The sequence below is a fragment of the Pseudomonas sp. ES1 genome (genome assembly GCF_050586605.1).
Lineage (GTDB): Bacteria > Pseudomonadota > Gammaproteobacteria > Pseudomonadales > Pseudomonadaceae > Aquipseudomonas > Aquipseudomonas sichuanensis.
In genome coordinates, this window is the sequence record NZ_JBOBDM010000039.1 from 1 (window position 1) to 56,086 (window position 56,086).

The 56,086-nt window shown below is 64.9% G+C and carries 49 protein-coding genes, 1 tRNA gene and 1 pseudogene (1 of these 51 cut by a window edge); 27 read left to right on the plus strand and 24 right to left on the minus strand.

Annotation, left to right across the window (positions count from 1 at the left end; all coding sequences use genetic code 11):
* Positions 1–64: 64 nt before the first annotated feature.
* Genes ACQ4N9_RS16865 through ACQ4N9_RS16875 form a run of 3 tightly spaced genes read right to left on the minus strand, consistent with a single transcriptional unit; the run spans position 65 to position 3,122 of the window.
* Positions 65–1,045, minus strand: a complete 981-nt coding sequence (locus tag ACQ4N9_RS16865) for an alpha-L-glutamate ligase-like protein (RefSeq protein WP_125858136.1) — start codon at positions 1,043–1,045, stop codon at positions 65–67.
* On the minus strand, positions 1,045–2,580 hold the full coding sequence (locus ACQ4N9_RS16870) for an inactive transglutaminase family protein (RefSeq protein WP_390967525.1): 1,536 nt from the start codon (positions 2,578–2,580) through the stop codon (positions 1,045–1,047). Before ACQ4N9_RS16870 ends, ACQ4N9_RS16865 begins: the two co-directional genes overlap by 1 nt.
* Before the next feature lie 5 nt (positions 2,581–2,585).
* On the minus strand, positions 2,586–3,122 hold the full coding sequence (locus tag ACQ4N9_RS16875) for an ATP-dependent zinc protease family protein (RefSeq protein ID WP_390967526.1): 537 nt from the start codon (positions 3,120–3,122) through the stop codon (positions 2,586–2,588).
* Positions 3,123–3,407: 285 nt separating this feature from the next.
* Here ACQ4N9_RS16875 and ACQ4N9_RS16880 point away from each other — a divergent pair, with 285 nt between their 5' ends.
* The 6 genes from ACQ4N9_RS16880 to prpD all read left to right on the plus strand — a co-directional run bounded on the left by ACQ4N9_RS16880 (position 3,408) and on the right by prpD (position 11,933).
* Entirely contained in the window at positions 3,408–4,124 is a 717-nt protein-coding gene (locus ACQ4N9_RS16880) for a GntR family transcriptional regulator (RefSeq protein WP_125463491.1), read from the plus strand.
* Positions 4,121–5,011 carry a methylisocitrate lyase gene (prpB, locus tag ACQ4N9_RS16885; protein WP_390967527.1) on the plus strand — a complete coding sequence of 297 codons (891 nt, stop codon included), beginning with the start codon at positions 4,121–4,123 and terminating at the stop codon, positions 5,009–5,011. The genes ACQ4N9_RS16880 and prpB overlap by 4 nt, the downstream gene beginning before the upstream one ends.
* Positions 5,012–5,182: 171 nt before the next feature.
* A complete protein-coding gene (prpC, locus tag ACQ4N9_RS16890) occupies positions 5,183–6,310 on the plus strand; it encodes a bifunctional 2-methylcitrate synthase/citrate synthase (protein WP_390967528.1) in 1,128 nt (375 codons plus the stop codon).
* A gap of 78 nt (positions 6,311–6,388) precedes the next feature.
* Positions 6,389–8,977 (plus strand): Fe/S-dependent 2-methylisocitrate dehydratase AcnD, encoded by a 2,589-nt coding sequence (gene acnD / locus ACQ4N9_RS16895; protein ID WP_390967529.1) that lies wholly within the window; start codon positions 6,389–6,391, stop codon positions 8,975–8,977.
* A 132-nt stretch (positions 8,978–9,109) separates the two neighbouring features.
* The gene (gene prpF / locus ACQ4N9_RS16900) at positions 9,110–10,300 is read left to right on the plus strand and encodes a 2-methylaconitate cis-trans isomerase PrpF (RefSeq protein WP_390967531.1); all 1,191 of its coding nucleotides are present in this window, start codon (positions 9,110–9,112) and stop codon (positions 10,298–10,300) included.
* Positions 10,301–10,448: 148 nt separating this feature from the next.
* Positions 10,449–11,933 (plus strand): 2-methylcitrate dehydratase, encoded by a 1,485-nt coding sequence (prpD, locus tag ACQ4N9_RS16905; RefSeq protein ID WP_390967532.1) that lies wholly within the window; start codon positions 10,449–10,451, stop codon positions 11,931–11,933.
* Positions 11,934–12,106: 173 nt separating this feature from the next.
* On the opposite strand, the gene acnB is transcribed toward prpD, so the two are convergent.
* Positions 12,107–14,716: a bifunctional aconitate hydratase 2/2-methylisocitrate dehydratase gene (gene acnB / locus ACQ4N9_RS16910; RefSeq protein WP_390967621.1), complete on the minus strand. Its 2,610-nt coding sequence runs from the start codon at positions 14,714–14,716 to the stop codon at positions 12,107–12,109.
* Positions 14,717–15,122: 406 nt separating this feature from the next.
* Between acnB and ACQ4N9_RS16915 the strand changes: the two genes are divergently transcribed.
* The gene (locus ACQ4N9_RS16915; RefSeq protein WP_390967533.1) at positions 15,123–15,602 is read left to right on the plus strand and encodes a DUF1289 domain-containing protein; all 480 of its coding nucleotides are present in this window, start codon (positions 15,123–15,125) and stop codon (positions 15,600–15,602) included.
* A gap of 129 nt (positions 15,603–15,731) precedes the next feature.
* Here ACQ4N9_RS16915 and queD read toward each other — a convergent pair whose 3' ends face one another.
* Positions 15,732–16,088, minus strand: a complete 357-nt coding sequence (gene queD / locus ACQ4N9_RS16920; RefSeq protein WP_125463497.1) for a 6-carboxytetrahydropterin synthase QueD — start codon at positions 16,086–16,088, stop codon at positions 15,732–15,734.
* Positions 16,089–16,141: 53 nt separating this feature from the next.
* Entirely contained in the window at positions 16,142–17,221 is a 1,080-nt protein-coding gene (locus ACQ4N9_RS16925) for a patatin-like phospholipase family protein (protein WP_125858142.1), read from the minus strand.
* 214 nt (positions 17,222–17,435) lie between these two features.
* On the opposite strand from ACQ4N9_RS16925, the gene ACQ4N9_RS16930 reads away from it, so the two are divergent.
* From ACQ4N9_RS16930 to ACQ4N9_RS16950, 5 genes are all read left to right on the plus strand, one after another.
* A complete protein-coding gene (locus ACQ4N9_RS16930; protein ID WP_110994219.1) occupies positions 17,436–17,744 on the plus strand; it encodes a PepSY domain-containing protein in 309 nt (102 codons plus the stop codon).
* Positions 17,744–18,058 carry a PepSY domain-containing protein gene (locus ACQ4N9_RS16935; protein ID WP_390967534.1) on the plus strand — a complete coding sequence of 105 codons (315 nt, stop codon included), beginning with the start codon at positions 17,744–17,746 and terminating at the stop codon, positions 18,056–18,058. The genes ACQ4N9_RS16930 and ACQ4N9_RS16935 overlap by 1 nt, the downstream gene beginning before the upstream one ends.
* Positions 18,059–18,727, plus strand: a complete 669-nt coding sequence (locus tag ACQ4N9_RS16940; RefSeq protein WP_125463500.1) for a response regulator transcription factor — start codon at positions 18,059–18,061, stop codon at positions 18,725–18,727. It begins immediately after the preceding gene.
* Positions 18,724–20,043 carry a sensor histidine kinase gene (locus ACQ4N9_RS16945; protein ID WP_390967535.1) on the plus strand — a complete coding sequence of 440 codons (1,320 nt, stop codon included), beginning with the start codon at positions 18,724–18,726 and terminating at the stop codon, positions 20,041–20,043. Before ACQ4N9_RS16940 ends, ACQ4N9_RS16945 begins: the two co-directional genes overlap by 4 nt.
* A gap of 272 nt (positions 20,044–20,315) precedes the next feature.
* A complete protein-coding gene (locus ACQ4N9_RS16950) occupies positions 20,316–21,473 on the plus strand; it encodes an HPP family protein (protein WP_390967536.1) in 1,158 nt (385 codons plus the stop codon).
* On the opposite strand, the gene ACQ4N9_RS16955 is transcribed toward ACQ4N9_RS16950, so the two are convergent.
* A complete protein-coding gene (locus ACQ4N9_RS16955) occupies positions 21,447–22,313 on the minus strand; it encodes a LysR family transcriptional regulator (protein WP_390967537.1) in 867 nt (288 codons plus the stop codon). The genes ACQ4N9_RS16950 and ACQ4N9_RS16955 overlap by 27 nt on opposite strands.
* 81 nt (positions 22,314–22,394) lie before the next feature.
* Positions 22,395–22,886: an Lrp/AsnC family transcriptional regulator gene (locus tag ACQ4N9_RS16960; protein ID WP_125858146.1), complete on the minus strand. Its 492-nt coding sequence runs from the start codon at positions 22,884–22,886 to the stop codon at positions 22,395–22,397.
* 121 nt (positions 22,887–23,007) lie between these two features.
* On the opposite strand from ACQ4N9_RS16960, the gene ACQ4N9_RS16965 reads away from it, so the two are divergent.
* From ACQ4N9_RS16965 to ACQ4N9_RS16975, 3 genes and pseudogenes are all read left to right on the plus strand, one after another.
* Positions 23,008–24,042 (plus strand): histone deacetylase family protein, encoded by a 1,035-nt coding sequence (locus ACQ4N9_RS16965; RefSeq protein WP_390967538.1) that lies wholly within the window; start codon positions 23,008–23,010, stop codon positions 24,040–24,042.
* A 139-nt stretch (positions 24,043–24,181) separates the two neighbouring features.
* Positions 24,182–25,591, plus strand: a pseudogene (locus ACQ4N9_RS16970) (amino acid permease).
* A 137-nt stretch (positions 25,592–25,728) separates the two neighbouring features.
* Positions 25,729–27,618 (plus strand): propionyl-CoA synthetase, encoded by a 1,890-nt coding sequence (locus ACQ4N9_RS16975; RefSeq protein ID WP_390967540.1) that lies wholly within the window; start codon positions 25,729–25,731, stop codon positions 27,616–27,618.
* Between the two features lie 86 nt (positions 27,619–27,704).
* On the opposite strand, the gene zapE is transcribed toward ACQ4N9_RS16975, so the two are convergent.
* A complete protein-coding gene (gene zapE / locus ACQ4N9_RS16980; RefSeq protein ID WP_390967541.1) occupies positions 27,705–28,790 on the minus strand; it encodes a cell division protein ZapE in 1,086 nt (361 codons plus the stop codon).
* A gap of 341 nt (positions 28,791–29,131) precedes the next feature.
* On the opposite strand from zapE, the gene ACQ4N9_RS16985 reads away from it, so the two are divergent.
* Positions 29,132–29,206: transfer RNA gene (locus ACQ4N9_RS16985), tRNA-Gln, on the plus strand.
* Positions 29,207–29,241: 35 nt separating this feature from the next.
* Here ACQ4N9_RS16985 and ACQ4N9_RS16990 read toward each other — a convergent pair.
* The 3 genes from ACQ4N9_RS16990 to ACQ4N9_RS17000 are packed head-to-tail and all read right to left on the minus strand — an operon-like array spanning position 29,242 to position 34,338.
* Complete coding sequence (locus ACQ4N9_RS16990) at positions 29,242–31,650, minus strand: response regulator (RefSeq protein ID WP_390967542.1); 2,409 nt, start codon at positions 31,648–31,650, stop codon at positions 29,242–29,244.
* A gap of 10 nt (positions 31,651–31,660) precedes the next feature.
* Positions 31,661–32,110, minus strand: coding sequence for a response regulator (locus tag ACQ4N9_RS16995; protein ID WP_390967543.1), 450 nt, complete (start codon positions 32,108–32,110; stop codon positions 31,661–31,663).
* A gap of 5 nt (positions 32,111–32,115) precedes the next feature.
* Positions 32,116–34,338, minus strand: coding sequence for an ATP-binding protein (locus tag ACQ4N9_RS17000; protein WP_430933341.1), 2,223 nt, complete (start codon positions 34,336–34,338; stop codon positions 32,116–32,118).
* 297 nt (positions 34,339–34,635) lie between these two features.
* Here ACQ4N9_RS17000 and ACQ4N9_RS17005 point away from each other — a divergent pair, with 297 nt between their 5' ends.
* The 7 genes from ACQ4N9_RS17005 (at position 34,636) to ACQ4N9_RS17035 (ending at position 40,971) form a co-directional block, all read left to right on the plus strand.
* The gene (locus tag ACQ4N9_RS17005) at positions 34,636–35,160 is read left to right on the plus strand and encodes a Csu type fimbrial protein (RefSeq protein WP_390967544.1); all 525 of its coding nucleotides are present in this window, start codon (positions 34,636–34,638) and stop codon (positions 35,158–35,160) included.
* Between the two features lie 29 nt (positions 35,161–35,189).
* Positions 35,190–35,723, plus strand: coding sequence for a Csu type fimbrial protein (locus ACQ4N9_RS17010; RefSeq protein ID WP_125466171.1), 534 nt, complete (start codon positions 35,190–35,192; stop codon positions 35,721–35,723).
* A gap of 17 nt (positions 35,724–35,740) precedes the next feature.
* Positions 35,741–36,274: a Csu type fimbrial protein gene (locus tag ACQ4N9_RS17015; protein WP_390967545.1), complete on the plus strand. Its 534-nt coding sequence runs from the start codon at positions 35,741–35,743 to the stop codon at positions 36,272–36,274.
* A gap of 3 nt (positions 36,275–36,277) precedes the next feature.
* On the plus strand, positions 36,278–36,781 hold the full coding sequence (locus tag ACQ4N9_RS17020) for a Csu type fimbrial protein (protein WP_390967546.1): 504 nt from the start codon (positions 36,278–36,280) through the stop codon (positions 36,779–36,781).
* A 40-nt stretch (positions 36,782–36,821) separates the two neighbouring features.
* Positions 36,822–37,598 carry a fimbrial biogenesis chaperone gene (locus ACQ4N9_RS17025; protein WP_374045872.1) on the plus strand — a complete coding sequence of 259 codons (777 nt, stop codon included), beginning with the start codon at positions 36,822–36,824 and terminating at the stop codon, positions 37,596–37,598.
* A 68-nt stretch (positions 37,599–37,666) separates the two neighbouring features.
* The gene (locus ACQ4N9_RS17030; RefSeq protein WP_390967624.1) at positions 37,667–40,000 is read left to right on the plus strand and encodes a fimbria/pilus outer membrane usher protein; all 2,334 of its coding nucleotides are present in this window, start codon (positions 37,667–37,669) and stop codon (positions 39,998–40,000) included.
* 38 nt (positions 40,001–40,038) lie between these two features.
* Entirely contained in the window at positions 40,039–40,971 is a 933-nt protein-coding gene (locus tag ACQ4N9_RS17035; protein ID WP_390967625.1) for a Csu type fimbrial protein, read from the plus strand.
* A gap of 45 nt (positions 40,972–41,016) precedes the next feature.
* On the opposite strand, the gene ACQ4N9_RS17040 is transcribed toward ACQ4N9_RS17035, so the two are convergent.
* The 3 genes from ACQ4N9_RS17040 to ACQ4N9_RS17050 form a co-directional block, all read right to left on the minus strand.
* A complete protein-coding gene (locus tag ACQ4N9_RS17040) occupies positions 41,017–42,165 on the minus strand; it encodes a M14 family metallopeptidase (RefSeq protein ID WP_390967547.1) in 1,149 nt (382 codons plus the stop codon).
* Positions 42,166–42,249: 84 nt separating this feature from the next.
* Positions 42,250–42,765 carry a DUF4880 domain-containing protein gene (locus ACQ4N9_RS17045; RefSeq protein WP_390967548.1) on the minus strand — a complete coding sequence of 172 codons (516 nt, stop codon included), beginning with the start codon at positions 42,763–42,765 and terminating at the stop codon, positions 42,250–42,252.
* 562 nt (positions 42,766–43,327) lie between these two features.
* A complete protein-coding gene (locus ACQ4N9_RS17050) occupies positions 43,328–43,936 on the minus strand; it encodes an NAD(P)H-dependent oxidoreductase (protein ID WP_390967549.1) in 609 nt (202 codons plus the stop codon).
* A gap of 92 nt (positions 43,937–44,028) precedes the next feature.
* On the opposite strand from ACQ4N9_RS17050, the gene ACQ4N9_RS17055 reads away from it, so the two are divergent.
* From ACQ4N9_RS17055 to ACQ4N9_RS17065, 3 genes are all read left to right on the plus strand, one after another.
* On the plus strand, positions 44,029–44,625 hold the full coding sequence (locus ACQ4N9_RS17055) for a TetR/AcrR family transcriptional regulator (RefSeq protein WP_390967550.1): 597 nt from the start codon (positions 44,029–44,031) through the stop codon (positions 44,623–44,625).
* Between the two features lie 79 nt (positions 44,626–44,704).
* The gene (locus tag ACQ4N9_RS17060; RefSeq protein ID WP_390967551.1) at positions 44,705–45,274 is read left to right on the plus strand and encodes an SPOR domain-containing protein; all 570 of its coding nucleotides are present in this window, start codon (positions 44,705–44,707) and stop codon (positions 45,272–45,274) included.
* A gap of 115 nt (positions 45,275–45,389) precedes the next feature.
* A complete protein-coding gene (locus ACQ4N9_RS17065) occupies positions 45,390–45,815 on the plus strand; it encodes a GTP pyrophosphokinase (protein ID WP_390967552.1) in 426 nt (141 codons plus the stop codon).
* Between the two features lie 6 nt (positions 45,816–45,821).
* Here ACQ4N9_RS17065 and ACQ4N9_RS17070 read toward each other — a convergent pair whose 3' ends face one another.
* The 9 genes from ACQ4N9_RS17070 to ACQ4N9_RS17110 all read right to left on the minus strand — a co-directional run bounded on the left by ACQ4N9_RS17070 (position 45,822) and on the right by ACQ4N9_RS17110 (position 54,700).
* Positions 45,822–46,514 (minus strand): endonuclease, encoded by a 693-nt coding sequence (locus tag ACQ4N9_RS17070; protein WP_390967553.1) that lies wholly within the window; start codon positions 46,512–46,514, stop codon positions 45,822–45,824.
* A 6-nt stretch (positions 46,515–46,520) separates the two neighbouring features.
* The gene (locus tag ACQ4N9_RS17075; protein WP_125464666.1) at positions 46,521–46,763 is read right to left on the minus strand and encodes a DUF1654 domain-containing protein; all 243 of its coding nucleotides are present in this window, start codon (positions 46,761–46,763) and stop codon (positions 46,521–46,523) included.
* A 131-nt stretch (positions 46,764–46,894) separates the two neighbouring features.
* Positions 46,895–47,320, minus strand: coding sequence for a GNAT family N-acetyltransferase (locus tag ACQ4N9_RS17080; protein WP_125464665.1), 426 nt, complete (start codon positions 47,318–47,320; stop codon positions 46,895–46,897).
* A complete protein-coding gene (locus ACQ4N9_RS17085; protein WP_390967554.1) occupies positions 47,313–48,479 on the minus strand; it encodes a JmjC domain-containing protein in 1,167 nt (388 codons plus the stop codon). Before ACQ4N9_RS17085 ends, ACQ4N9_RS17080 begins: the two co-directional genes overlap by 8 nt.
* An 81-nt stretch (positions 48,480–48,560) precedes the next feature.
* A complete protein-coding gene (gene purB, locus ACQ4N9_RS17090; protein ID WP_125859280.1) occupies positions 48,561–49,931 on the minus strand; it encodes an adenylosuccinate lyase in 1,371 nt (456 codons plus the stop codon).
* Positions 49,932–50,073: 142 nt separating this feature from the next.
* Positions 50,074–50,694, minus strand: coding sequence for a high frequency lysogenization protein HflD (hflD, locus tag ACQ4N9_RS17095; RefSeq protein WP_125859279.1), 621 nt, complete (start codon positions 50,692–50,694; stop codon positions 50,074–50,076).
* Complete coding sequence (mnmA, locus tag ACQ4N9_RS17100; protein ID WP_125464662.1) at positions 50,691–51,815, minus strand: tRNA 2-thiouridine(34) synthase MnmA; 1,125 nt, start codon at positions 51,813–51,815, stop codon at positions 50,691–50,693. Before mnmA ends, hflD begins: the two co-directional genes overlap by 4 nt.
* A 58-nt stretch (positions 51,816–51,873) precedes the next feature.
* Positions 51,874–52,314 (minus strand): NUDIX hydrolase, encoded by a 441-nt coding sequence (locus ACQ4N9_RS17105; RefSeq protein ID WP_390967555.1) that lies wholly within the window; start codon positions 52,312–52,314, stop codon positions 51,874–51,876.
* Between the two features lie 160 nt (positions 52,315–52,474).
* Positions 52,475–54,700 carry an NADP-dependent isocitrate dehydrogenase gene (locus tag ACQ4N9_RS17110; protein WP_390967556.1) on the minus strand — a complete coding sequence of 742 codons (2,226 nt, stop codon included), beginning with the start codon at positions 54,698–54,700 and terminating at the stop codon, positions 52,475–52,477.
* Positions 54,701–55,182: 482 nt separating this feature from the next.
* Between ACQ4N9_RS17110 and icd the strand changes: the two genes are divergently transcribed.
* Positions 55,183–56,086: the 5' portion of an NADP-dependent isocitrate dehydrogenase gene (gene icd, locus ACQ4N9_RS17115; RefSeq protein ID WP_125464659.1), read on the plus strand. Its footprint extends 353 nt past the window's final position; the window shows 904 of its 1,257 coding nt (coding positions 1–904); it begins with the start codon at positions 55,183–55,185; the stop codon falls past the right edge of the window.

A 56,086-nucleotide genomic window follows, 5' to 3' on the forward strand; every position in this document is an offset into this window, starting at 1 on the left:
GGTTTGCCCTGTGATTGGGGCCTTGCCTGGCTGTGCTAGCGCGGGGCAAGCCCGCTCCCTCGGTTCAACCTGTGTGCACGTGCCCGAACAGGCCTTGTGCCACTTTTACCCGTTCTTCGGCGGTCTCGGTGCGGCCTTCTTTGGCCAACGCCTCGATGTGCGCCTCGATGGCATGGGTGCGTTGGGTCAGGCCGCAGTCGTTGGCGATCTGGATGTTCAGGCCAGGGCGGGCGTTGAGCTCGAGGATCAGCGGGCCCTTGTCCTGGTCCAGCACCATGTCCACGCCGATGTAGCCCAGGCCGCACAGCTCGTAGCAGCTGGCGGCAAGCTTCATGAAACCGTCCCAGTTCGGCAACTGCACGCCGTCCACCGCGTTGGTGGTGTCCGGGTGCTTGCTGATGATCTTGTTCAGCCAGGTGCCGCGCAGCGTCATCCCCGTGGTCAGGTCGACGCCCACGCCGATGGCGCCCTGGTGCAGGTTGGCCTTGCCGCCGGACTGGCGGGTGGGCAGGCGCAGCATGGCCATCACCGGGTAGCCCATCAGCACGATGATGCGGATGTCCGGCACGCCCTCGTAGCTGATGCTCTTGAAGATCTGGTCCGGGGTGACCCGGTACTCGATCAGCGCGCGGTCACGGTGCCCGCCCAGCGAGTACAGCCCGGTGAGGATGCTGGAAATCTGATGCTCGATCTCTTCGTGGCTGATGATCTTGCCGGAGACCGTGCGGTAGCGTTCCTCGAAGCGGTCGGCGATTACCAGGATGCCGTCGCCGCCGGCACCCTGTGCCGGCTTGATGACGAAGTCGGTGCGCTCGCCGATGATCTCGTGGAGCTTCTCGATCTGCTTCTCGGTCTCGATGATGCCGTACATCTCCGGCACATGGATGCCGGCCGCCAGGGCGCGCTCCTTGGTGATGATCTTGTCGTCGACGATCGGGTACAGGCTGCGCTTGTTGTACTTGAGTACGTAGTCCGCGTTACGCCGGTTGATACCCATGATGCCCCGGGCCTCCAGGGCTTTCCACGTCTTGATCAGGCCGAACATCAGGCGTCAGCCTTCTTCAGGAAAGCCTTGAAGCGCACGAGCTCGGTCAGGCGGTAGCCGCGGTAGCGACCCATCGCCAGCATGAAGCCCACCAGGACCAGCAGTACCGCCGGGAAGGTGAAGACGAAGTAGGTCAGCTCCGGCACGGTCATCAGCAAGTGCGCCAGGGACGCGGCGAACAGGGTGCCGATGGCTACTTTCATGGCATGGCCGCCGCCGCGCTCTTCCCAGGTGATCGACAGGCGCTCGATGGTCATGGTCAGGATCACCATCGGGAACAGCGCTACCGACAGGCCGCGCTCCAGGCCCAGCTTGTGGCTGAACAGGCTGATGGCGGCGATCAGCACCACGACGAAGGTCAGCACCACCGACAGGCGCGGCAGCATCTGCAGCTTCAGGTGTTCAAGATAGGAGCGTAGCGACAGGCCCAGCGCGGTGATCACCGTGAACAGCATGATGCCGAAGCCCAGCTGTGTCTCGCGGAAGGCCAGGGCGATCAACACCGGGGTGAAGGTACCCAGGGTCTGGATGCCGATCAGGTTGCGCAGCACCAGGATCACCAGCACACCGATCGGGATCATCACCATGATCATGAAGGTCTGCTGGGTCTGCAGCGGCAGGCCGTACAGCGAGTACTCGAGGAAGTCGGCGTCGGTGTTCTCGTCGGTCAGCTTGGCCAGGCGGATGGCGTTCATCTCGCTGTTGTTCATGCTGAAGGTGACGTTGGCCTTCTTGCCGCCATCGACGGTGATCAGGTTGTCGTCACCGGTCCACCACAGCAGGCGGTCGCTGGGCAGGCCCTGTTCGCCGGTGTCCGGGTTGAAGTACAGCCAGTCGTTGCCGTTGAAGCTGCGCAGCCACAGTTCAGGGGTTTGCGGGGTATCGGCCACCAGGCGGATGGTGTGCACTTTCTCCAGCGGCACATGGGCGATGGACAGCAGCAGGTCGATGATCTGCGCCTTCTTCATCGTCGAGGTGTCGCCGGCCAGCAGCAGCTTGACGTTGTCGTCGTTGAGATTGTTGACACGTTTGATGGTCTCGCCGACGAAGGTCTCGACGTCGGCCGAGTGCTGGCGGATCGGCGCCATCAGCGCTTCGGCGGCCAGCTTCTCGGGGCCTTCGATGGCCAGGCTGTCACGGAAAGTCGGGCCCTTGATCTTGGTTTTTTCGCTGCTGTAGCGCTTGGTCAGTACCAGGCGGTAGTACAGCGTCTGGTTGCCGCTGGCGCGGCGCGCCGACCAGGTCACCTTGCGGTTGCCATCGACCCGATTGACGCTCACCCCGTAGTTGTTGGAGATGAAGCTCTCGTTGAGGCTGACATAGTCACGGTTGAGCGGGGGCACGAACATCTGCACCTTGACCGGGTCCTTGGTGCTGGCGACGAACTCGACCTTGGCGTCGATGTTCCACAGGTCGTCGGTCTCGTCCTCGGTCACCGGGATGCCGAGGAAGAAGATCTGGTAGGCCGTGACCGCAACGCCCAACAACACCAGGACGGTGATCAGGACTTTCAGGTGGAGGGTAAGAGAGCGCATCGGAATTACTCTGCTTTGGTAACTTCGGTGGCACAGGCAGGTTTGCCGGCCGCGTATTTAAGGCTTGGGTCGACCAGCGCATCCAGGTGCTTGAGGGCCTCGGAACCGATCAGCAGCGGGAACTGGAAGGCGCTGCGGTCGGTGAGGTTGACCTCGATGGTGCGTCGGGTCTGGCCCATGCAGATATCGAGCTCGATGACCGGGCGGGCCGTGTAGGCCTTGCCGGACTCGGCGTCATAGTCCCCGGCGCGGCGCTTGATCTTGCTGACGCGGGCCAGGGGGCGTTCGATGGGGTGCTTGTGGGCGGCGTCGATCGCCAGGTAGAAGCGCACCCAGCTCTCGCCGTCGCGCTTGAAACGCTTGATGTCGCGGGCACTGAGCGAGGCGGTCTTGGCGCCGGTGTCGAGTTTGGCCGCCACTTCCAGGTCGAGGTCGCCCAGGCGCGCGTATTCGTTCAGGCCATAGACGGTTTTCTGTGCCGCAGGCGCAAGGGCCGGCAGCAGAGTCAGGCAGAGCAGCAGTAAAGCGGGTATGAGTCTCATAATCCTGGCGCGGTGCTGTGCGGGGTTCAGGGCAAGGCGACTGGCCAAGCGTCCCTATTGGCCTGCCATCAGCATGAAATGATGACAGGCAGCGTATCCATGCTCCCGAAGGAGCGCGGCATTCTATCACGCCGATGTGTTGACGCCAGCGCACCCGCGATCAGACCGCAGGGCGATGCGGTAAGTTCGTTATTAGACAATTGTCGACAATGTTCTTTTTGTCTTTGACTCTTCTAGTCTGTTTAGCTAGTTTTGCCGTCATTGAATGTGAAGGTGTCGACAATCATGCTGGACACAGCCCAAGCCACCCCAATCCTGCAGGACGAGACCGAGACCCTCTCGGAAAACGTCTTCCGGCGCATCCAGGCGGCCATCGTCAAAGGCGAAATCGCCCCAGGCAGCAAGATCTCCGAGCCGGAACTGGCACGTACCTATGGCATCAGCCGCGGCCCGCTGCGCGAGGCGATTCACCGGCTGGAGGGCCAGCGCCTGCTGGTGCGGGTGCCGCACGTCGGTGCGCGGGTGGTGTCGCTCGGCCATGCCGAGCTGATCGAGCTCTACGAAATCCGCGAGTCGCTCGAAGGCATGGCCTGCCGGCTGGCCGCCGAGCGCATGAGCCAGGCCGCCATCGACGAACTGCGCGAAGTGCTCGACACCCATGAGCGCGACGCCGCGTTTCAGGCCGGGCAGGGCTACTACCAGCAGGAAGGCGATCACGACTTCCACTACCGGATCATCCAGGGCAGCGGCAACCAGACCCTCTACAAGATGCTCTGCGGCGAGCTCTATCAACTGGTGCGCATGTACCGCCTGCAGTTCTCGACCACGCCCAATCGGCCACGCCAGGCCTTTGCCGAGCACCACCGCATTCTCGACGCCATCGAAGCCCGCGACGGCGAACTTGCAGAACTCCTGATGCGTCGCCACATCGGCGCGTCCAAACGCAATATCGAGCGTCACTACCAAGGCGCCGACAACAATAGCCCACGAGGTGAGTCATGACAGTGAAGAGCACGCCCGGCCAGCGTTTCCGTGACGCGGTTGCCGCCGAACATCCGCTGCAGGTGGTCGGGGCCATCAACGCCAACCACGCCCTGCTGGCCAAGCGCGCCGGCTTCAAGGCCATCTACCTGTCCGGTGGCGGTGTCGCCGCCGGGTCCCTGGGCCTGCCGGACCTGGGCATCAGCAACCTGGATGATGTGCTCACCGACGTGCGCCGCATCACCGACGTGTGCGACCTGCCGCTGCTGGTGGATGTCGACACCGGTTTCGGTGCCTCGGCCTTCAACGTTGCCCGCACCGTCAAGTCGATGAGCAAGTTCGGCGCCGCCGCCATCCATATCGAAGACCAGGTCGGCGCCAAGCGCTGCGGCCACCGCCCGAACAAGGAGATCGTCTCCCAGCAGGAGATGGTCGACCGCATCAAGGCCGCGGTGGATGCGCGCACCGATGACAGCTTCGTGATCATGGCGCGTACCGACGCCCTGGCGGTGGAAGGCCTGAACGCCGCCCTGGACCGTGCCGCCGCCTGCATCGAGGCCGGCGCCGACATGATCTTCCCGGAAGCCATCACTGAACTGTCGATGTACAAGACCTTCGCCGACCGAGTGAAAGCCCCGATCCTGGCCAACATCACCGAATTCGGCGCGACGCCGTTGTACACCACCGAAGAGCTGGCCTCGGTGGACGTGTCGCTGGTGCTGTACCCGCTGTCGGCCTTCCGTGCCATGAACAAGGCTGCCGAGAACGTCTACACCGCCCTGCGCCGCGACGGCACGCAGAAGAACGTGGTCGACACCATGCAGACCCGCATGGAGCTCTACGATGCCATCGGCTACCACGCCTTCGAGCAGAGCCTCGATGCGTTGTTCGCCCAGAAAAAAGGATAAGTGAATGCCTGCACCGGCCTCTTCGCGGGTAAACCCGCTCCCACAGGTACAGCACCACCTCTGAAGCCTGTGCCTTTCCTGTGGGAGCGGGTTTACCCGCGAAGAGGCCGGCACAGGCAAACCGATTAGCCAGAAAGACCTCGATAACAAATTCAAGAAAGGAGAAACACCATGGCCGAAGCAAAAGTACTCAGTGGCGCAGGCCTGCGTGGCCAGGTGGCCGGGCAGACCGCCCTGTCGACCGTCGGCCAGGCCGGCGCCGGCCTGACCTACCGCGGCTATGACGTGCGCGACCTGGCCGCCGGCGCCGAGTTCGAGGAAGTCGCCTACCTGCTGCTATACGGCGAACTGCCGAGCAAAGCCGAGCTGGCCGACTACAAGCGCAAGCTCAAGGGCCTGCGCGACCTGCCACAGGCGCTCAAGGAAGTGCTCGAACGCATCCCGCGCGACGCCCACCCGATGGACGTGATGCGCACCGGCTGCTCGCTGCTCGGTACCCTGGAGCCGGAGCTGACCTTCGACGCCCAGCACGACAAGACCGACCGCCTGCTGGCGCTGTTCCCGGCCGTGATGTGCTACTGGTATCGCTTCACCCATCACGGTGTGCGCATTGATTGCAGCAGCGACGAAGACACCATTGGCGGCCACTTCCTGCACCTGCTGCACGGCAAGAAGCCAAGCGCGCTGCACGTCAAGGTGATGAACGTCTCGCTGATCCTGTACGCCGAGCACGAGTTCAACGCCTCGACCTTCACCGCCCGGGTCTGTGCCTCGACACTGTCGGACCTGTATTCCTGCATCACTGCCGCCATCGGCTCGCTGCGTGGCCCGCTGCACGGCGGTGCCAACGAAGCGGCAATGGAGCTGATCGAGCGCTTCCAGAGCCCGCAGGAAGCTACCGCCGAGCTGCTGCGCATGCTCGAGCGCAAGGACAAGATCATGGGCTTCGGCCACGCCATCTACAAAGAGTCCGACCCGCGCAACGAGGTGATCAAGGGCTGGTCGAAGCAGTTGGCTGACGAAGTGGGTGACAAGGTGCTGTACCCGGTCTCCGAAGCGATCGACAAGACCATGTGGGAGCAGAAGCGCCTGTTCCCCAACGCCGACTTCTACCATGCCTCGGCGTACCACTTCATGGGTATCCCGACCAAGCTGTTCACCCCGATCTTCGTCTGCTCGCGCCTGACCGGCTGGGCCGCGCACGTGTTCGAGCAGCGTGCCAATAACCGCATCATCCGCCCGAGCGCCGAATACACCGGCGTCGAGCAGCGCCAGTTCGTGCCGATCGAACAGCGTTGATCAGATAGAGACAGGCAACCCGCTCCCACGAAAAACCGATGGCTGCCCAGGTAAACCGTGACCGAGCCAGATAACGATATGAACAGCGCATTCCGCAAGTCCCTGCCAGGCACCGCCCTGGACTACTACGACGCCCGCGCCGCGGTCGAGGCCATCAAGCCCGGCGCCTACGACGGCCTGCCGTATACCTCCCGCGTGCTGGCCGAGAACCTCGTGCGCCGCTGCGATCCGGCCACCCTCGATGCATCGCTCGAACAGCTGATCGAACGCAAGCGCGACCTCGACTTCCCCTGGTTCCCGGCCCGCGTGGTGTGCCACGACATCCTCGGCCAGACCGCGCTGGTGGACCTGGCCGGCCTGCGCGACGCCATTGCCGACAAGGGCGGCGACCCTGCTGCAGTCAACCCGGTGGTGCCGGTACAGCTGATCGTCGACCACTCGCTGGCGGTGGAGTGCGGCGGCTTCGATCCGCAGGCGTTCGAGAAGAACCGCGCCATCGAAGACCGTCGCAACGAAGACCGCTTCCACTTCATCAACTGGACCAAGAAGGCGTTCAAGAACGTCGACGTGATCCAGCCGGGCAACGGCATCATGCACCAGATCAACCTGGAGAAGATGTCGCCGGTGATCCACAGCGAGCGCGGTGTGGCCTACCCGGACACCTGCGTCGGCACCGACAGCCACACCCCGCACGTCGACGCCCTGGGCGTGATCGCCATCGGCGTCGGTGGCCTGGAGGCCGAGAACGTGATGCTCGGCCGCGCCTCGTGGATGCGCCTGCCAGAGATCGTCGGCGTCGAGCTGACCGGTCGCCTGGCGCCGAACATCACCGCCACCGACCTGGTGCTGGCGCTGACCGAGTTCCTGCGCAAGCAGAAGGTGGTGGGTGCCTACCTCGAGTTCCATGGTGTGGGTGCCAGCGCGCTGACCCTGGGCGACCGTGCCACCATTTCCAACATGGCCCCGGAATACGGCGCCACCGCGGCGATGTTCGCCATCGACCAGCAGACCATCGACTACCTCAAGCTCACCGGCCGCGATGAGCAGCAGGTGCAGTTGGTCGAAACCTACGCCAAGGCCGCCGGCCTGTGGGCCGACAGCCTGGCCAAGGCCGAGTACGAGCGCACCCTGAGCTTCGACCTGTCGAGCGTGGTGCGCAACATGGCCGGCCCGTCCAACCCGCACGCCCGGGTAGCCACCAGCGACCTGGCGGCCAAGGGCATTGCCGGGCAGTGGCAGGAGGTGCCGGGGCAGATGCCGGACGGCGCGGTGATCATCGCCGCCATCACCAGCTGCACCAATACCAGCAACCCGCGCAACGTGATCGCTGCGGGCCTGCTGGCGCGCAACGCCAACAAGCTCGGCCTGGCCCGCAAGCCGTGGGTCAAGTCGTCGCTGGCGCCGGGCTCCAAGACCGTGCAGCTGTACCTCAAGGAGGCCGGGCTCGAGCAAGAGCTGGAGCAGTTGGGCTTCGGTATCGTCGCCTTCGCCTGCACCACCTGCAACGGCATGTCCGGTGCGCTGGACCCGGTGATCCAGCAGCAGATCATCGACCGTGACCTGTACGCCACCGCCGTGCTGTCGGGCAACCGCAACTTCGACGGGCGTATCCACCCGTACGCCAAGCAGGCTTTCCTCGCTTCGCCGCCGCTGGTGGTGGCCTACGCCATCGCCGGCACCATCCGCTTCGATATCGAGAAGGATGTGCTGGGTGTGGTGGACGGCAAGGAGATCCGCCTGAAGGATATCTGGCCGAGCGACGAGGAAATCGACGCGGTAGTGCGTGCTTCGGTCAAGCCGGAGCAGTTCCGCCAGGTGTACATCCCGATGTTCACCATCGAGGAGGACAAGGGGCCGAAGGTCGCGCCGCTGTACGACTGGCGCCCGATGAGCACCTACATTCGCCGCCCGCCTTACTGGGAAGGCGCCCTGGCCGGTGAGCGCACCTTGCGCGGCATGCGCCCGCTGGCGGTGCTGCCGGACAACATCACCACCGACCACCTGTCGCCGTCCAACGCCATCATGCTCGACAGCGCCGCGGGTGAGTACCTGGCGAAGATGGGCCTGCCGGAAGAGGACTTCAACTCCTACGCCACCCACCGTGGCGACCACCTGACCGCCCAGCGCGCCACCTTCGCCAACCCCAAGCTGTTCAACGAGATGGTGCGCAAGGACGACGGCAGCGTGAAGCAGGGTTCGCTGGCGCGCATCGAGCCGGAAGGCAAGGTGACCCGTATGTGGGAAGCCATCGAAACCTACATGCAGCGCAAGCAGCCGTTGATCATCGTCGCCGGTGCCGACTACGGCCAGGGTTCGTCCCGTGACTGGGCGGCCAAGGGCGTGCGTCTGGCGGGGGTCGAGGCGATCGTCGCCGAAGGCTTCGAGCGTATCCACCGCACCAACCTGGTGGGTATGGGTGTGCTGCCGCTGGAGTTCAAGCCAGGCACCGACCGCAAGACCCTGGGGCTCGATGGCAGTGAGGTCTATGACGTGCTCGGTGAGCGCAAGCCGCGCGCCACGTTGACCCTGGTGGTCACGCGGCGCAATGGTGAGCGTGTCGAGGTGCCGGTGACCTGCCGCCTGGACACCGCCGAAGAAGTGTCGATCTACGAGGCGGGCGGGGTGCTGCAGCGCTTTGCCCAGGACTTCCTGGAAGGCACGGCCTAACAGGAGCAGCATGGCCCCTGTGGGAGCGGGTTTACCCGCGAATGCGTCGGCAGGATCAACATCATTGCTTGATCAAGCGCCTTCGCGGGTAAACCCGCTCCCACAGGGTGTCCTGCAAGACAGGAATTGACCATGACACATGTACCGCAAATCAGAATCCCCGCCACCTACATCCGTGGCGGCACTAGCAAAGGCGTGTTCTTCCGCCTGCAAGACCTGCCCGAACAGGCGCAGATTCCAGGCCCCGCCCGCGATGCCCTGCTGCTGCGGGTGATCGGCAGCCCCGACCCCTACGGCAAGCAGATCGACGGCATGGGCGGCGCGACGTCCAGCACCAGCAAGACCGTAATCCTGTCGAAAAGCATCAAGCCCGACCATGATGTCGACTACCTGTTCGGCCAGGTGTCGATCGACAAGGCCTTCGTCGACTGGAGCGGCAACTGCGGCAACCTCTCGGCTGCGGTCGGTTCGTTCGCCATCAGCGCCGGCCTGGTCGACCCCGCGCGGGTGCCGCGCAACGGTGTCGCCACCGTGCGCATCTGGCAGGCCAACATCGGCAAGACCATCATCGCCCATGTGCCGATCACCGAGGGTGAGGTACAGGAAACCGGCGATTTCGAACTCGACGGCGTGACCTTCCCGGCCGCCGAGGTGCAGCTGGAGTTCCTCGACCCGGCCGCCGACGAGGACGGTGACGGCGGGGCGATGTTCCCCACCGGCAATCTGGTCGACGACCTTGAAGTGCCGGGTGTCGGCACCTTCAAGGCAACCCTGATCAACGCCGGCATCCCAACCATCTTCATCAACGCCGCCGACCTCGATTACACCGGTACCGAACTTCAGGACGCGATCAACGGTGACGTCGCTGCACTGGCGCGGTTCGAGACCATTCGCGCCCACGGCGCGTTGCGCATGGGGCTGATCGAACATATCGACCAGGCTGCCGGGCGTCAGCACACCCCCAAGGTCGCGTTCGTCGCGCCGCCAACCACCTACACTGCTTCCAGCGGCAAAGTGGTCAATGCGGGCGATGTCGATTTGCTGGTGCGCGCGCTGTCCATGGGCAAGTTGCACCACGCCATGATGGGCACCGCGGCGGTGGCCATTGGCACGGCAGCGGCGATCCCCGGGACCCTGGTCAACCTTGCCGCAGGCGGTGGCGAACGAAGTGCGGTGCGCTTCGGGCATCCGTCCGGGACCTTGCGCGTGGGGGCACAAGCCCGCCAGGTGGACGGGCAATGGACCGTGACCAAAGCAATCATGAGCCGCAGTGCTCGGGTGCTGATGGAGGGCTGGGTGCGCGTGCCTGGCGACAGCTTCTAACGCACCAATGGCGCTCGGCTTTCGTTGAGCGGGGCCGCGTTGCGGCCCATCGCCGGCAAGCCGGCTCCCACAGGAGAATGCGGTCTCTGTGGGAGCCGGCTTGCCGGCGATGGGCTGCAAAGCAGCCCCAGTTCCAAAGGAGCCGCAAATGAGTGCCAACGCTGATCTGAACACCCGCCCCGACTACGACCAAGTCCTGCAGACCCTCGCCGACTACGTGCTCGGTTACCGCGTCGAATCCCCCGAAGCCCTGGATACCGCCCGCCACTGCCTGATGGACACCCTCGGCTGCGGCCTGCTGGCGCTGCGTTTCCCCGAATGCACCAAGCTGCTCGGCCCGCTGGTCGAAGGCACGGTGGTGCCCAATGGCGCCCGCGTGCCCGGCACCGCCTACCGCCTCGACCCGGTCAAAGCCGCCTGGGACATTGGCTGCATTGTCCGCTGGCTGGACTACAACGACACCTGGCTGGCCGCCGAATGGGCCCATCCCTCGGACAACCTGGGCGGGATTCTCGCGGTCACCGATCATCTGTCGCAGAAGCGCGTGGCCGGCGGCGAAGCACCGCTGACCATGCGCGAGGTGCTCGAGGCCATGGTCATGGCCCACGAGATTCAGGGCGTGCTGGCGCTGGAGAACGCCTTCAATCGAGTCGGCCTGGATCATGTAGTGCTGGTCAAGGTCGCCTCGACGGCAGTGTGCGCCAAGCTGATGGGTGCCAACCGCGATCAGCTGCTGTCGGCCTTGTCCCATGCCTTCGTCGACGGCCAGGCCCTGCGCACCTACCGCCATGCGCCGAACGCCGGCTCGCGCAAGTCGTGGGCGGCGGGGGATGCCTCCAGTCGGGGCGTACGTCTGGCCGATATTGCCCTGCGCGGTGAAATGGGCATTCCCGGTGTGCTCAGTGCGGCGCAGTGGGGCTTTTATGATGTTTCGTTCAGCCACAGCAACAAGGACCTGGCACTCAAGCAAGAGGCCCAGCGCGAATTGCGCCTGCCCCAGCCCTTCGGCAGTTACGTCATGGAAAACATCCTGTTCAAGGTCAGCTTCCCCGCCGAGTTCCATGCCCAGACCGCCTGCGAGGCGGCGCTGATGCTGCATCGGCAGGTGCGCAACCGCCTGCACGAAGTCGACCGCATCGTCATCGCCACCAACGAGTCGGCGATCCGCATCATTTCCAAGGAAGGCCCGCTGGCCAACGCCGCCGACCGTGACCATTGCCTGCAATACATGACCGCTGTGCCGCTGATCTTCGGCGACCTGGTGGCCGAACACTATGAAGACAGCTTCCACGCCGCCCACCCGAGCATCGACCGCTTGCGCGAGAAGATGGAGGTGGTCGAGGAGCCGCGTTTCAGCCGCGAGTACCTGGAGGCGGACAAGCGCTCGATCGCCAATGCCGTGCAGGTGTTCTTCAAGGACGGCACCCACACCGAGCAGGTGGTGGTGGAGTACCCGATCGGCCATCGGCGCCGGCGGGAGGAGGGGCTGCCGTTGCTGGAGGCCAAGTTCAGGGCCAACCTGGCGACGCGGTTCGTGCGTCAGCGTTGTGAGGAGATTGTGGCGTTGTGCAAGGACCAGGTGAAGCTGGAGGCAATGCCGGTGCACAGGTTTGTCGATCTGTTCGTGATTTGATGTTGCTTGTCCTGGCCTCTTCGCGGGTAAACCCGCTCCCACAGGGTTGGCGCAGACCCTAAGCACTGCGCGATCCTGTGGGAGCGGGTTTACCCGCGAAGAGGCCAGAACAAGGTCAATAAAAAAGCCCCGGCATTTCTACCGGGGCTTTCTGTTACAGCCTGAAACTCAACTTACGCCTGAACCACCGGGATCTTGGCGTTGGCGGCCGCTTCGCGGAACTCGGCGATCTGGTCGAAGCTCAGGTAGCGGTAGACGTCGGCAGCCATGCTGTCGATGTCCTTGGCGTACTGCATGTACTCTTCGACGGTCGGCAGCTTGCCGATGATCGAAGCGACAGCAGCCAGCTCGGCCGATGCCAGGTACACGTTGGTAGCGTCGCCCAGACGGTTCGGGAAGTTACGGGTCGAAGTGGAGACCACGGTCGAACCGGTCTGCACACGTGCCTGGTTACCCATGCACAGCGAGCAGCCTGGCATTTCCATGCGCGCACCGGCCTTGCCGTAGATGCCGTAGTAGCCTTCTTCGGTCAGCTGGTGGGCGTCCATCTTGGTTGGCGGAGCCAGCCACAGACGGGTAGGGATACCGCCCTTGACCTTGTCCAGCAGCTTGCCGGCAGCGCGGAAGTGGCCGATGTTGGTCATGCACGAACCGATGAACACTTCGTCGATCTTCTCGCCCTGTACCGAAGACAGCAGGCGGGCATCGTCCGGGTCGTTCGGCGCGCAGAGCACAGGCTCTTTGACGTCGGCCAGGTCGATCTCGATGATCTCGGCGTACTCTGCGTCTTTGTCGGCCGACAGCAGCTCAGGCTTGGCCAGCCAGGCTTCCATGGCCTGGGCGCGACGCTCCAGGGTGCGGGCATCGCCGTAGCCTTCGCCGATCATCCAGCGCAGCAGGGTGATGTTGGACTGCAGGTACTCGGCAACGGCCTTCTCTGGCAGCTTGATGGTGCAGCCGGCAGCGGAACGCTCGGCCGAGGCGTCGGACAGTTCGAACGCTTGCTCGACGGTCAGTTCGTCCAGGCCTTCGATTTCCAGGATGCGGCCGGAGAAGGCGTTTTTCTTGCCCTTCTTCTCGACGGTCAGCAGGCCTTTCTGGATGGCGTAGTAAGGGATGGCATGGACCAGGTCACGCAGGGTGATGCCAGGCTGCAGCTTGCCCTTGAAGCGCACCAGGATCGACTCTGGCATGTCCAGCGGCATGACGCCGGTGGCGGCGGCGAAGGCTACCAGGCCGGAACCGGCCGGGAACGAGATGCCGATCGGGAAGCGGGTGTGCGAGTCGCCACCGGTGCCGACGGTGTCAGGCATCAGCATGCGGTTCAGCCAGCTGTGGATGATGCCGTCGCCCGGGCGCAGCGACACGCCGCCACGGGTGCGGATGAAGTCTGGCAGGGTGTGGTGGGTGGTGACGTCGATCGGCTTCGGATAGGCCGCGGTGTGGCAGAACGACTGCATGACCAGGTCGGCGGAGAAGCCCAGGCACGCCAGGTCTTTCAGCTCGTCGCGGGTCATCGGGCCAGTGGTGTCCTGGGAACCGACGGTGGTCATCTTCGGCTCGCAGTAGGCACCTGGGCGCACGCCCTGGCCTTCCGGCAGACCGCAGGCACGGCCGACCATCTTCTGCGCCAGGGTGAAGCCCTTGGTCGAAGCGGCAGGTTGCTCTGGCTTCTTGAACAGGTCGGAAGCACCCAGGCCCAGTTCGGCGCGGGCTTTCTCGGTCAGGCCACGGCCGACGATCAGCGGGATACGGCCGCCAGCGCGGACTTCATCGAGCAGCACTTCGGTTTTCAGCTCGAAGCTGGTGACCAGCTCGTCGCTGCCGTTGCGGCGCACTTCGCCCTTGAATGGGTAGACGTCGATGACGTCGCCCATGGCCAGGTTGGTGCAGTCGAATTCGATCGGCAGGGCGCCGGCGTCTTCCATGGTGTTGTAGAAGATCGGGGCGATCTTGGTGCCGAAGCAGAAGCCGCCAGCGCGCTTGTTCGGAACGTATGGGATGTCGTCGCCGAAGAACCACAGCACCGAGTTGGTGGCGGATTTACGCGAGGAACCGGTACCGACCACGTCACCGACGTAGGCAACTGGGTGACCTTTGGCCTTGACCGCTTCGATCTGGGCCAGCGGGCCGACCGAGCCAGGCTGCTTGGGCTCGATGCCGTCGCGGGCCATCTTCAGCATGGCCAGGGCGTGCAGCGGGATGTCAGGGCGCGACCAGGCGTCCGGGGCAGGGGACAGGTCGTCGGTGTTGGTTTCGCCAGGCACCTTGAACACGGTCAGGGTGTACTTGTCGGCGATGGCCGGACGCGAGGTGAACCACTCGCCGGCAGCCCAGGATTCCAGCACGGCCTTGGCGTGGGCATTGCCCGCCTTGGCTTTTTCGGCCACGTCGTGGAAGGCGTCGAACATCAGCAGGGTGTGCTTGAGCTGTTCGGCCGCGACGGCGCCCAGTTCGGCGTCATCCAGCAGCGCAACCAGCGTCTCGATGTTGTAACCGCCCTGCATGGTGCCCAGCAGCTCGGCAGCGCGCTTGCGGTCGAGCAGTGGCGACTTGGCTTCGCCCTTGGCGATGGCGGAGAGGAAAGCGGCCTTGACGTAGGCGGCTTCGTCCACCCCTGGCGGAACGCGGTTGGTGATCAGGTCTACGAGGAAGGCTTCTTCGCCGGCCGGCGGGTTTTTCAGCAGCTCGACCAGGCCTGCGGTTTGTTCGGCGTTCAGCGGCTGGGGCACGATACCCAGAGCGGCACGCTCTTCGATGTGTTTGCGGTAGGCTTCAAGCACAGTTATTACCCTCATCAGTGGTCCCTAAAGGGAGTCCGGGACGCTCATCCAGCATTCAATGCACCCATGCGCAGCGCCGACTTTTTGAGTCGCACCGCCAGGGTCGCAAAGAATCCTTACAGAAGCTGCTTTCAAAGTTTTACGCCTGTAGAACGGGAGGCTGATGAGGGCTGGCGCGGGCATGCGAGGGGTGCATGGCCCGGGCCAACGCCGTTCTACCGGATCAACTGTGCTCGTGACGCTTTGAAAACAGCTTCCAACGGACATTGTTGCCTTGAAAAGGCGGTGTGATTCTACGGCAAAAAAAGCCCGAAGGTAAGGCGGCAAAGATGACTTTAACCAGTGACCCTGGTTAGACAAAGGGCTAACATGAGCCGGTGTTCCGCCGTCAAGCTGTTGTTTTCCAATGACCAACCAGTCCATCAAGACCCCTTGCGTCGGCCTCTGCTCCACGGTGTATGGAGATCTGGTGTGCCGTGGCTGCAAGCGTTTTCACCACGAAGTAATCCACTGGAACGGCTACGGCGACGAGCAGAAGCGCGCCGTGTGGCTGCGCCTGGAGCAACTGCTGGTGCAGGTGATGATGGCCAAGCTGGAAGTGTTCGACAAAGGCCTGCTGCGCCAGCAACTGGAGCAGCGTTCGATCCGCTTTGTCGTGCAGCAGTCGGAATATTGCTGGGCTTACCAGCTGATCGCCCGGGGCGCGCGGATGATCCGCGACCTGGAAGCGTACGGGATGGCGTTGTTGCCGGAGTTCCGCGATTGGGACTTGCCGCAACTGCGTGATGCCATCGATCGGGAGTTCTTCTTGCTGTCCGAGGCGCATTACCAGCGCTACATCGCGCCGAGTTTTCTGCGTGATGCCCTGGATCGCGGTCAGGGCTAAAGCTCTCGGGTGATGCTGCTGGCCTCTTCGCGGGTAAACCCGCTCCCACAGATGCACCACAGCCTTTGAAATCTGTGTCGAACCTGTGGGAGCGGGTTTACCCGCGAAGGGGCTGGCGAAGATTGCGGATCAGTCGCCGGTGTACTCGCAGCCGCTGGTGCAGGTCTCGTGAATACGCACCTTCGACAACTCCGGCAGCAGCGGCTTGACCTGCTCCCAGATCCACTTGGCGAGCACTTCGCTGGTGGGGTTTTCCAGGCCGGGGATGTCGTTCAGGTAGTTGTGGTCCAGTTGCTCGTAGATCGGCTTGAAGATCGCCTTGATCTCGGAAAAATCGCGGATCCAGCCGGTGTGCGGATCGAGCGGGCCGGTCAGGTGCAGGCCGACCTTGAACGAGTGACCATGCAGACGGCCGCATTTGTGCCCGGCGGGAACGTTGGGCAGGCGGTGGGCCGATTCGAATGTGAACTCTTTGAAAATTTCCACGCTGTCAGGACTCTGTGTGTATCGATAATGCGCGCAGTCTACCAGCATGCCCGCTACAAGGCTTGCAGCTGATCCTGCAACCGCCCGGTGGCGATCAGCTCCAGCAGCTCATCCCCCAGCCGTTGGCTTTCGGCAATGGCCTTGTACCAGTAGCGCTTGCGCGTCGGCGCATCCCCCATGAAGCGCTTGAAGTCGTTGCGGTCCGGCAGCTTGCCGTAGGGCAGGGCGGCCAGGTACTGCGGCGACGGGGTCATCAGCAGCACGTTCTGCAGGCGCGTGGCGTCGCCCCTGCGCCAGGGCAGGGTCTTGTCGAACCAGCCGGGCACCACTTTGTCGGTGAAATGCGGGTAGAGCACCAGGTCGTCGCCCCGGTAGGGCAGGTCCAGGTGATAGTCGAGCAGGCCGCCGTCGCGGTAGGTGCCGGCGCCGGCACCGGGGATGTCGCGCACGCCCTCCATGACCATGGGGATCGAGCCCGAGGCGAGCAGCGCCTGGCGCAGGTTGGCCAGGTCCAGCGGCAAGCAGCGCGAAGGGAAGTCGGTGAGCGCGTCCAGCGGTGGCGCGGCGCGCTGGTCATGCAGGATCACCCGTTCGAAATGCCGGCCCAGGCGTGCGCGCCCCAGCAGGTTGCTGGCGATCACCGAAGACAACCCCAGGCCCAGGCGGCCACGGTGGTCGTGGGCGAGCTGGCCGTGGCTCTTCACCACCAGGATGTTCAGGCGGTAGTGCGGGTTGCCGAGAATCTGCCCGTCGCGGCCCTGCAGCAGGTCGTCGAGCATGCGCTGGCTGCTCTGGCTGATCTGCCTGGGCGTGACGCCTTTGGCGAAATCCTGCTCGGTGTACAGCTCGCCCAGGCGGCGGATGCCGGCCACCGGGTCGTCGAGGCAGGCGCTGGCGAAGCGCCAGGAACCGATCGAGGCGCCGATCAGCGCGCGCTGGCGTGGGGCGGTGGGTAGCCATTCACCGAACAGCGCCAGGTCCAGGCCCTGGATGCCCAAAGGCTTGGGCCCGCCGGCGGCGCCGGGCAGCACACCGACATCGGCCGCCTGCAGACCGCGCTCGCGGATCTGCCGCAGGGCGCGTTGGCCGGCCTTGAAGGTCAGGGCGGGGTACTTGATGTGGATGGCGGTCATGGTGGGCCCTTTGGGTGGCACAGGCCAGGCAGTATAAAGGCAGATGGCCCTGTCGCGGGGCAAGCCCGCTCCCACAGCAGCAGGGGGACAGGGTCGGTACAGGCGGCCTTGCCATCTGCGCTATCATGCGGCCAGCTGTTTTCAGGTTGGATTAAGGACCCCCGGTTAGTCTTGATTGCGTAGACAACTTGCTCATCCCCAAGGAGAGACCCCCATGAAAACCCTGACTGCCCTGTTCACCGCCGCCGCCCTTGCATTGGGTGCCAACGCCGCTTTCGCCAAGGACGTGCAGCCCGATGAAGTGGTAAAGCTGGTGAACGCCAAGACGATCAAGTCGCTGGACGAACTCAAGGCCGCCGCCGTGGCCAAGCACCCCGGCGCCACCGTCACCGACTCCGAACTCGAAGACGAATACGGCCGCTACATCTACAAGGTCGAACTGCGTGATGCGCAGAACGTCGAATGGGACGTCGACCTGGACGCCAAGACCGGTGAAGTGCTGAAGGACGCGCGGGACAATTGATGAGCGCATTAGCGCAGGTGGCGCGCTGCCTGGCCCTGGCCTTGCTCGGCATGTGCTCGCTGGCCGCCGCCCGCGACCTGGATCAGGACGAGGCCCTGGCGCTGCGCCAGCAGGGCATCATCCTGCCTTTCGAGCGCTTGCTCGAGACCGCCCTGGGGCGTTACCCCGGGGCGCGTCTGCTGGAGGCGGAGCTGGAAGAGAAGCACGGCCGCTACGAATACGAAGTCGAGTTGCTGACCCCCCAGGGCGTGGTGCGCGAGATCAAGCTCGATGCCCGCTCCGGCGAGCTGCTCAAAGACGAGGAAGATGACTGAATGCGCCTGTTGCTGGTCGAAGACAACGTGCCCCTGGCCGATGAACTGATTGCCGCCCTGCAGCGCCAGGGGTATGCGGTGGACTGGCTGGCCGATGGCCGCGACGCGGTGTACCAGGGCCAGAGCGAGCCCTACGACCTGATCATCCTTGACCTCGGCCTGCCGGGGTTGCCTGGGCTTGACGTGCTGGCGCAATGGCGCGGGGCCAACCTCGCCACCCCGGTGCTGATCCTCACGGCGCGCGGCTCCTGGGCCGAGCGAATCGAAGGCCTCAAGGCCGGCGCCGACGACTACCTGAGCAAACCCTTCCATCCCGAGGAGCTGCAACTGCGCATCCAGGCCCTGCTGCGCCGCGCCAAGGGCCTGGCCAACCAGCCGAAGCTGGAAGCCGCCGGCCTGCACCTGGATGAATCGCGCCAGTGCGTCAGCCGTGAAGGTGTCGATGTCCAGCTGACCGCCGCCGAGTTCCGCCTGCTGCGCTATTTCATGCTGCACCCGGGCCAGGTGCTGTCCAAGAGCCACCTGGCCGAGCACCTCTACGACGGCGAGACCGAGCGTGATTCCAACGTCCTTGAAGTGCACGTCAACCACTTGCGCCGCAAGCTCGGGCGCAGCGTGATCGAGACCCGCCGTGGCCAGGGTTATGTGTACGCCGGGAGTGGCGCGTGAAGTCGATCCAGGCGCGCTTGAGCCTGGGGCTGGTGGCGGTGCTGGTGGTGGTGGGCCTGGCGTTTGCGCAACTCACCCTGTGGCTGTTCGAGGCCGGCCTGCAGCGTTACCTGGAAACCGGCCTGCGCAAAGAAAGCGAGAACCTGCTGGTGGCGCTGGTGCGTGGGCCGTCCGGCCTGCAACTGGACGAGCGGCGCATCTCGGCGGCCTACCAGCGCCCCTTCTCGGGTTACTACTTCCGTATCGATTTCGACCAGGGCACCTGGCGCTCGCGCTCGCTCTGGGACCTGGACATGCCCAAGCCGGCCAGGCCCGGGCTGGACGACGGCCATGAGCTGGGCCCCGAGGGCCAGCAACTGCTGGCCTATCGCGGCGACTACCGGCGCCTGGGCCAGGACATCTCGATCAGTGTGGCCCAGGACTATTCGCCCGTGCGCGAGGGTTTTCGCCGCATGCAGCAGATCGGCCTGGGCATGGGCCTGGTGGCGTTGGTGCTGGTGCTGGTGCTGCAGCGCATCACCGTGACCCGCTCGCTGCGCCCGCTGGAGCGCGCCCGCCAGCAGATCGCCCAATTGCAGCAGGGCCAACGCTCGCAGCTGGATGCCCAGGTGCCCAGCGAATTGCAGCCCTTGGTGGATCAGATCAACCACCTGCTCAATCACACCGAAGACAGCCTGCGCCGCTCGCGCAATGCCCTGGGCAACCTGGGGCATGCGCTGAAGACGCCGCTGGCGGTGCTGCTCAGCCTGGCCGCCAGCGAGCGCCTGCAGGCATTGCCCGAGGTGCGCGCGCAGATGCGCGAGCAACTGCAGCAGATCCAGCAGCGCCTGGCCCGGGAGCTCAACCGTGCGCGCCTGGCCGGGGATGCGCTGCCCGGCGCGCAGTTCGACTGCGATGCCGAGCTGCCGGGGTTGCTGGCTACCTTGGCGATGATCCATGGCGAAGGGCTGTTGCTGGAACACGACGTACCGCCCGGGCTGTTGTTGCCTTGGGATCGCGAAGACCTGCTGGAGCTGCTCGGCAACTTGCTGGACAACGCCTGCAAATGGGCTGACAGCGAGGTGCGTGTGGGCATGGCGGCGACCACCGAGGGTTATCAGCTGTGGGTCGACGACGATGGCCCCGGCATTCCCGAAGCGCAGCGCCTGCAAGTGCTCGAGCGCGGCTCGCGGCTGGACGAGCAGGTCGACGGGCACGGCCTGGGGCTGGGTATCGTGCGCGATATCGTCGACGCCTGGGGCGGGCGCATCGTCTTGCTGGATAGCCCGCAGGGCGGGTTGCGGGTGAGTATCGAGTTGCCGCGTAAAAATCGTTGATCGCCATCGCGGGGTGTCCCGCGATAGGCGTGGGAGCGGGCTTGCCCCGCGATGAGGATCAGATCAACCCTGCAAAAAAATTGCAGTACAGCCGCAGTTTTTTGAATTGGCAGGCCTACCTGCCCTCCCGGCACAATCCCCCCACGAAACCATCCGGTTTCCATCTCTCCACGGACGGAGCCCCTTGCGTTATTGCCTATGCAATACCGGGCCCAGGTGCGTTTGCGCTGGGCTTTCTTTTCAAATCAAAAAAACACGACGCTATTACTTCGATGCCTGCCCCCCGCCCCGAAACCCGTCTGCAGCGCCTGCTCCCGGCGCCCCTGAACATCCCCCCCAAAGAATGGCTGCGCGCAGGCCTTGGCGCGCTGCTCGGCCTGTTCCTCGCCGGTTACCTGTGCAGCCTGGCCTACGGCCCATCGATTGCCTTGCACCTGCTCGGCCCATTGGCGGCCTCGGCGGTGCTGGTGTTCGCCGTGCATTCCGGGCCGCTGGCCCAGCCGTGGCCGGTGGTGGGCAGCTACGCGCTGGCCGGCGTCGTGGGCCTGGCCATGCGCCACGGTTTTGGCGACGGGCTGTGGGTGGCGGCAGCCGCGCTGGCGGTTGCCACCCTGGTGATGTGCCTGCTGCGCTGCCTGCACCCGCCGGGTGGCGGCGTGGCGGTCAGTGCGGTGCTGGCCGATCCGGGGCTGGTGGCGATGGGCGACCACCTGCTCGAGCCGGTGCTGCTCAATGCACTGATCCTGGTCGCTGTCGCGGTGCTCTACAACCGCCTCACCGGCGTGCGTTACCCCAAGGGCGCCGCGCCGCGCAAAGACCTGCACCACACCCATGACCCGCTGCCCGGCGCGCGGGTGGGCATCAACGCCGACGACCTGGACCAGGCCCTGGAAGACATCGGCGAGTTCGTCGACGTGACCCGCGACGAGCTGGAGCGGATCATCCTGGCCACCGAGCAGCATGCGTTGCAACGCAGCCTTGGCGGTATCACCGCAGGTTCGGTGATGTCCCGCGATGTGCAGTCGGCCACGCCGCGCACCAGCCTCGAACAGGCCTGGAAGATGCTCGCCAGCCATCACCTGAAAACCTTGCCGGTGCTGGACAACGGCCGCCTGGTGGGCATCGTCAGCCTCAGCGACCTGGTCGGCCCGGCCATGGCGCGCGGGCGTTTCAGTTGGCGTGGCATGTTCCGCCGCAACACGGTGCGCCTGGAGCAGGTAATGAGCCGGCGAGTGGTCAGTGTGAGCAGCCAGCACCCGCTGGAGCGCCTGTTGCCACTGCTCAGCGAGCAGGGCCTGCACTGCCTGCCGGTGCTCGACGGCGACAGCCTGGTGGGGGTGATCACCCAGACCGACCTGATCGCCGGCCTCAAGCGGCACCTGCTGACGGCGGCCGCCCAGGGCTCAGACCACCGGGTCCCAGCGCTGTGACCAGTCGCTTTCGCCGGCGGCCACCAGCCGGCGCAACACCGCGAAGGACTGCTGCAGGGCCTCGCTGTCGCGTTCGCGGGCATACACCAGGAAGGTCGGGTAGGTGAACTCCGGCGCTTCGGGCACCCGCTCGAACACGCCGCTTTGCAGGTAGGCCTGTACCACCCGGGTGCGGAAGTAGCCGCTGCCGCCCTGGTCGAGGATGAACTGCAGGGCCAGCGGCCCAAGGTTGAAGCTCAGCGCCGGGCGTGACAGCTCGGGCAGGGCGGCGTCGTGCTGGCGGCGGAAGGCCTCGCCCCAGTCGATGTAGATGTACGGCTCGGGCCGGTCCACCCGGCGTATGCGGATCAGCTTCTCCTCCATCAACTGCTCCACCTGCAGGCCCGGGCCGTAGGTCGGCTGGTACACCAGCGCGGCGTCCAGCAGGCCCATCTCCACCTTGCGCAACAGCGACTCACCGTCGCTGACTTCGCTGCGGATCGCGTGGCCTTGCAGTTCGCGGTGCAGCGCGCTGACCCAGTCGAGCATCATCGGGTTGCCCAGGCTCACCTCGCCGCCCACATGCAGTACCTGCTGGCAGCCCTGGGGCAGCGGCAGGTCGCGGCGCGCGGCTTCCCAGGTCTGCACCAGCTGGTTGGCGTAGCTGACGAAGGCCTCACCATCACTGGTCAGGCTGGCGCCGTTGCGGCTGCGCACGAACAACTGGCAGCCCAGTTGCCGTTCCAGCCGTTGCACCCGCGCGGTGATGGCCGTCTGCGACACGAACAGGCGCTCGGCGGCGGCGACCAGGCTGCCGCAACGCACGATTTCCAGGAAGGTTCGGGCCTGATCGATGTCCATGTTGCTGCTCTGTGGCGGAAAGGGCGCCTAGTCTAGAGGCTTTGCACCGAAATAGGGCGTTATAGGGCCCGGCGAGTAACATCAGCCTTCGGGAATCGCCACCCGCGTGCTGGCCTTCACCTCGCGCAGCGCCAGGCTCGACTGGATCGAGGCGATCCCCAGCTGCCGGCGCAGCACCTGTTCGATGAATTCACTGTAGCTGTCCAGGTCCTCGGCCAGCACTTGCAGCAGGTAATCGGCATCACCGGTGATCTTGTGGCAGGCGACCACCTCGGGCAGCGCGCGCACCACCGCCTCGAAGTCGTCCGGCGCCTTGTCGCCGTGGCTGGCGAAACGTACCTGGACGAAGGCAAGGATCTCCAGGCCCAGCAGGCGGCGGTCGAGGTTGGCCTGGTAGTCGCGGATCACGCCTTCTTCTTCCAGGCGTCGGCGCCTGCGCCAGCAGGGCGTGACGCTGAGCGACAGGCGCTCGCTCAGCTCGGCGTTGGACAGGCTGGCGTCGGCCTGCAGCAGGGCGAGCAGGGCGCGGTCGGTATCGTCGAGGGCGACGTGCTTGGATAATTTTTTCGCCATGGGTGCCAGTCCTGAAATAACAGACTCGAAAAGCTAACATTACGAGTCGATAAAGCAAAGAACACCCAGCGATGACGCAATAGCCTAGTGGTCAATCAACCACCACACAGGCTTCGCCAGCATGTTGACCGTCTTCAGCGCCAACCACCGCCTGCACCATGGCACCGAACTCAAGGATGGCGTGCTCAAGCCATCGTTCGAACAACCCAGCCGCGCCGACACCGTGTACGACCGGGTGCGCACGGTCGGCCTGGGCGATATCGTCTCGCCGCAGGCGTTCGGCCGCGCCTGCTACGTCAAGGCCCACAGCGAGCGTTACGTGCACTTCCTGGAAACCGCCTGGCAGCAGTGGACCGCCCTGGGCCGCAGCCACGACGCGTTGCCATTGGTGTGGCCGGTACGCGACCTGGCTGGCGAGCGGGTGCCTCGGCATATCGATGGCCAGCTCGGGTTCTTCGCCATGGACGCCGGCGCGCCGATCACCGCCACCACCTGGCAGGCGGTGAAGACCAGCGCCGACCTGGCCCTGACGGGGCTTGAACTGCTCGACCAGGGCCAGCAGGCCGCCTTCGCCCTGTGCCGCCCGCCGGGGCATCACGCCGCCCGCGAGTACATGGGCGGTTACTGCTACCTGAACAACGCCGCCATCGCCGCCGAGCATGCCTTGACCCGCGGGGCGGCCAAGGTGGCGGTACTGGACGTCGACTTCCACCACGGCAACGGCACCCAGACCATCTTCTACGACCGCCCGGACGTGCTGTTCGTCTCGCTGCACGGCGAGCCGGCGGACTCCTATCCCTACTTCAGCGGCTACGCCGACGAGCTTGGCGCAGGCGCGGGCGAGGGCTTCAACCTCAACCTGCCGCTGCCCAAGGGCACGCGCTGGGCGGCCTACCAGCAGGCCCTGGAGCAGGCCTGTGCGCGCCTGCGCCGCCATGCGCCCGAGGTGCTGGTGGTATCGCTGGGCGTGGACACCTTCAAGGACGACCCGATCAGCCACTTCCAGCTCGACAGCCCGGACTACCTGGCCATGGGCCGGATGATCGCCGCCGTGGGCGTGCCGACCCTGTTCGTCATGGAGGGCGGCTACATGGTCGATGAGATCGGCATCAATGCGGTGAACGTGCTGACCGGGTTCGAAGAAGCCCGCGGCTAAGGCTGTGTATGGCCAATCGCTGGCAAGCCAGCTCCCACAGGTTTTTGTGGGAGCCGGCTTGCCGGCGATAGGGCCAACACCGCCACACAAGTTTCAAAACTGCCTCGAAAACACCAACAACAAACCCAGAGGTTTCCCCATGCAGCCTGATTCTTCGGCAGCCCCAAGCGGCCGCCACCTGCAACGCACCCTGAGCAACCGCCATATCCAGCTGATCGCCCTCGGTGGCGCTATCGGCACCGGCCTGTTCATGGGGTCGGGCAAGGTCATCGCCTTGTCCGGCACCTCGATCCTGCTGGTCTACATGATCATCGGGTTCTTCCTGTTCTTCGTCATGCGCGCCATGGGCGAGCTATTGCTGTCAGACCTCAACTTCAAGTCGTTCGCCGACTTCGCCGGCGCCTACATCGGCCCGCGCGCGGCGTTTTTCCTCGGCTGGTCGTACTGGCTGAGCTGGAGCGTGGCAGTGGTCGGCGATGCGGTGGTGGTCGGTGGCTTCTTCCAGTACTGGTTCCCCGGGGCGCCGGCCTGGGCGCCGGCGCTGGCGATGCTGGTCACCCTGTTCACCCTCAATGTGCTGACGGTGAAAGCCTTCGGCGAGGTCGAGTTCTGGTTCGCGATCATCAAGATCATCGCCGTGCTGGCACTGATCGCCGTGAGCCTGGTGCTGATTGCCACGGCGTTCGTGTCGCCCACCGGGGTGACCGCTTCGCTGTCGCACCTGGTGCAGCCGGAAGCGGCGTTTCCCCATGGGCTTACTGGTTTCTTCGCGGGCTTCCAGATCGCCATCTTCTCGTTCGCCGGCACCGAGCTGATCGGCACCACCGCCGCCGAAACCCGCGACCCGCGGCGCAGCCTGCCCAAGGCGATCAACGCGATCCCGGTGCGCATCATCCTGTTCTATGTGGTGGCCCTGGCCTGCATCATTGCCGTGACCTCGTGGGCCAAGGTCGCGCCCAACCGTAGCCCGTTCGTCGAGCTGTTCCTGCTGGCCGGCTTCCCGGCGGCGGCGGGCATCGTCAACTTCGTGGTGCTGACCTCGGCTGCGTAGTCGGCCAACAGCGGCGTGTTCTCCACCAGCCGCATGCTGTTCGGCCTGGCCGAGCGCAGCCAGGCACCCGGTGTGTTCCGGCGCCTGTCGGGCAACAGCGTGCCGCTGGCCAGCCTGGGCTTCTCGTGCCTGTTGATGCTGCTGGGGGTGCTGCTGCTGTTCATCTTCCCCGAAGTGATGACGGTGTTCACCCTGGTGTCGAGCCTGTCGGCGGTGCTGGTGATCTACACCTGGTCGACCATCCTGGTGGCCTACCTGGGCTACCGCCGACGTCACCCCGAGCGCCACGCCCAGGCCAGCTTCCGCCTGCCCGGCGGGGTGCCGATGGCCTGGCTGAGCCTGGCGTTCCTGCTGTTCGTGCTGGTGCTGCTGGCACTGCAGCCGGACACCCGCATGGCGCTGTACGCGATGCCGCTGTGGTTCGCCGGCCTGGCCATCGCCTACCGGCGCCTGGCCGGACGCGGGCAAAGCCTGCCAGCCGCCCAGTCAACCCTCTGAACCCTGGCGCCACGTGCCGGCGCAGCCTGCTGCAAATCTGCATAAGGGTTGCGACTTTAGTCCGGTGGCGGGCACGTGGCGCCGGTCCATACTCAAGGTTCGCCCTTCAATAACAACAAGTACCGGGTTGCGAACCAATGACCTATCAGCACAGTTACGCCCATTCCATCGCCAACCCTGCGGCCTTCTGGCAGGCCCAGGCCGACCAGCTGGCCTGGCAGCGCAAGCCAACCCTGACCCTGCAGCAGAACCCCGACGGCACCCACCGCTGGTTCGCCGACGGCCGCCTGAACAGCTGCCATCTGGCCCTCGACCATCAGATCGAGCTGGGCCGGGGCGAGCAGTTGGCGCTGATCTACGACTCGCCGGTGACCGGCGTGCAGCAGACCTACACCTACCTGCAACTGCGCGACGAAGTGGCGCGCCTGGCCGGCCTGCTGCGCACGCTTGGGGTGGGCAAGGGCGACGGGGTGATCATCTACATGCCGATGGTGCCGCAGGCGGCCATGGCCATGCTCGCCTGCGCACGCATTGGCGCGGTGCATTCGGTGGTGTTCGGCGGCTTTGCCGCCAACGAACTGGCGTTGCGTATCGATGATGCCCGGCCGGTGCTGTTGCTCACCGCTTCCTGCGGGCTGGAGTTCGACCGGGTGATCGAATACAAGCCGCTGGTCGACCGTGCCCTGCAACTGGCCCGCCACCAGCCGCAGCAGGTGCTGGTGCTGCAGCGCCAGCAGGCGCGTGCCGAGCTGCAGCCGGGGCGCGACCTGGACTGGCAGCAAGCGCTGGCCGGCGCAGAGCCGGTGGCCCCGGTCGAGCTGGACGCAGGCGACCCGCTGTACATCATGTATACCTCCGGCACCACCGGCAAACCCAAGGGCATCGTCCGTGAAAACGGCGGCAACGCCGTGGCCCTGTGCTACGCCATGCGCCACATCTATGGCATGCAGGCGGGCGATGTGTGGTGGGGCATTTCCGATGTGGGTTGGGTGGTCGGCCATTCGCTGATCGTTTATGGGCCCTTGATGAGTGGCTGCACCACGGTGTTCTACGAAGGCAAGCCGATCCGCACGCCCGATGCCTCGGCATACTGGCGCATCGTCGAGCAATACAAGGTCAACGCGCTGTTCTGCGCACCAACTGCGATGCGCGCGATTCGCAAGGAGGATCCGGAAGGCGAGCTGATCCGCCGTCACGACCTGGGCTCGTTGCGGCAACTGTTCCTGGCGGGCGAAAAGCTCGATTCCAGTACCCATGAATGGCTGGAGCGGGTCAGTGGCAAACCGGTGCACGACCACTGGTGGCAGACCGAGACCGGTTGGCCGGTCACCGCCCCCTGCGTGGGCCTCGAGGGCAGTGCGGCCCGGCCAGGCTCGAGCAACCGCGCGGTGCCGGGTTACCACGTGCAGGTGCTGGACGACGACGGCAAGCTACTGGGGCCGAACCAGCAGGGCGCCATCGTTATCGCCTTGCCATTGCCGCCTGGCTGCAGCCAGACGCTGTGGGGCGACCACGAGCGCTATTTGCAGGCCTATCTGCACAACTATCCGGGGTATTACCACACCGGTGACGGTGGCTACCTGGATGACGACGGTTTCGTCTACATCATGGGCCGCACCGACGATGTGATTAACGTCTCGGGCCATCGCCTGTCGACCGGCGAGATGGAGGACCTGGTGGCCCGCCACCCGGCGGTGGCCGAATGTGCCGTGATCGGTGTGCACGACGAGATCAAGGGCCAGGTGCCGCTGGCGCTGGTGGTGCTCAAGGACGGGCAGGGCATCGGCGAGCTGCAGTTGCAGGGCGAGCTGGTGGCCAGTGTGCGCGAGCATATCGGTGCGCTGGCCTGCTTCAACCGGGTGCGCCTGGTCAAGCGCCTGCCCAAGACCCGCTCGGGCAAGATTCTGCGTGCAGTGCTGCGCAAGATTGCCGATGGGCAGGACTATGTGCCGCCTTCGACCCTGGATGATCCGGCGGTGCTGGGGGAGATCGAGGGGGTGTTGGCGGATTTGCCAAGGGCAGGGTGACGCCATCGCCGGCAAGCCGGCTCCCACACTGTGGACTGCAATTGCCTGATTTTTGTGGGAGCTGGCTTGCCAGCGATGACGCCGTTTCAGGATGTGCTGTCTGGCGGCCCCACCTGATGCAGCTGCCCCAGCCGGCTGCGGGTACGCATCAGGTCGGCAATCGCCCCGCCCAGGCTTTCCTGCAGGGCCCGCTGGCCGATCACCGTCAGCTGGCGGTCCTGGTCATACAGCACATCCACCAGGTTGACGAAGCGTTGCTGCGCCGCCAGCGAACATTCGGCCAGGTCGTCCAGCCCGTCGATGATCCATTGATCGTACTGCTCGGCCAGCGCCAGGTAGTCGATCACTGCGGTGGGCTGTTCGCACAACCCGTTGAAGCTGAACATTACCCGCCGGCCATCCACCGCCAGGGCGCGCAATGGCCGGTTGTTGACCTGCAGCGTGGTCGGCTGCCGGGTTGGCAGGTCAAGGCCCTGGCGCTGCGCCGCATTCCCCGGCCAGACGTAACGCCCCTGGGTGAAGCACTGGTGCTCGCGGTTGGCCGGCAGGCTGCGAAAATCGGTATCGCCGCCCACTTCCAGCACCTGCATGCGGCCATTGATCAGGCGGATCACCGGCAGGAAGCGTTCGTGGTAGAGCGGGTTGGGCAGCAGCCCCTCGGGCGCGTAGTTGGAGGTCACCAGCAGGAAGATGCCGCGTTCGAACAGGGCGTTGAACAGCCGGGTCAGCAGCATGGCGTCGCCGATGTCGTGCACGTGGAATTCATCGAAGCACAGTACCTGCACGTCACCCAGCAATTCGTCGAGGGTCGCCCCCATGGCATCGTCCAGTGCCCGGTGGCGGTGCATGCCCTGGTGCAGGCGGGCGAAGAAGTCGTGAAAGTGCAGGCGACGCTTCTGCGTCACCGGCGCCGCCGCGAAGAAATTGTCGAGCAGCCAGCTCTTGCCGCGGCCAACCGAGCCGTGCAGGTACAGGCTGCGTGGCTGCCCGTCGCCCTGGGCCGCCAACTGCGCGGCCATGGCTTCGATCACCCGGCACTGGCCGTCGCTCAGGGTGTAGCCGCGTTCGCTGGCCTTGTCCCGGAAATGCGCCATCAGCGCGCCGGCCTGTGGCGCAGGGCCGCGCAGGCGTTGGTTGAGTTGGCGCAGGGGGGCTGGAATCCAGGTGGACAACGGCATGCTCCTAGGCAGGGAAAGGGCAGGGCGCAGCGCGCGACGGGGATTTTGACCAATAGGGAATGTACCCGGCAAGCCCTCTGAACGGCCTGTAGGAGCGGCCTTGTGCCGCGAAAGGGCCGCTCCTACAAGAGGACAGTGCTCCCACAACCTGCGGTGGATGGGCCAGGCAAAACGGTCGATTTTTACTAACCTGCTGTTTTCCAGCGTTTTTTTTGAAAAAAAAGCTTCCCACCTGCAAACAACGCTGGTAAAGTGCCGGCCATTCCCGAGCAGCAACAAGCTGAACGGTGAATGATCAGATCGACAGTGCATCAGTCACTTGTCATATCCGATACAGGGGCGTCGCCAAGCGGTAAGGCAGCAGGTTTTGATCCTGCCATGCGTTGGTTCGAATCCAGCCGCCCCTGCCATTTTCTCTATCTCTGCGCAGTATCTCGCTATCGCCTCAGGGCGATTTTTTCGTTTCTGTCCCCCGGTTTTCCAGCAGCTCGGCCAGTGCCAGGGCCAGCACGTGCTCGTGCACCGGTTTCTGGATCAACAGGCTGTTCGGCAGCTCCATGTTGTCCAGCTCGGCGTAGCCGGTGAGGAACACCACCGGCAGTTGCGGGAAATGCTCGCGGGCCGCCAGGGCCAGTTGCGCGCCATTGAATTCGGGCATGGCGAAGTCGGTAAGCAGCAGGTCGGTGCGCTCGTCGAGCTGGGCCAGGGCCTGTTCGCCGCTGTGCGCCTCGCGTACCTGGTAGCCCAGGCGACGCAACAGGTCGCCGATCAGTTCACGTACCAGGTGGTCGTCATCCACCAGCAGGATGTGGCGGTTGCCACCATCGGCCAGCTGGCTGCAGACCCTGGACGGAGCCGGCGGCGTGGCGCTGGCCTGTGCCCGGACGGCGGGCAGGTACACGCTGACCTGGGTGCCGCGCCCGGGTGTGCTCTGCAGGCTCACGCCGCCACCGGATTGCTTGGCGAAGCCAAATACCTGGGCCAGGCCCAGCCCCGACCCCTTGCCGACGCCCTTGGTGGTGAAGAATGGCTCGAACACCTTGGCCGCGACTTCTTCGCTCATGCCGCAACCGGTGTCGCGAATGCTCAGCATCACGTACTCACCGGGTTCCGGGTCTTGCGGGTTGCGCGGCGGGGCGCTGATACGGGTGTTGCGGGTGGCCAGGGTCAGTTGGCCGCCGCCGGGCATGGCATCGCGGGCGTTGATCGCCAGGTTGAGGATGGTCATCTCGGTCTGGGTCGGGTCGGTGAGCGCTTGCCACAGCTGGGTGTCCAGCTCCAGGCGTACCGAGACGCTGCCGCCCAGGGTGCGCCGCAGCAACTCCTCCAGCCCGGACAGGGTCCGGTTGAGGTTCAGCGGCACAGGCTCCAGGCGCTGCTTGCGCGAGAAGGCCAGCAATTGCGCAGTCAGCTTGGCGCCGCGCTCGCCGGCCTCGCGAATGTTCTGCAGGCGCTTGCCGGCCTTGTCCAGCCGGCCGTTGTCCAGCTCGCTCTGGAGGAAACTGGCGCCCGTGAGAATCACCGTCAGCAGGTTGTTGAAGTCGTGGGCCACCCCGGCGGTGAGCTGGCCAACCGCTTCCAGCCGTTGCATCTGTTGCAGCGCGGCTTCGACGCGCTCACGCTCGGCGATCTGTTCGCGCAGGCGTTCGTTGGCCTTGGCCAGGTCCAGGGTGGCTTCGCGCTCGCTGCTGATGTCGCGGGCTACCACGTGCAGCAGCGTGTCGTCCGCCACCACCACCCAGGACAGCCAGCGCTGCTGGCCGCTGGCGTGGAGGATGCGGCCGATGAAGCGTGCGCTGCTGTGGCCGAGCGACAAGGTGGCGAGCTGCGTGAGCAAGGCGTCCTGATCATCCTCGTGCAGCAGCTGCAGCAGCGAGATCTGCCCCAGGCGTTCACGGCTGAAGCCCAGGCAGGCCTCCCAGGCTGGGTTCAGCGCCACGGGGGTGAGGTCCTTGTTCAGTACCGCCAGCAAGTCCTGGGACAGCTCCCAGGCGCGGTCGCGTTCGCGGGTGCGGCGCTCGACGCGCTCACCGAGCATTTCATTGAGTTGCTCCAGGGCACGGGTGGCCTGGCGCTGGCTGTGGATGTCCTGCAGCACCCCGGTAAATCGTACGCAGCGGCCCTCGCTGAACTGGGTTTGGCCGCTGGACAGCAGCCAGCGTGGCTCCAGATCGCCGGCCTGGGCAACGCGGAACTCCACCCGGTAACTGCCATCCCTGTCCGGGTGCATGGCTTGCTCGACCGCCTCACGCACCCGTGGCAGGTCATCGGGGTAAATGCCGGCATAGAACAGGTCGAGGCTCATTGTGGTGTCGAGCGGCAGGCCGAACAGCATCTTGCAGCGTTCATCCCAGCGCATCAGGCCATCCTGCGGGTGATAGTCCCAGGTACCCATGCCCGCGGCATCGATGGCGATGCGCGCGCGCGCCTCGACATCCGCCAGGGCTTGTTCGGCGTGGCGCCGGCGCTGACGCTCCTGCACTTCGCCCAAAGCCCGACGCACGGCCTTGGGCAGCAATGTCAGGTTCTTCTTCAGCACATAGTCGGTGGCACCCAGGCGGATCATCTCTACCGCGTGTTCTTCGCCGTAGATACCAGAGAGGAAGATGAACGGTACGTCAGGTGCCAGGCGTTGGGCTGTGGCCAAAACGTCGGCGCCGGACGAACTCGGCAGCACGCAGTCGCAGAGGATCAGGTCGAAGTGGCCCTCACGCAGGGCCTGCTCGGCCCCAACATGCTCGAACACCCGCTGTGGCTGCACCTGCAGCCCGCTGCGCTCCAGGCGCAACAGGATCAGCTCGGCATCCATGCTGCTGTCTTCGACCATCAGCAGTTTCAACGGTGTTTGCTGCATCGTGCGGGCCTCAGTGGTTCAGGTGCTTCGCGCCGGGCACGGGTTCGTCGAGCAGTGCCCAGAACCCCTTGAGGCCCGCGATGGCGCTGACGAAGCCTTTGAACTCCACGGGCTTGACCAGATAAGCGCTGACGCCCAGTGCATGGGCGCGCTGCAGATCGGGCTGCTCCTGGGACGACGTCAGCATGATGATCGCAATACTGCGCAACTGCGGGTGGGCGCGTACCTGCGCCAGAACCTCCAGGCCATCGACCTTGGGCAATTTGAGGTCTAGCAGCATCGCGGCCGGATTCCCCTCGGCACGCCCGGCGTAAGTGTTGCGCCGCAACAGGTAGTCTAGGGCATCGGCACCGTCGCGCAGCACGATCACCTCGTTGGCCAGCTGGCTACGTTCCAGTGCCAGTTGGGTCAGCTCTAGGTCCCTGGGGTTGTCTTCGACCAGCAGGATGGGCTTGAGCATGATCGTCAGCGACCTGAGGCAGTCGTCGGTTGGTGGGGGAGGGTGAAGTGGAAGCTGGCACCCTGATCGGGCTGGCCGTTGGCCCACACCCGGCCATCGTGGCGCTCGATGATCCGCCGCACGCTGGCCAGGCCGATACCGGTGCCTTCGAACTCCTCCATGCGGTGCAGGCGCTGGAACACGCCGAACAGCTTGTCGACGTAGGCCATGTCGAATCCCACCCCGTTATCGCGCACGTACACCTCGGTTTCGTGGCGGTGGCGCACGGCGCCGATCTCGATATGGGCGGATTTGCGGCCACGGCTGTACTTGATGGCGTTGGCGATCAGGTTGTGCAGGACCATGTTGATGAACGCCGGGTCGGCGATCACCCTGGGCAGTGGCGCCCCCGCCCAGCTGATCGTCCGCCCGGCGTAGTCCGGTGCCAACTCCGTGCGGATCACCTCGACCAGCGCATTCAAATCGACATCGCATAGACGCAGCGCCGAGCGGCCCATCTGCGAGAAGTTGAGCAGGTTGTCGACCAGGGTGCCGGCAAATTGCGCGGCTTCCTCGATGTGGCCGAGGAAGCGCTTGCCACGTTCGGTCAACTGCGCGCCTTCGATCTCGCCCAGCAACTCGCTGTAGCCGGCGATATGGCGCAGCGGTGCGCGCAAGTCATGGGACACGCTGGAGGAGAACGCCTCGAGTTCCTGGTTCGAACGCTTCAGCTCGACCGCCAGTTGCGCCAGCTCTTCGGCCTTGCGCAGGACAATGCCCAGCACCGCGCCGCGCAGTTCGGTCACGCCTTCGATGGTCAGCGGGTCCCAGGCGGCACTGAAACCACGGACCTCCTCCTGCCAGCAGTCGAAACTGTGCCGCGGGTTGAGGTTGCCCAGCGGGCCTGGCTGTTTATCCGGGCGCCCGGCCCAGTTCAGCGTGTGTGCCTGTTCGGCGCGGAACCACAGCAGGTAGTGCGAGTGCAGCTGCGAGATGGCCACCGCCAGCACGCCGGCGGCATGCTCGGCCAGCTCTGGCAGCCCCTCGACGTCGCGGCGTACGTTGTCGGTGTGGAACAGCGTCTCGTCGTCACGCTCGGCCAGCCAGCGCACCAGGGCATTGACCTGCGCCGCCGGTGGGGTCTTGCCAATCAGTTCGCAGCGCTCGGCGCTGATGATCGCCGCGCCCGAGGCCCCGGCAAACTGCAGCATCACCTCGGGCAGGGCCAACAAGCCTGCGCTGACGCTGTCGTGGTCGGCCATCGACGCGAGCATGCGCACGATGTGCTGGCGCAGGTCGAGCCGTCGGCGCGTGCTGGCGTGCTTCTCGTGGGCTTCGATCTGCAGCGACAGCACATTGGCGATCAGTTCGCAGGCGGTGCGGGTCTGGAAGCCGACTGCGCGGGGTTGGTCGTGATGGCACGAGATCAGGCCCCAGAGCTGGTCATCGACCACGATCGACAGCGACATCGAGGCCTGGGTGCCCATGTTGCGCATGTACTGCAGGTGCACCGGGGAGACGCTGCGCAACGCCGCGAAGGTCATGTCCAGGGCCTTGCCGGTGCGCGGGTTGGTGGCAGGCAGCAGCGGGGAGGGCTGGTAGTCGGCGTCCTCGATCACCCGGATGCGGTTGATGCGGTACAGCTCACGGGCCTGGCGCGGAATATCCGATGCAGGGAAGCAATGGCCCAGAAAAAGGGGATAGCCGGGGTCGGCGTGCTCGGCGAGTACCGTGCCGGTGCCCTGGGCATCGAAACTGTAAGCTTTGACCCGGCCAAAGCCGGTGATGCGCTTGATTTGCCGCACCGATCGCTGCAGCAGTTCTTCGATGCTGGCGACCTGGTGCAGGGCGCTGATGAAGGCGCGTACCAGCGGGTAGTAGTCGCCTTGCTGGGCGTCCGTTTCACGACAGGTTTCGAATTCGAGGATGAGCACCTGGTCGTGGCGGTGGGCGAGCATCCGTAGCGTGGCCTGGCAAGGCGCTTTCTCGTGCAGGCGCACATCACCGATATGAAAGGGGAAGACCTCGTCGACGGGCAGGCGGCCAAGCTGGCCACGCAGGTCGTAGGTCCTGTCGAGCAGCGCGGGCAGGGCCTGGCCAAGCAGCGCGCTGGCTGGCATGCCCAGCCATTGGTCGATGTTTTCGCTGGCCTGCAGGATGCGCAGGTCATGCTCGTCCAGAACCAGCAGGAAGCCTTGGGGCTGGATGCAGCCAGGCACCTGGATCGGTTCCTCGGCGCAACGCTCCATGGCTTGGTCGAGCGGATTAGCGGTAGTGCTCAAAGTTATCTCCTGCAGGTTCCTTCCATGCATGAGGCATGACGTTAACAGAAGGCTGGATGTTTTTGTCGGAACAAGGTGTTTTGGGATGTGGGATGTACCGACACATCCCGGAGGTCGAGATGAAATTCCGCAGCGGTTGTTACGTGTTTCCCGCACCTTGTCAGCCATTTTCATTAATGCCAAAGAGGGGGATCCCACGGCTGTTCGGATCCGATCGCGCTGCTACGCTCAAGCTCAACCCTTCCAGACAAGGATCGACCGCTGATGCAACGCTTGATGGCCGCGCTGTTGGGCCTGTGGTTGAGCGGCAGTGCCGTGGCTGCAGAGTTTCTCGTTGACGTGCAGGTGCGCGTGCAACGCGGCTGCATGCTGGTCGGCCAGCAGCGCGAGGCAGGTGCCCAGGCCCTCGGGGTGATCGACCTGGGCAGCGCAGCCCGGCTGGACGGGCCGGGCGCGCCCTTGAGCGGCGCATTGTTCAGCCAGCGCCCGCCGCGCCTGGAGTGCAACCCCGATACCCCCTATCAAGTGCGCGTCGATGGCGGCCAGCATGGCGGCACCGGTGCGCTGCGCTACCTGGCCAGCGACGACCGCCAGGCCAAGCCGATCCCTTATCGCCTGTTCCGCGACGCCGCCTGGCGCGAGCCGCTTGAGGTGGGGGTGGCGCAGTCGGCGCGGGTGCCGGGCAGCGGTTCGGTGGAGCTGCCGCTGTTTGCGCGGATCGACACCCTGGCCTGGGTGCCGCGCGCAGGCCTGTACGCCGACCTGCTCAAAGTCACGGTCACCTGGTGAGGAGCCACGCCACCATGCACAAGGACGCGCTGCAACGCACTTCGCTACTGCTGCTCACCCTCGGCCCGCTGTTGCTGCCCAGTGGCGCCGCCCATGGCACCAGCACCGGCTTCATCCAGGCTCGCCTGGTGATCAGTGCGGCCTGCCAGATCGACAGCGGCCAGCAGCCGGCGTCGCTGGGCAACCCCGGGCTGATCGACTTCGGCGCCCGCGGCCCGACCTGGGACCAGGCGCTGACCAGCCGGGTGGACGAGGCGGGCGGCGAGGGCAGCCTGCAGATCAGTTGCTCGCCGCAGGTGCGTGCCTTCAGCGTGCGGATCAATGGCGGGCTCAATGGCAGCGACGGCGTGCGCCGGCTGAGCAATGGCCGTGAACTGATCCCCTACCAACTGGCGGTCGACCCAAGCGGCAACGGCCGCTATGTGGTCGGCCAGGCCCGTACCTTCACCATCAGCGGCACGCAGCAGGTGCCCGTGCCTATCTACGGCGTGGTGGTCGCGCAACCGCGCGCGCTGCCTGCCGGGCTGTATCGCGACACCCTCAGGGTGACACTGGACTGGTAACACGCAAGGAGACCCTCATGCCCAAGCACATGACCCGCTGCATCCTCGTCGGCCTTGGCCTGGCGCTGACAGCCCAGGCCCAGGCGGCCACGGTTACCGGCACCATCAACTCGACCCTGACGCTGACCGCCGCCTGCCAGGTCAACGGCACTGGCGGCACTTCGGGGCTGAACTTCGGCAACCTCAATTTTGGCACCCAGGATTCGCTGTTCACCGCGGCCAACGGGCAAGTGCTCGGTGGCGGCGGTGGCGCCATGAGCATCCTCTGCTCTTCGGGCACCATACCGGTGATCAAGGTGCGCGGCGGCTCCCATGACGGGCAGTCAGCCGGCGGTACCCGCGCGCTTGCCGATGGCTCCGGCAACTTCGTGCCCTATGACTTCTACACCGACGCCGGGCACACCACCCCGCTGGCCATCGACGGCACCATCACCCTGCCGACCAGCACCGGCGTGGCGCAGACCGTCAACCTGTATGGCCAGGCGCGCGGCAAGGCGGGCCTGCCGGCCGGGGTGTACACCGACACGGTGGCGGTCGAGCTGAGCTTCTGAGCCATGCCAGGCGCATGGCGGCTGCCGGTTGTCGGGCTGGCCCTGCTGCTGGCGCAAGGCGCGCTGGCCGCGACCGGCAGCACCTTCCAGGTGAGCGCGCAGATCGTTGCCGGCTGCCTGGTGGTTGGCGGGGTGACCGCCTATGGCGTGCTGGACTTCGGCACCAGTTCGGCATTGTCCACGGCCACCTTGAGCACGTCGCTCGGTGGCACCACGGTGACCTTCCAGTGCACCCCCGGGGTGGCCATGAGCATGAGCCTGGACGGCGGCCAGAACAGCGCCAGCGGCACCCGCAACCTCAAGCGCAGCGGCGGCAGCCAGCTGCTGGCCTACCAGCTGTACCGCGACGCCGCCTTCAGCCAGAGCCTGGCCATCGGCAGCAGCGTCACCGTGAGCTACAGCGACCCGACCGCGATCAAGTTGCCGGTGTACGGCCGTACCACCTTGCCCGGCACCCTGCCGGCGGGGACCTATACCGATGTGGTGCAAGTGACGGTGAGCTGGTGAAGCCGGCGCCGTGAACCATTGGATGCAGAAGGAGAGGGGCATGGGGGCAAGCGCGAAACTGGCGCAAACGCTATTCGGGATGCTGCTGCTGGCCGGTACCCAGGCCATGGCGGCGACATCGGTGCTGATCTGGCCGATCGACCCGGTGCTGGAGGCTGAACAGAAGGCCGGCGCGCTGTGGCTGGAAAACCGTGGCACGGCGCCGGCCAGCCTGCAGGTGCGGGTGTTCGCCTGGCGCCAGGGTGAGTACCAGGAGCAGTTCCAGGCCCAGCGCGAAATCATCGGCAGCCCGCCGGTGGCCAACATCGCGCCGGGGCAGAAGCAACTGATTCGCCTGACCCGCACCGGCAGTTCGCCGGTCGGCCAGGAGCAGGCCTACCGCATCATCATCGACGAAATCCCGTCGCCGATGCCGGCCGATACCGCCAGCGACGGGCCGAAGGCGGCAATCCGCCTGCAGATGCGCTATTCGGTGCCGTTGTTCGTCTATGGCGAAGGGTTGTGGGGCAAGCCCGACCCGGACGGCAAGCGCAGTGCCGAGGGCGTGGGCAAGCCGCAGCTGAGCTGGCGCGCGGTGACGGTGCAGGGCAAGCCCTATGTCGAACTGCGCAACACCGGCCCGGTGCACGCCCGGCTCACCGATGTGGTGTTGCAGCAAGGGGGGCAGGACAAGCCCCTGGTCGAGGGGCTGCTGGGGTATGTGCTGCCGGGCGCGAGCATGCGCTGGCCGGTACCGGCCGCACCCGGTGCGGCCAGTGTGCTCAAGGGGCGGGTCAACGGTCAGGAGGTTGCGCAAGCCATCCGGCAAGGGCAGTGACGCGGCATTGAACGAACGACAGGGGCCAGGGAGGACCCGACAATGGTTGGACATCGTGTGTGAGTTGGGTGCGGGTGGCAGCGCACCGTGTGTGGCTGGGCCTGGCGGTACTGGTGTCCGGTGTGGGCGTGGCCGACGAATTGCCGCCGCCACCCACCGAGCAGGCCGCCATCACCGATGCCACGCTGTACCTCGACCTGTTGGTGAACCAGGTGGGCAAGGCTGAGCTGGTGCCGGTGCAGCAGCGTACCGGGCGCCTGTACCTGGACAGCGATGTGTTGCGCGCGGCCGGCATCAAGCTGCCCAGCGAGCCCCAGGGCGAGGTGGCGCTGGACGCCATTGCCGGCTTGCACACCGACTACGACAGCCAGAACCAGCGCCTGCTGCTGCAGGTGCCAGCGGCCTGGCTGCCCGACCAGCAGGTGGGCGGGCGCAGCCTGTACCCGGCCAGCGATACCCGCACCAGCTTCGGTGCCTTGTTCAACTACGACGCCTACCTCAACGACACCGATGACGGTGGCACTTATCTGGCCGCCTGGAACGAGCTGCGCCTGTTCGACGATTGGGGCACGTTGTCCACCACTGGGCAGTGGCGCCAGGCGTTCAACGGTGCGCAAAGCGATACCCGACAGGGTTTTTTGCGCTACGACACCACCTTCCGTTACACCGACGAGCAGCGGCTGCTGACCTATGAAGCCGGCGACCTGGTCACCGGCGCCTTGCCCTGGAGCACCTCGGTGCGTATCGGTGGCTTGCAGTTGTCTCGCGACTTCGGGGCGCGTCCCGACCTGGTCACCTACCCGCTGCCGGCCTTCGCCGGTGAAGCGGCGGTGCCCACCTCGCTGGACCTGTTCATCAACGGTTACAAGAGCAGTACCACCGAGCTGCAGCCGGGCCCTTACACCCTGACCAATGTGCCGTTCATCAACGGCGCCGGCGAAGCGGTGGTGGTGACCACCGATGCCCTGGGCCGGCAGGTATCGACCACCTTGCCGTTCTATGTCACCAGCAGCCTGTTGGCCAAAGGCCTGACCGATTACTCGGTGGCCGCCGGCAGCCTGCGCCGCGATTACGCCGTACGCGATTTTGCCTATGGGCCGGGCGTCGCCACGGCGAGCCTGCGCCATGGCTTGTTTGACTACTTTACCGTCGAGACCCATGCCGAAACCGCCGCGTCGATGATGCTTGGTGGCCTGGGCGGCAACCTGCAACTGGGCACCTTCGGGGTACTCAACGCCGCCGTGGCCCAGAGCCGTTTCGACGGCGACACTGGCCAGCAGCTGGCGCTGGGCTACCAGTACAACAGCCGCCGGCTGGGCTTCAACTACCAGCGCATCGAGCGCCATGGCGAATATGCCGACCTGTCGCTGGTGGACAACCCCTACACCCGGCTGAGCCAGCGCAGCGAACAGGCCACCGTGAGCCTCAACCTGGACAGCTACGGCAGCCTGGGCGCTGGCTATTTCGACATACGTGCCGGTGACGGCTCGCGCACCCGGCTGATCAACCTGAGCTGGAGCAAGCCGTTGTGGGGTAACAGCAGCCTGTACCTGTCGGCCAATCGCGATGTCGGCGACAGCCAGTGGGCGGTGCAGGCGCAACTGGTGATCCCCTTCGACCTGCACGGCACCCTGGCCTTCAGCGCCGAGCGCAGCAAGGACGGCCAGGACCTGCAACGGGTCAACTACAGCCACGCGGTGCCGGTGGGCGGCGGCGTCGGCTACAACCTCGGCTATGCCACGGGCGGTACCGCCGGTGACTATCGCCAGGCCGACCTGACCTGGCGGCTGCAGTCGGTGCAGTTGCAGGCCGGGTTGTATGGCAACCCCGAGCAGATGACCCGTTGGGCTGACGCCAGCGGCTCGGTGGTGCTGATGGATGCCGGGCTGTTCGCCGCCAACCGCATCGACGACGCCTTCGTGGTGGTCAGCACCAACGGTTATGCCGATGTGCCGGTGCGCTACGAAAACCAGCAGATCGGCCGAACCGACCGCAACGGTCACTTGCTGGTGCCTTACAGCAGCGGCTACTACCGCGGCAAATACGAGATCGACCCGATGGAGCTGCCGGCCGATGTGCTGGCGCCGGAGGTGGAGCAGCGCGTGGCGGTGCGCCGCGGCAGCGGCTACCTGCTGGAGTTCCCGCTCAAGCGCGTGCTGGCGGCGAGCCTGGTGCTGGTCGACGGCAAACAGCAGGAACTCAAGCTGGGCAGCCGGGTGTTGCACCAGGAAAGTGGCGCCGAAGCGGTGGTGGGCTGGGATGGCCTGGTGTACCTGGAGAACCTGTCGCCGAGCAATCATCTGCAGGTGAGCAAGGCCGATGGCGGGCAATGCCAGGTCGCGTTCGAACTGCCCGACGGAGAGGGGCCGATCCCGCTGATCGGCCCGCTGGTGTGCCAGTGAGGGCGGCGGCGCGTTGCCTGTGGTTGCTGGCCGGTTGGATGCTGCCGGGCGCGGCCTGGGCCCTGTGCTCCTCGGTGGCGACGGCGCCGGCGGCGTTCGGCACGATCAATTCGACCCTGGTGCGCACCACGATACAGAGCGCTTCATCCAGCAACGCCGGGCTGCAGTGCACCGGCTCGTTGCTGTCGCTGCTGGCCACCAACGATCACTTCTATGCCACCATCACCTCCAGCACCAGCGGGCTGGTGGGGCCGACGGGCGACGTGATCCCCTACACGCTGTACGCCAACGCCACCACCAGTTACCCGATCAGCCGTGGTGTGCAGTTCGATTTCGCCCGTAACGGCATCATCGACGCTTTGGGGCTGCTCAATGGCACCACGCCCAAGAGCGTGCCGCTGTACCTCAAGACCGTGATTGGCGCCAACGTGGCGGCAGGCTTGTACCAGGAAACGCTGAACATCGCCTGGAGCTGGAACTACTGCGCCGGCGTCGGCGCCTTGGGCGCCTGTGTGCTGGGGCGCGATATTGGCAGCGGCAACCAGACCCTCACCGTCACCCTCACGGTCAGCAACGACTGCCAGATCACCAGCCCCAACATCAGCTTCGCCAGCGCGCCGGTGGTGGCCGGGTTCGGCACGGTGAACCAGAGCATTGGCCTGTCGTGCACCAAGGGCAGCAGCTACACGGTGGGGCTGGATGACGGGCAGAACGTGGCGGGCGGGCGACGGCGGATGAAATCCAGCGCCGGCAACTACCTGGCCTACGACATCTTCAAAAGTGGTGGCAGCGTGCGCTGGGGGGGACTGTCGTCGGCGCGGCGCTCGAGCAGCGACGCCGATGTGAACCCCGGCAATGGCACCGGCACCGGGAGCCAGACGTTCAACTACAACGCCAAGGTGTATACCGACCAGGCCACGCCGCCGGCGGGGAGCTATCTCGACAATGTGATCCTGGATGTGCAGTTCTGAGCCGGCCGGGGGAATCGTGGGAGCGGGCTTGCCCCCACGGTTGGTTCAGCGCAGATCGTCGACCATCTTCAGTAACGTCTCCAGCACCGCACCCGCCAGCGCCTTCGAGCGCTCGCCAGACCAGCCGGTACGCGGGTTCGGCGCATCGTCATGGTCCTTGAACGGCATCTCCAAGGTCAGCGACAGGCAGTCATGGGCTTGGCCCACGGCGTTGCAAGCCAAGGTCATGTTGGCCTGGCCGGGTTCGTCGCGGGTGTAGCCGTACTTGGTTTGGAAGTCCGGCGTCAGGCTGCACAGCGTGCTGCGGAACTGCTCTTCCAGCTTGGCGATACGCGGCGTGTAACCCGGGTTGCCCTCGCAGGCAGCGGTGAATACGTGGGGGATTTCCTCGTCGCCGTGGGCATCGACGAAGGCGTCCACGCCATGCAGTTTCATCTGGCTCTGGGCGAAGAACACCTCGGGGCTCAGCTCGACACTGGCGTCCTGCCAGGCGCGGTTGAGGTCTTTACCCTTGAAGTTGGTGCGCAGGTGGCCGAGGAAGGCGCCATCCGGGTTCATGTTGGGGATCAGGTACAGGTCGGCCTTGGCCAGCAATTGCTGGATGGTTTCATCGTTGGCCTGCAGGCGATCGATCACGCCTTCCATGAACCATTCGGCCATGTGTTCGCCCGGGTGCTGCTGGGCGATGATCCACAGCTTGCGCTTGCCGGCGGCGCCGTCGCCGGCACGTAGCAGCGGGATGTCCCGGCCCTGCACGCTGCGCCCGTTGGCCAGCAGTTCGACGCCGGGGATCTGCCGGGCACGTTCGATCAGCTGGTTGTGGCGGGCGCGTGGGTAGGGTTCGAAGTAAGCGAACCACACTTGATCCTGCTCGGCCTTCAATTCGAAGCTCAGCGCCTTGCCGTCAAACTGGCTGGGCACGCGGAACCAGGTCTGCTGGTCGTAGGAGGCCACGGCGTGGTAACCGGTCCAGGCGTTCTTGTAGGAAGACTCGGCAGCGTTATCCAGGCTGAAGCGATGCACCTGGCCAGGCGTGAGGCCGCTGACCTTGAAGTGGAACCACTGGAAGTGGCCACTGTTGGTGTCCGGGCGGATGTTCAGGTGGACCTGGGCGGGGTTGCTGGCGTCCAGCACCAGGATGTTGCCGGAATCGAAGTCGCAGTCGATCTGCAGCGGGGACAGCGTCACGGTCATTGCCAGGCTCCTGTCTTGGCGTTGTTGTGACGGTACTGTACACCGCATGGTGGCGGCATTGTGCAGCGAATGTCGGCTTGGCCTTCAGGCCCACAAACCCAATGCCACCAGTGCGGCGACACCCAGCCCGAGCGCAATCGAACACCCACCCAACGACAATGCGGCGCGCCCTTGCCGATACCAGCCGTCGTCACCCAGTTGGCGTGCCGGCGCGAGCAGGCTGCGCCAGCGCAACTCGGTTTGCTGGAAGGCGTGCAGATGTTCGGGGGCCGCATCCAGCCAGCGGCGAAAGTCGATGCGTTCGCTGGCGGTCACTTCAGGGCTTTGCAGGCGCACATACCATTGCCCGGCAATGCTGGCCACGGCGTCGCCTTGTGCGCGGGTGGTCTGCAGGGCCTGGTTCATGTGGCGTTCGATGCTGATCAGGGGCAGGTCGAGGCGTTCGGCGATGGCGGCGAAGCCCAACTGGTCGAGGCGGTTGAGCAGAAAGACTTGCTGCACCCGGCGTGGCAAGCGTTTGAGCGCATGTATCAGGTTGTCCCGATCAAGCTGCTCGGCGATTTGGGGGTCATGCTCAAGGGGCAGTAGCAAGCGGGTCATGAACAGCTCCTTGCTCATTGGGGAGGAGTGGGGGCATCTTCCTTGACGCGAGATCAGCTTAAGCTTAACGAGATTGATTCTCAAGTGCTGATTCGGAAAAGATTTGTAATGAGCGTTCACGTCCTGACACAGTTTTGCTATCATCGCCGGCATTAAAGATCTTCATTAGCCTGAAGAGCCAAAAAAAATGACCCGGCAAAAAGCCGGGTCAAAAACCGTGATTAGCCTGATGAGGAGATAATCTGAGCGTCCGACCTGAGGACGTTGCAGGTTATCCAGCGGGTCTCGCGACCTGCTGACTGCAATAATAATCGTTATCATTTGCCAGTCAAATGATTTTTCCGGTTATCGGCAAAAAAATCTTCCTGGCGCACTCCTCGTCCCCGGCAATCGGGGCTTTTGCCATTTGTCGGCTATCTTGTTTCCCCTTCTGCATAACCTCTCGTTCCGTGGCATGGCGCTGCTCAGTGTGAGTTGGCGGCCGATTTGACACATCCTTCTACTGCGCGCCTGAAAGGCTCATTTTCGCTGCCAGATACCCACGGGCATTGCCGCGCCTTATCTATTGGAGGCAAGCGAGGGCGGGGCAGGCGTCGAACACTTTCTCGCCCAACTGTCGCGCGCGTCTTAGATTGGCGCGGTTGTCCTGGATTTCGCTGTCGGCGAGCAATGTGGTGCTGAGCACCTTGGCGCCGCAGTAATCGAAGATGCCATGTTCGATCTGGGTCGCCATGGCCTGGTTGTAACCATGGCGTTCAAAGGTGGCAGCGTCGGCACCGGCCACGCCGACCAGGTGCACGGTAAGGCCGTCGAGTTTTTTGATCAGCTTGCCATCGGCGTGGTAGTCGAATGCCCAACCATTGCTGAACACCCGCTCCACCCAGCCCTTGAGCAAGGCTGGCAGCGACCACCAGTAGATGGGGTAGACCAGCACCAGGGTGTCGGCCCGTGCGATGCGCGCCTGCTCGGCCAGCACGTCTGCCGGGGCCGCAGCCTGGCGCCGGTGCACGGCGTGGTCGGCAAGGCCGAAGCGCGGATCGAACTGCTCGGCCCCCAGGTCGGCGAACTCGCTGGTATGGCCGGCGGCGTGCAAACCGGCAGCAATCTGCCCGGCGAGTGCATGGGTGAGGGATGCAGGGTCGTGGTGACCAATGACGATCAGGGCATGCATGGCGAAGACTCCATCAAGGTGTGCAGGAAAACCGTGAGCGCTATATACTCGCGGTAAGTTACCCTTGGTAAGTTACTTTTGGTAGGTAAACGATGTCAAGCGATGACAAGACCCCCTCGCGCAAGCGCCTCTCACGTGAGCAGCGCCGCCGTCAGTTGCTCGATGTGGCCTGGCAGCTGGTGCGCGAAGAGGGTACCGAAGGCTTGAGCCTGGGCCGGCTGGCCGAGCAGGCCGGGGTCACCAAGCCCGTGGTGTATGACCACTTCGAGACCCGCACCGGGCTGCTGGTGGCGTTGTATCAGGAGTACGACGCCCGCCAGACCGCCATGCTCGACAGCGCCCTGGCCGGCGGCCCGGCCGACCTGGCTGGGCGAGCGCAGGTGATCGCCGACGCCTATGTCAATTGCGTGATGAGCCAGGGTAGGGAGATTCCCGGGGTCAGCGCGGCGCTGGCGGGTTCACCGGAAATGGAGGCCCTTAAACGCGCCTATGAGGGGCCGTTTCTCGACAAATGTCGGCAGGCCCTGGCGCCGTTCGCCGCAAGTGGCGACATCGATACCGCTGGCTTGCGGGCCTTGGTCGGGGCTGCCGAGGCACTGTCGCAGGCCGCCGCTTGCGGGGAGCTTGCGCCTGAAGCCGCCCGCCAGGAATTGCAGGCGACCATTGTCGCGATGGTCAGCCGGCGATGAGCCTGCGGTGGTGGGATAACCCCCGGACTCAAGCATTGGTCATGCTAGAATCCGCCCCTTCGAATCTGGAGGTACACGCGTGCGCAAACTGGCTGTGGTAATGGCGGTGTTGGCCCTGGCGGGCTGCAACAACGAGGTCGAAGGGGTACACAACCAGGTGGCTGAGCACCTGAAAAACCCCAAGACGGCCAAGTTCGCCAATGTGCGCTTCGACACCCAGGGCTCCATTTGCGGCCAGGTGCGTGGCAAGGACGATGCCGGGCAGTACGAGGCGTATCGCAGCTACGTGGCGATCAAGCGCGACGGCCAGTACCAGATCATCATCGATGAAACCGGCAATGACCTGCGCATCCGTGAAATCTGCGGTGGCGCCGAGCTGCAGCGCCGCGCCGAAGCCCTGGCTGACCAGCCGGCGCCGGAAGGCTGGGATGTGGAAGTGATCCAGGGCCCGAACATGGGCGCCCTGACCGACATGACCGCGCGCCTGATCGAGAAGGGCATCCCGTCCTGGGTCGAATACCGCGACGGCAAGCCGGTGGTGTTGATCGGGCCGTACCCGAGCAAGGCCGAGGCCGATGCGCGCAAAGCGGAGGTGATGGCCAAGCTTGGGACCGACTCGGTGGTCATCCAGCACGGTGTCGAGCGCTGACAGGAGCGTCAAGAAGCTGTCATGTTGCGTGTGGCTTACCCTTGGCAGGGCCTTGATGTCGAAGGACATTTTTACCGGCTATGCTGAGGGGGCGAACGCTGAGCAGGAGAGCCACATGGCAACGCTGGAACGTGCCATCGCGCTGGCCATCAAGGCCCATGAAGGGCAGTACGACAAGGGTGGGGCGGCCTATATCCTCCACCCGCTGCGGGTGATGGCGCGGGTGACCACGCCCGAGCAGCGGATCGTCGCGGTGCTGCACGATGTGCTGGAAGACACCCCGTTCACCCTCTCCGACCTTGCCCGCGAAGGCTTCCCGCTGAAGATACTCGCCGCGCTGCTGGCCCTGAGCCGGCGCGAAGGCGAAAGCTACGAAGCCTTCGTCATCCGCCTGGGCGTCGACCCGTTGGCCCGTGAAGTGAAGCTGGCCGACCTGGCCGACAACAGCGATCTGTCGCGCATCGCCTGCTCGGGCCCGGCGGATCTCGCCCGTCTGATCCGTTACCAGCAGGCCAGCGCCTACCTGCAAACGCTGGGCTGAGCGCCGTCAGCCACAGGCCTTGAGGTTGACCGGGCCGACGAATGCGTTGCCGTGGCCCATCACGCACGCGACCCGCTGGTTGCGCTGCTGTTCCCACGCCTGCGGCGGGTAGGTCTTGTTCCACGCCTCGAACAGCTGGCGATCCTGTTTCGACAGGCGCAGGTCGTACTGCTGGCTCATGTAGAAGTAAGTGCGCGCGATCATCCCGCGGATCGACGGGCGCGGCATGACCTTTTTCGCCTTGAAGTCGACCTGGGTCAGGCAGCTGCCGTACTGGCCATGCTGCACCGGCAGCCAGCCGAAGCTGTAGTTGCTGCGGTCGCCGTTCACTTCGCCAATGCTGGGTACCAGGTTGTGCAGGTCGGCTTCGGCGCGCTGGTAGGCCACATCATTGCGCGCGCAGTTCTTGCGCCCGCCGCTTTGCCAGCACTGGCGCTGGTGGCCGATCTGCCAGGCCGGAACGATATGCTCCCATTCGATGCGCGCGGCGCGCTGGGCGTTCTTGCGCGGCGCGTAGCCGCAGGATGCCAGGTCGACCTTGTTGCCGTTGTATTTGCAGCCGCAGTAGAACTCGGTGGATTGCGGCGCATACAGGCGCCAGGCGACCTGTTTGGCTTCCTGGAAGGTGCGCGGGGCGTCGGCGTGGGCGAGCGGGGTGGTCAGTAGCAGGCAGGTGGCCGCGTAAAGCAGAGCTCTCATGGGCGGTCAGTCTTCCTGCGGTACGGTCCAGAAGATCTGCACGCCGCCGTCATCGCGGTGGGCGAGGGTGACGTTGTCATTCTCGGCGATTTCTGCGAGCAGGGTGTCCCAGTCTTCGGGTGTTTCCTGTTCGAGGCGGAAGATCAAGGCGGCGCGGCTGCGCTGGGCGATTGGGCTGTTGATGATCTTCTGGATGCGCTGACCCAGTTGTTCATAACTGCTTGGCGTTGCTGCGGAGGTGCTGGCCACGGGCTATTCCTTGTTTTGCTGTATGTGCATACAGTATTTCACTGTAAGCCATTTCGCAATAACAGGCAGGAAGAAAGCCGTGATCGAGGGGGTTGGGGCCGCAAGGCGGCCCCAGGCGTTACTCAGGCGATTCAGCGCGAATCACGCACCATGTCGACGTGCGGGATACCGGCCTCGAGGAATTCCTCGCTGACCACGCGGAATCCCAGGCGCTCGTAGAAGGGGGTGGCGTGCACCTGGGCGCTGAGCATCTGCTGCTTGAGGTCGCGGTTCTGCGCCTCGCTGATGACCGCATGCATCAGCGCATCGCCCACGTGCAGGCCGCGCCAGTCCTTGAGCACCGACACCCGGCCGATGGTGCCGTCGGGCAACAGGCGCGCGGTGCCGATCGGGTATTCGCCTTCCATGGCCAGGAAATGCACGGCCGTAGGGTCTTCGGCGTCGAACTCGAGCTCTGGCGGCACGTGCTGTTCAGCGATGAACACGGCGCTGCGGATGCGGTGGATGTCGGCGTTGTCTTTGTGCCAGTCGGCCAGGCGAACGCTGATCTTATTCATCGGCGAACCCCAGGCTGCCTTGCATGACCAGCTGCTGAATCAGCATCAGGCCGTCTTCGTCCTGCAGCCACTGGCCAAGGTTGTCGATGTGCAGGGCATCGGCGGCGCACACCAGCTTGAGCAGTTCGCGCAGTTTGGCCGGCAGTGGGCAACTACGGCCGCTGGCGAACAGCATCAAGTCGTCGTTGAGCTCGGACCAGGCCATGCGCGCGCTTGGGTTGCGGATCAGCACGGCGCCCTGTTCGAGGTAGTTGACCAGGTCCTGCTCGCTCAGCTCTTCACCGGCAACCTGCTCAGGGTAGCGCGGCTCGGTCATGAACTGGCCGAACCAGGTCAGCAGCAGGTCCTTGTCGGACATGTGCTTGTCGATCAGCGCCTTGAGGCGGTCGAGGGCGTCGTGCTGGATCTCGTGCGGGTCGCTGACCGGTTGGGCGTCGGCGTCGCTGTAGCGCTCTTCTTCGGGCAGGAACTGGCCGAGGAAGTCGGTGAAGTGGGTCAGCACTTCGGCGGCGCTCGGCGCGCGGAAGCCTACCGAGTAGGTCAGGCATTCGTCTTCGGCCACGCCGTAGTGGGCCAGGCGCGGTGGCAGGTAGAGCATGTCGCCCGGCTCCAGGGTCCACTCGTCGCTCTGTTCGAAGTCAGAGAGGATGCGCAGGTCGGCGTGGTCGATCAGCGGGCTGTCGCTGTTGCACATCTGGCCGACTTTCCAGTTGCGCTTGCCGTCGCCTTGCAGCAGGAACACGTCGTAGTTGTCGAAGTGCGGGCCGACGCTGCCACCGGGGGCGGCGTAGCTGATCATCACGTCATCGATACGCCAGCTGGGCAGGAAGCGGAAGTTTTCCAGCAACTCGGCCACTTCCGGCACGAACTGGTCCACGGCCTGGACCAGCAGGGTCCAGTCGCGCTCGGGCAGGTCGCTGAAGGCGTCTTCGGCGAACGGGCCGCGGCGCAGCTCCCACGGGCGCTCGCCGTGCTCGAGCACCAGGCGCGACTCGACTTCTTCTTCCAGGGCCAGGCCGGCCAGTTCGTCGGCGTCGATGGGGCTGATGAAGTCGGGGAAGGCCTGACGCACCAGCAGCGGCTTCTTCTGCCAGTAGTCGCGCAGGAATTCACGGGCCGTAAGGCCGCCCAGCAGTTGCAGTGGAGTATCAGAATTCATGTTCAACCTATTGATAAAACGTAATTTTTGTACGGGAATAAAAACGCCCGGCCAGGCCGGGCGTTGAACGCGACGGTCAGCTTAGACGCGTTTGGCCTGGGCCACGGCGTTACCGATGTAGGTCGCAGGCGTGAGCAGCTTGAGCTCGGCCTTGGCGTCGGCCGGCATGTCCAGGCCGTCGATGAAGGTCAGCAGCGCTTCAGGGGTGATGCCCTTGCCACGGGTCAGCTCTTTGAGCTTCTCGTAGGGGTTCTCGATGTTGAAGCGGCGCATCACGGTCTGGATCGGCTCGGCGAGGACTTCCCAGCAGGCGTCCAGGTCGGCGGCGATGCGGGCTTCGTTGACTTCCAGCTTGCCGATACCCTTGAGGCTGGCTTCGTAGGCGATGACGCTGTGGGCGAAGCCCACGCCCAGGTTGCGCAGCACGGTGGAGTCGGTCAGGTCACGCTGCCAGCGCGAGATCGGCAGCTTGCTGGCCAGGTGCTGGAACAGTGCGTTGGCGATACCCAGGTTGCCTTCGGAGTTTTCGAAGTCGATCGGGTTGACCTTGTGCGGCATGGTCGAGGAGCCGATTTCGCCAGCGACGGTCTTCTGCTTGAAGTAGCCCAGCGAGATGTAGCCCCAGACGTCGCGGTCGAAGTCGATGAGGATGGTGTTGAAACGGGCGATGGCGTCGAACAGCTCGGCGATGTAGTCGTGCGGTTCGATCTGGGTAGTGTAGGGGTTGAACACCAGGCCCAGCTCGTCTTCGATGAAGGCGCGGGCGTTCTGCTCCCAGTCGATCTGCGAGTAGGCCGACAGGTGGGCGTTGTAGTTGCCCACGGCGCCGTTGATCTTGCCCAGCAGCGGTACGGCGGCTACCTGGGCGATCTGGCGCTCCAGGCGGTAGACGACGTTGGCCAGCTCTTTGCCCAGGGTGGTCGGCGAAGCCGGCTGGCCGTGGGTGCGCGACAGCATCGGCACAGCGGCGTGGGTGTGGGCCAGAGTGCGGATCGCTTCGGCGATCTGACGCATCAGTGGCAGCAGCACTTCGTCACGGCCAGCGCGCAGCATCAGGGCGTGGGACAGGTTGTTGATGTCCTCGCTGGTGCAGGCGAAGTGGATGAACTCGCTGACCTTGGCCAGCTCAGGCAGTTGAGCGGCCTGCTCCTTGAGCAGGTACTCGATGGCCTTGACGTCGTGGTTGGTGGTGCGCTCGATTTCCTTGACGCGTTCGGCGTGCTCGAGCTTGAAATCAGTGGCCAGGCTGTCCAGCACGGCGTTGGCTTCGGCGGAGAACGCCGGCACTTCGCCGATTTGCGGATGGGCGGCCAGGCGCTGGAGCCAGCGCACTTCGACCAGGGCGCGGAAACGGATCAGGCCGAATTCGCTGAAGATGGGGCGCAAGGCCTGGGTTTTGCCGGCGTAACGGCCGTCTACAGGGGAAACCGCAGTGAGCGAAGAGAGCTGCATGGGGTGTTCTCGGACAGTCAGGCTTTTGGGGGGCGCATATCATACATGAAAAAAGCAGTGGCGAGTTGCAAGCTACAAGCGGCAAGTAGAAGCAGTACGCTGTATCGCCTTTACTTGCCGCTTGAAGCTTAGAGCTTGCAGCTTATCCCTGCATCATGCCGTACAGCTCGTTGAGCAATTTGCGTCGGCTGAACACCAACTGCCAGCGGTGCCCGCCCAGCTGGCGCCACAGGCGCGCGGCGCGGATGCCGGCCAGCAGCAGGGCGCGAATCTTCGAGGCGTTGTTGGCTTGCTGCAGGAAGCGCATGTCGCCGTGCACCTGGATGCGCTGGCGCAGGGTGCTCAGGGTGTCCTGGTACAAGGCTCCGCTGGAAGCGATGACGTTATCGTGAACCAGGCCGAAATGCTCGGCCTGGGACTGGATCTGCGGCAGGCGGTTGCCGATGGTGTCGAGCAGGTCGCCACGCTTGGCCAGTTGGCGTTCCAGGCCGAGCATCGACAGCGCATAGCGCAGCGGTTCACGCTGCAGGCTGCTGGGGTCGCGCTCCAGGGCGCCGACCAGCGCGCGGTAGCCGTCGCGCAGGTTGAGGTCGTCGCCGCCAAACACTTCCAGGGTGTCCTTGGGGTCGCGCACCAGCAGGCTGCCGAGCATGCAGCCCAGCGTGGCTTCGCTGGCCTGGCCGGTGCGGGCGATGCGGTCCACCAGCACGGCGGCCTGGAACACGCCGCCCAGGGCGATCAATTGCTCCTGCAGGTTGCTCATGCGCGCGGGCTCCACGGCTCGGCGATTTCGATCACGCCGCCGCCCAGGCACACTTCACCGTCGTAGAACACCACCGACTGGCCGGGGGTGACGGCGCGTTGCGGCTCGTCGAACACGGCGCGGTAGCCGTTTTCGGTCTGCTCGAGGGTGCAGTGCTGGTCACCCTGGCGGTAGCGCACCTTGGCGGTGAGGCGGCGCGGGCTGCTCAGGTCGATGGGGTTGACCCAGAAGATTTCCGAGGCCAGCAGGGCGCGGGAGAACAACCACGGGTGCTCGTTGCCCTGGCCGACCACCAGCACGTTGCGGGCCAGGTCCTTGTGCAGCACGTACCACGGCTCGTCGCCGGCATCCTTGAGGCCGCCGATGCCCAGGCCCTGGCGCTGGCCGATGGTGTGGTACATCAGGCCGTGGTGGCGGCCGATCACTTCACCGTCGGTGGTCTGGATTTCGCCGGGCTGGGCCGGCAGATACTGCTTGAGGAAGTCGCTGAAGCGGCGCTCGCCGATAAAGCAGATGCCGGTGGAGTCCTTCTTCTTGGCCGTGGCCAAGCCGTGTTTCTCGGCAATGGCGCGCACTTCGGGTTTTTCCAGTTCGCCGACCGGGAACAGCGTGCGGGCGATTTCCTTGCCGCCGACGGCGTGCAGGAAGTAGCTCTGGTCCTTGTTCGGGTCCAGGCCCTTGAGTAGTTCGGTGATCGCGCCGGTGTCGCGGCGGCGCACGTAGTGGCCGGTGGCGATCAGGTCGGCGCCCAGCGACAGGGCGTAGTCGAGGAACGCCTTGAACTTGATTTCGCGGTTGCAGAGGATGTCCGGGTTGGGCGTGCGGCCGGCCTTGTATTCTTCGAGGAAGTGCTCGAACACGTGGTCCCAGTACTCGGCGGCGAAGTTGGCGGTGTGCAGCTTGATGCCGATGCGGTCGCACACGGCCTGGGCGTCGGCCAGGTCTTCGCGGGCGGTGCAGTATTCGGTGCCGTCGTCCTCTTCCCAGTTCTTCATGAACAGACCTTCCACCTGGTAGCCCTGCTCGATGAGCAGGAGGGCGGAAACGGAAGAGTCCACGCCGCCGGACATGCCGACGATGACGCGGGTCTTGGCGGGGTCTTTGAGTGCTGGGCTGGTCATGGCTACCGGTGTGTATCAGGGGGAAAAGCGCGGATTCTATCAAACCCGCGGCGTGGCGTCAGTCGCGGAGCAGTTCGAGGCTGTGCAACGGGCCTGCGAGGTAGTCGTCGAGGCAGCGCGGCACCAGCTCGCTGCGCCAGCGGGTGGGGTCGGCCAGCAACTCGTCGCGGGTCAGCCACACGGCGCGGACGATGTCACTGTCCAGGGCGAGGTCTTCGTGGTGGCGCACAGGGCGGGCGGCGAAGCAGATGCGCTGGTAGGTCACGCCGTTGCTGGGGGCGGTGTAGAGGTAGATGCCGACCACGCCGGTGAGTTCGACCTCCCAGGCGGTTTCTTCCAGGGTTTCGCGCAGGGCGGCCTGGGGTAGGGTCTCGTTGGCTTCGAGATGGCCGGCGGGTTGGTTGAAGACGTGCTGGCCGGCCTTGAACTCCTCGACGAAGAGGAACTTGCCGTCGTGCTCGACGATGGTGGCGACGGTGATGTGGGGTTGCCAGGACACGGTCGATTCTCTCCCTAAGTGACAAGTATCAAGCTGCAAGCCACCAGTCGAAGCGGTACGCGGACTGCTTTGACTGGTGGCTTGCAGCTTGAAACTTGTGGCTGAAAAAGCACAAACCCCGGTGCGTGGCCGGGGTTTGTGCTGTTACGTCAAGCGAACCTTACAGGGCGGCAATGGCGCTGTTCAGGGTCTGGCTTGGGCGCATCACCTTGGCGGTCAGCTCGGCATCCGGGGCATAGTAGCCACCGATGTCGGCCGGCTTGCCCTGAACGGCGTTGAGCTCGGCGACGATGGTCGCTTCGTTCTCGGCCAGGGTTTTTGCCAGCGGGGCGAAGCGCGCCTGCAGGGCGGCGTCGTCGCTCTGGGCGGCCAGGGCTTGCGCCCAGTACAGGGTCAGGTAGAAGTGGCTGCCACGGTTGTCGATACCGCCGACCTTGCGCGAAGGCGACTTGTTGGTGTCGAGGAACTTGCCGGTGGCCTGGTCCAGGGTATTGGCCAGGACCTTGGCGCGCGGGTTGGCGTAGGTGTCGCCCAGGTGCTCGAGCGAGGCGGCCAGGGCCAGGAATTCACCCAGCGAGTCCCAACGCAGGAAGTTCTCTTCGACCAGCTGTTGCACGTGCTTCGGTGCCGAACCGCCGGCGCCGGTTTCGAACAGGCCACCGCCGTTCATCAGCGGGACGATCGACAGCATCTTGGCGCTGGTGCCCAGCTCCATGATCGGGAACAGGTCGGTCAGGTAGTCGCGCAGCACGTTGCCGGTCACCGAGATGGTGTCCTTGCCTTCGCGGATGCGGGCCAGGGAGAACTTGATGGCGTCGACCGGAGCCAGGACGCGGATGTCCAGGCCAGTGGTGTCGTGATCCTTCAGGTACGCCTGTACCTTCTCGATCATCACGCCGTCGTGGGCGCGGGCCGGGTCCAGCCAGAACACCGCCGGGGTGTTGCTCAGGCGGGCGCGGTTGACGGCCAGCTTGACCCAGTCCTGGATCGGCGCGTCTTTGGTCTGGCACATGCGGAAGATGTCACCGGCTTCGACGTCCTGTTGCAGAACGACCTGGCCCTTGCCATCGACCACGCGCACGACGCCGTCGGCCTTGATCTGGAAGGTCTTGTCGTGGGAGCCGTATTCTTCGGCTTTCTGCGCCATCAGGCCAACGTTCGGTACGCTGCCCATGGTGGTCGGGTCGAAGGCGCCGTTGACTTTGCAGTCTTCGATGGTGGCCTGGTAGATGCCGGCGTAGCAGCGGTCCGGGATCACGGCCTTGGCGTCTTGCAGCTCGCCGGCGGTGTTCCACATCTTGCCCGAGTCGCGGATCATCGCTGGCATCGAGGCGTCGACGATGACGTCGCTTGGTACGTGCAGGTTGGTGATGCCTTTGTCCGAGTTGACCATGGCCAGGGCCGGGCGAACGGCGTACAGGGCCTGGATGTCGGCTTCGATCTCGGCCTGCTTGTCAGCTGGCAGGTCCTTGATGCGGGCGTACAGGTCGCCGATGCCGTTGTTGGCGTTGAAGCCCACTTCGGCCAGGGCTGCGGCGTGCTTGTTGAGCGCGTCGCCGTAGAACTCTTCGACGATCACGCCGAACATGATCGGGTCGGAGACCTTCATCATGGTGGCTTTCAGGTGCACCGACAGCAGCACGCCGGAGGCTTTGGCATCGGCGATCTGCTCGGCGATGAAGGCCTTGAGCGCTTTGCGGCTCATGGTGGCGCAGTCGATGACTTCGGCAGCCTTGACCGCGGTTTTTTCTTTCAGGACGGTGGTGCTGCCGTCTTTGCCGACCAGCTCGATGCGCAGGCTGTCGTCAGCCTCGATCAGTGCGGCTTTCTCGCTGCCGTAGAAGTCGCCCTGGGTCATGTGGGCAACGTGCGACTTGGAGTCGGCGGCCCAGGCGCCCATCTTGTGCGGGTGCTTGCGGGCGTAGTTCTTGACCGACAGCGGCGCGCGGCGGTCGGAGTTGCCTTCGCGCAGTACCGGGTTCACGGCCGAACCTTTGATGCGGTCGTAGCGGGCGCGGGATTCTTTCTCTTCGGCGCTGGCCGGCTCGTCGGCGTAGTCAGGAATGTTGAAGCCCTTGGCTTGCAGTTCCTTGATGGCGGCCTTGAGCTGCGGAACCGAAGCGGAGATGTTCGGCAGCTTGATGATGTTGGCTTCAGGGGTGGTGGCCAGCTGGCCCAGTTCCGCCAGGTGATCGGCTACCTGCTTCTGGGCGCCCAGTTGCTCCGGGAATGCCGCGAGGATGCGGCCGGCCAGGGAGATGTCGCGGGTTTCGACGGCGATGTCGGCGCAAGCGGTGAACGCTTCGACGATCGGCAGCAGCGAATAGGTGGCGAGGGCGGGGGCTTCGTCGGTGAAGGTGTAGATGATCTTGGAACGGGTGGGCATGCGGGTTAACTCTCTATGTGCTGAGCGTACTCGAGTCTCGAGGTGCGCAGGGTAGGCGCTTCGCCCTGGCATCGCCATGAGCGGAAAGTCGAGAGGCTGCGAGCGGTGATGGTGGATGCATCAGTCGAGCGTCAAGTGCTGGGGTGCGGTAACAGCCCAGGCTTCGTGGCCATTCATGGCCAAGGGCGGTCCGCATTTTCCTGGGATTCGCCCCGATGACCCTGCGGTCGCGGCGCAGTATATCAAACCCTTTGGTCGATTCAGCAAGGTCAAGTGCGATCGCGCCATTTATAAGACCAAAGACGTAGGGGCAATGTGGCGCAATGCCGCAGGGCGGCAGCTTCGAGCTGTCAGCTGCAAGCTGCAAGAACAGCTCGTCTCTTGCCGCTTGAAACTTGCAGCTTGCAGCTCGGCAATCCTGGTTTAGGCTCAGTGCATCGCACGTTTTTCAATCACACCAGCGAAAAGCGGAGTAGTGCAGCATGGGATACCAGAAAATCAAGGTTCCGACTGACGGCAGCAAGATCACCGTCAATGCAGACCATTCGCTCAATGTTCCCGACAACCCCATCATCCCCTACATCGAAGGCGACGGTATCGGCGTGGACGTTTCGCCGGTGATGATCAAGGTGGTGGATGCAGCCGTGCAGAAGGCCTACGGCGGCAAGCGCAAGATCGCCTGGATGGAGGTGTATGCCGGCGAGAAGGCCACGCAAGTGTATGACCAGGACACCTGGCTGCCCCAGGAAACCCTGGATGCGGTGAAAGACTATGTGGTGTCGATCAAGGGGCCGCTGACCACGCCGGTCGGTGGCGGTATTCGCTCGCTCAACGTGGCGTTGCGTCAGCAGCTCGACCTTTACGTGTGCCTGCGGCCTGTGGTGTGGTTCCAGGGGGTGCCCAGCCCTGTGAAGAAGCCGGGTGACGTCGACATGGTGATCTTCCGCGAGAACTCCGAGGACATCTACGCCGGTATCGAGTGGAAGGCCGGCTCGCCCGAGGCGAACAAGGTGATCAAGTTCCTCAAGGAGGAAATGGGCGTTACCAAGATCCGTTTCGACCAGGACTGCGGTATCGGCGTCAAGCCGGTTTCCAGGGAGGGGACCAAGCGCCTGGTGCGCAAGGCGCTGCAGTATGTGGTGGACAACGATCGCAAGTCGCTGACCTTGGTGCACAAGGGCAACATCATGAAGTTCACCGAAGGTGCGTTCAAGGATTGGGGCTATGAAGTGGCCCGTGACGAGTTCGGCGCCGAGCTGCTGGACGGCGGGCCGTGGATGAAGTTCAAGAACCCCAAGACCGGCCGTGAAGTGATCGTCAAGGACGCCATCGCCGATGCCATGCTCCAGCAGATCCTGTTGCGCCCGGCCGAATACGACGTGATCG

Excerpts from the sequence above, each read along its gene's own strand:
- ACQ4N9_RS16865 (WP_125858136.1), bottom strand. The coding sequence starts at position 1,045 with ATGTTCGGCCTGATCAAGACGTGGAAAGCCCTGGAGGCCCGGGGCATC.
- ACQ4N9_RS16870 (WP_390967525.1), bottom strand. The coding sequence starts at position 2,580 with ATGCGCTCTCTTACCCTCCACCTGAAAGTCCTGATCACCGTCCTGGTG.
- ACQ4N9_RS16875 (WP_390967526.1), bottom strand. The coding sequence starts at position 3,122 with ATGAGACTCATACCCGCTTTACTGCTGCTCTGCCTGACTCTGCTGCCG.
- ACQ4N9_RS16880 (WP_125463491.1), top strand. The coding sequence starts at position 3,408 with ATGCTGGACACAGCCCAAGCCACCCCAATCCTGCAGGACGAGACCGAG.
- prpB (WP_390967527.1), top strand. The coding sequence starts at position 4,121 with ATGACAGTGAAGAGCACGCCCGGCCAGCGTTTCCGTGACGCGGTTGCC.
- prpC (WP_390967528.1), top strand. The coding sequence starts at position 5,183 with ATGGCCGAAGCAAAAGTACTCAGTGGCGCAGGCCTGCGTGGCCAGGTG.
- acnD (WP_390967529.1), top strand. The coding sequence starts at position 6,389 with ATGAACAGCGCATTCCGCAAGTCCCTGCCAGGCACCGCCCTGGACTAC.
- prpF (WP_390967531.1), top strand. The coding sequence starts at position 9,110 with ATGACACATGTACCGCAAATCAGAATCCCCGCCACCTACATCCGTGGC.
- prpD (WP_390967532.1), top strand. The coding sequence starts at position 10,449 with ATGAGTGCCAACGCTGATCTGAACACCCGCCCCGACTACGACCAAGTC.
- ACQ4N9_RS16915 (WP_390967533.1), top strand. The coding sequence starts at position 15,123 with ATGACCAACCAGTCCATCAAGACCCCTTGCGTCGGCCTCTGCTCCACG.
- ACQ4N9_RS16925 (WP_125858142.1), bottom strand. The coding sequence starts at position 17,221 with ATGACCGCCATCCACATCAAGTACCCCGCCCTGACCTTCAAGGCCGGC.
- ACQ4N9_RS16930 (WP_110994219.1), top strand. The coding sequence starts at position 17,436 with ATGAAAACCCTGACTGCCCTGTTCACCGCCGCCGCCCTTGCATTGGGT.
- ACQ4N9_RS16935 (WP_390967534.1), top strand. The coding sequence starts at position 17,744 with ATGAGCGCATTAGCGCAGGTGGCGCGCTGCCTGGCCCTGGCCTTGCTC.
- ACQ4N9_RS16940 (WP_125463500.1), top strand. The coding sequence starts at position 18,059 with ATGCGCCTGTTGCTGGTCGAAGACAACGTGCCCCTGGCCGATGAACTG.
- ACQ4N9_RS16950 (WP_390967536.1), top strand. The coding sequence starts at position 20,316 with ATGCCTGCCCCCCGCCCCGAAACCCGTCTGCAGCGCCTGCTCCCGGCG.
- ACQ4N9_RS16955 (WP_390967537.1), bottom strand. The coding sequence starts at position 22,313 with ATGGACATCGATCAGGCCCGAACCTTCCTGGAAATCGTGCGTTGCGGC.
- ACQ4N9_RS16960 (WP_125858146.1), bottom strand. The coding sequence starts at position 22,886 with ATGGCGAAAAAATTATCCAAGCACGTCGCCCTCGACGATACCGACCGC.
- ACQ4N9_RS16965 (WP_390967538.1), top strand. The coding sequence starts at position 23,008 with ATGTTGACCGTCTTCAGCGCCAACCACCGCCTGCACCATGGCACCGAA.
- ACQ4N9_RS16975 (WP_390967540.1), top strand. The coding sequence starts at position 25,729 with ATGACCTATCAGCACAGTTACGCCCATTCCATCGCCAACCCTGCGGCC.
- ACQ4N9_RS16990 (WP_390967542.1), bottom strand. The coding sequence starts at position 31,650 with ATGCAGCAAACACCGTTGAAACTGCTGATGGTCGAAGACAGCAGCATG.
- ACQ4N9_RS16995 (WP_390967543.1), bottom strand. The coding sequence starts at position 32,110 with ATGCTCAAGCCCATCCTGCTGGTCGAAGACAACCCCAGGGACCTAGAG.
- ACQ4N9_RS17000 (WP_430933341.1), bottom strand. The coding sequence starts at position 34,338 with ATGGAGCGTTGCGCCGAGGAACCGATCCAGGTGCCTGGCTGCATCCAG.
- ACQ4N9_RS17005 (WP_390967544.1), top strand. The coding sequence starts at position 34,636 with ATGCAACGCTTGATGGCCGCGCTGTTGGGCCTGTGGTTGAGCGGCAGT.
- ACQ4N9_RS17015 (WP_390967545.1), top strand. The coding sequence starts at position 35,741 with ATGCCCAAGCACATGACCCGCTGCATCCTCGTCGGCCTTGGCCTGGCG.
- ACQ4N9_RS17020 (WP_390967546.1), top strand. The coding sequence starts at position 36,278 with ATGCCAGGCGCATGGCGGCTGCCGGTTGTCGGGCTGGCCCTGCTGCTG.
- ACQ4N9_RS17025 (WP_374045872.1), top strand. The coding sequence starts at position 36,822 with ATGGGGGCAAGCGCGAAACTGGCGCAAACGCTATTCGGGATGCTGCTG.
- ACQ4N9_RS17035 (WP_390967625.1), top strand. The coding sequence starts at position 40,039 with ATGCTGCCGGGCGCGGCCTGGGCCCTGTGCTCCTCGGTGGCGACGGCG.
- ACQ4N9_RS17040 (WP_390967547.1), bottom strand. The coding sequence starts at position 42,165 with ATGACCGTGACGCTGTCCCCGCTGCAGATCGACTGCGACTTCGATTCC.
- ACQ4N9_RS17045 (WP_390967548.1), bottom strand. The coding sequence starts at position 42,765 with ATGACCCGCTTGCTACTGCCCCTTGAGCATGACCCCCAAATCGCCGAG.
- ACQ4N9_RS17050 (WP_390967549.1), bottom strand. The coding sequence starts at position 43,936 with ATGCATGCCCTGATCGTCATTGGTCACCACGACCCTGCATCCCTCACC.
- ACQ4N9_RS17055 (WP_390967550.1), top strand. The coding sequence starts at position 44,029 with ATGTCAAGCGATGACAAGACCCCCTCGCGCAAGCGCCTCTCACGTGAG.
- ACQ4N9_RS17065 (WP_390967552.1), top strand. The coding sequence starts at position 45,390 with ATGGCAACGCTGGAACGTGCCATCGCGCTGGCCATCAAGGCCCATGAA.
- ACQ4N9_RS17070 (WP_390967553.1), bottom strand. The coding sequence starts at position 46,514 with ATGAGAGCTCTGCTTTACGCGGCCACCTGCCTGCTACTGACCACCCCG.
- ACQ4N9_RS17080 (WP_125464665.1), bottom strand. The coding sequence starts at position 47,320 with ATGAATAAGATCAGCGTTCGCCTGGCCGACTGGCACAAAGACAACGCC.
- ACQ4N9_RS17085 (WP_390967554.1), bottom strand. The coding sequence starts at position 48,479 with ATGAATTCTGATACTCCACTGCAACTGCTGGGCGGCCTTACGGCCCGT.
- purB (WP_125859280.1), bottom strand. The coding sequence starts at position 49,931 with ATGCAGCTCTCTTCGCTCACTGCGGTTTCCCCTGTAGACGGCCGTTAC.
- hflD (WP_125859279.1), bottom strand. The coding sequence starts at position 50,694 with ATGAGCAACCTGCAGGAGCAATTGATCGCCCTGGGCGGCGTGTTCCAG.
- mnmA (WP_125464662.1), bottom strand. The coding sequence starts at position 51,815 with ATGACCAGCCCAGCACTCAAAGACCCCGCCAAGACCCGCGTCATCGTC.
- ACQ4N9_RS17110 (WP_390967556.1), bottom strand. The coding sequence starts at position 54,700 with ATGCCCACCCGTTCCAAGATCATCTACACCTTCACCGACGAAGCCCCC.